Annotated in this window: 59 protein-coding genes and 5 tRNA genes (2 of these 64 running past the window's edge); 25 read left to right on the forward strand and 39 right to left on the reverse strand. The window is 67.4% G+C overall.

All coding sequences use genetic code 11. The features are described from left to right. The 4 genes from B9A95_RS14005 to B9A95_RS14020 form a co-directional block, all read right to left on the reverse strand. Positions 1–922, reverse strand: the 5' portion of a protein-coding gene (locus B9A95_RS14005; RefSeq protein WP_245808309.1) for an ABC transporter permease. 182 nt of this gene lie to the left of the window's left edge; only the first 922 of its 1,104 coding nucleotides appear in the window; its start codon is at positions 920–922; its stop codon lies off the left edge, out of view. Positions 923–992: 70 nt separating this feature from the next. Continuing rightward, positions 993–1,898 carry an ABC transporter substrate-binding protein gene (locus B9A95_RS14010; protein ID WP_084047884.1) on the reverse strand — a complete coding sequence of 302 codons (906 nt, stop codon included), beginning with the start codon at positions 1,896–1,898 and terminating at the stop codon, positions 993–995. Between the two features lie 117 nt (positions 1,899–2,015). Continuing rightward, on the reverse strand, positions 2,016–2,366 hold the full coding sequence (locus B9A95_RS14015; protein ID WP_084047885.1) for an HU family DNA-binding protein: 351 nt from the start codon (positions 2,364–2,366) through the stop codon (positions 2,016–2,018). Between the two features lie 163 nt (positions 2,367–2,529). Continuing rightward, positions 2,530–3,258, reverse strand: coding sequence for a HesA/MoeB/ThiF family protein (locus B9A95_RS14020; RefSeq protein ID WP_245808310.1), 729 nt, complete (start codon positions 3,256–3,258; stop codon positions 2,530–2,532). A gap of 75 nt (positions 3,259–3,333) precedes the next feature. Between B9A95_RS14020 and B9A95_RS14025 the strand changes: the two genes are divergently transcribed. The 4 genes from B9A95_RS14025 to B9A95_RS14040 all read left to right on the forward strand — a co-directional run bounded on the left by B9A95_RS14025 (position 3,334) and on the right by B9A95_RS14040 (position 9,939). Continuing rightward, positions 3,334–3,903 (forward strand): glycerol-3-phosphate acyltransferase, encoded by a 570-nt coding sequence (locus tag B9A95_RS14025; RefSeq protein WP_084050735.1) that lies wholly within the window; start codon positions 3,334–3,336, stop codon positions 3,901–3,903. After that, entirely contained in the window at positions 3,900–6,020 is a 2,121-nt protein-coding gene (locus B9A95_RS14030) for a tetratricopeptide repeat protein (RefSeq protein WP_084047887.1), read from the forward strand. The genes B9A95_RS14025 and B9A95_RS14030 overlap by 4 nt, the downstream gene beginning before the upstream one ends. Before the next feature lie 200 nt (positions 6,021–6,220). Continuing rightward, a complete protein-coding gene (locus B9A95_RS14035) occupies positions 6,221–7,912 on the forward strand; it encodes a copper amine oxidase N-terminal domain-containing protein (RefSeq protein ID WP_425429974.1) in 1,692 nt (563 codons plus the stop codon). A gap of 233 nt (positions 7,913–8,145) precedes the next feature. Next, on the forward strand, positions 8,146–9,939 hold the full coding sequence (locus B9A95_RS14040; protein WP_084047888.1) for a proline--tRNA ligase: 1,794 nt from the start codon (positions 8,146–8,148) through the stop codon (positions 9,937–9,939). Between the two features lie 47 nt (positions 9,940–9,986). Here the strand turns inward: B9A95_RS14040 and B9A95_RS14045 are convergent, their stop codons facing one another. The 3 genes from B9A95_RS14045 to B9A95_RS14055 are packed head-to-tail and all read right to left on the reverse strand — an operon-like array spanning position 9,987 to position 12,139. Continuing rightward, entirely contained in the window at positions 9,987–10,847 is an 861-nt protein-coding gene (locus B9A95_RS14045) for a 4-(cytidine 5'-diphospho)-2-C-methyl-D-erythritol kinase (RefSeq protein ID WP_084047889.1), read from the reverse strand. 60 nt (positions 10,848–10,907) lie between these two features. Continuing rightward, positions 10,908–11,588, reverse strand: a complete 681-nt coding sequence (gene ispD, locus B9A95_RS14050; protein ID WP_084047890.1) for a 2-C-methyl-D-erythritol 4-phosphate cytidylyltransferase — start codon at positions 11,586–11,588, stop codon at positions 10,908–10,910. Continuing rightward, a complete protein-coding gene (locus tag B9A95_RS14055) occupies positions 11,585–12,139 on the reverse strand; it encodes a UbiX family flavin prenyltransferase (protein WP_084047891.1) in 555 nt (184 codons plus the stop codon). The genes ispD and B9A95_RS14055 overlap by 4 nt, the downstream gene beginning before the upstream one ends. 75 nt (positions 12,140–12,214) lie before the next feature. On the opposite strand from B9A95_RS14055, the gene B9A95_RS14060 reads away from it, so the two are divergent. After that, positions 12,215–13,435, forward strand: coding sequence for a cytochrome P450 (locus tag B9A95_RS14060; RefSeq protein ID WP_084047892.1), 1,221 nt, complete (start codon positions 12,215–12,217; stop codon positions 13,433–13,435). An 11-nt stretch (positions 13,436–13,446) separates the two neighbouring features. After that, the gene (locus tag B9A95_RS14065) at positions 13,447–14,613 is read left to right on the forward strand and encodes a YbfB/YjiJ family MFS transporter (RefSeq protein ID WP_084047893.1); all 1,167 of its coding nucleotides are present in this window, start codon (positions 13,447–13,449) and stop codon (positions 14,611–14,613) included. A 34-nt stretch (positions 14,614–14,647) separates the two neighbouring features. Here B9A95_RS14065 and B9A95_RS14070 read toward each other — a convergent pair whose 3' ends face one another. The 7 genes from B9A95_RS14070 to B9A95_RS14100 all read right to left on the reverse strand — a co-directional run bounded on the left by B9A95_RS14070 (position 14,648) and on the right by B9A95_RS14100 (position 20,116). After that, the gene (locus B9A95_RS14070) at positions 14,648–15,250 is read right to left on the reverse strand and encodes a response regulator transcription factor (RefSeq protein ID WP_084047894.1); all 603 of its coding nucleotides are present in this window, start codon (positions 15,248–15,250) and stop codon (positions 14,648–14,650) included. Positions 15,251–15,293: 43 nt separating this feature from the next. Further along, positions 15,294–15,572 (reverse strand): hypothetical protein, encoded by a 279-nt coding sequence (locus B9A95_RS14075; protein WP_084047895.1) that lies wholly within the window; start codon positions 15,570–15,572, stop codon positions 15,294–15,296. A 393-nt stretch (positions 15,573–15,965) separates the two neighbouring features. Then, positions 15,966–17,168 (reverse strand): sensor histidine kinase, encoded by a 1,203-nt coding sequence (locus B9A95_RS14080; RefSeq protein ID WP_084047896.1) that lies wholly within the window; start codon positions 17,166–17,168, stop codon positions 15,966–15,968. Positions 17,169–17,197: 29 nt separating this feature from the next. Further along, a complete protein-coding gene (locus B9A95_RS14085; RefSeq protein WP_245808311.1) occupies positions 17,198–17,779 on the reverse strand; it encodes a DUF1349 domain-containing protein in 582 nt (193 codons plus the stop codon). Positions 17,780–17,826: 47 nt separating this feature from the next. After that, positions 17,827–18,624, reverse strand: a complete 798-nt coding sequence (locus tag B9A95_RS14090; protein ID WP_084047897.1) for an ABC transporter permease — start codon at positions 18,622–18,624, stop codon at positions 17,827–17,829. 59 nt (positions 18,625–18,683) lie between these two features. Continuing rightward, entirely contained in the window at positions 18,684–19,226 is a 543-nt protein-coding gene (locus B9A95_RS14095) for a CcdC protein domain-containing protein (protein WP_084047898.1), read from the reverse strand. Continuing rightward, positions 19,223–20,116, reverse strand: a complete 894-nt coding sequence (locus B9A95_RS14100; protein WP_084047899.1) for an ABC transporter ATP-binding protein — start codon at positions 20,114–20,116, stop codon at positions 19,223–19,225. Before B9A95_RS14100 ends, B9A95_RS14095 begins: the two co-directional genes overlap by 4 nt. A gap of 167 nt (positions 20,117–20,283) precedes the next feature. Here B9A95_RS14100 and B9A95_RS14105 point away from each other — a divergent pair, with 167 nt between their 5' ends. The 5 genes from B9A95_RS14105 (at position 20,284) to B9A95_RS33770 (ending at position 22,289) form a co-directional block, all read left to right on the forward strand. Beyond that, positions 20,284–20,889, forward strand: coding sequence for a single-stranded DNA-binding protein (locus B9A95_RS14105; RefSeq protein WP_084047900.1), 606 nt, complete (start codon positions 20,284–20,286; stop codon positions 20,887–20,889). Between the two features lie 26 nt (positions 20,890–20,915). Beyond that, complete coding sequence (locus B9A95_RS14110) at positions 20,916–21,677, forward strand: metallophosphoesterase (RefSeq protein WP_084050738.1); 762 nt, start codon at positions 20,916–20,918, stop codon at positions 21,675–21,677. 95 nt (positions 21,678–21,772) lie between these two features. Beyond that, positions 21,773–21,848 (forward strand) — tRNA-Asp (locus B9A95_RS14115). Between the two features lie 3 nt (positions 21,849–21,851). Further along, positions 21,852–21,927, forward strand: a tRNA-Phe gene (locus B9A95_RS14120). Between the two features lie 209 nt (positions 21,928–22,136). Continuing rightward, on the forward strand, positions 22,137–22,289 hold the full coding sequence (locus tag B9A95_RS33770; protein ID WP_170928652.1) for a hypothetical protein: 153 nt from the start codon (positions 22,137–22,139) through the stop codon (positions 22,287–22,289). Positions 22,290–22,617: 328 nt separating this feature from the next. Here B9A95_RS33770 and B9A95_RS14125 read toward each other — a convergent pair whose 3' ends face one another. Next, positions 22,618–24,030 (reverse strand): WD40 repeat domain-containing protein, encoded by a 1,413-nt coding sequence (locus B9A95_RS14125; protein ID WP_139806791.1) that lies wholly within the window; start codon positions 24,028–24,030, stop codon positions 22,618–22,620. A 225-nt stretch (positions 24,031–24,255) separates the two neighbouring features. Here B9A95_RS14125 and B9A95_RS33775 point away from each other — a divergent pair, with 225 nt between their 5' ends. From B9A95_RS33775 to B9A95_RS14140, 3 genes are all read left to right on the forward strand, one after another. Beyond that, positions 24,256–24,411: a hypothetical protein gene (locus B9A95_RS33775; RefSeq protein ID WP_170928620.1), complete on the forward strand. Its 156-nt coding sequence runs from the start codon at positions 24,256–24,258 to the stop codon at positions 24,409–24,411. A gap of 150 nt (positions 24,412–24,561) precedes the next feature. After that, positions 24,562–25,218 (forward strand): DUF4279 domain-containing protein, encoded by a 657-nt coding sequence (locus B9A95_RS14130; RefSeq protein WP_084047902.1) that lies wholly within the window; start codon positions 24,562–24,564, stop codon positions 25,216–25,218. A gap of 239 nt (positions 25,219–25,457) precedes the next feature. Then, positions 25,458–26,963, forward strand: coding sequence for a hypothetical protein (locus tag B9A95_RS14140; RefSeq protein ID WP_139806792.1), 1,506 nt, complete (start codon positions 25,458–25,460; stop codon positions 26,961–26,963). Positions 26,964–26,989: 26 nt separating this feature from the next. Here B9A95_RS14140 and B9A95_RS14145 read toward each other — a convergent pair whose 3' ends face one another. Then, entirely contained in the window at positions 26,990–27,196 is a 207-nt protein-coding gene (locus B9A95_RS14145) for a hypothetical protein (protein WP_084047905.1), read from the reverse strand. A 195-nt stretch (positions 27,197–27,391) separates the two neighbouring features. Between B9A95_RS14145 and B9A95_RS14150 the strand changes: the two genes are divergently transcribed. Continuing rightward, a tRNA-Phe gene (locus B9A95_RS14150) sits at positions 27,392–27,456 on the forward strand. A gap of 139 nt (positions 27,457–27,595) precedes the next feature. On the opposite strand, the gene B9A95_RS14155 is transcribed toward B9A95_RS14150, so the two are convergent. Then, positions 27,596–27,672: transfer RNA gene (locus B9A95_RS14155), tRNA-Pro, on the reverse strand. 152 nt (positions 27,673–27,824) lie between these two features. On the opposite strand from B9A95_RS14155, the gene B9A95_RS14160 reads away from it, so the two are divergent. Further along, entirely contained in the window at positions 27,825–29,087 is a 1,263-nt protein-coding gene (locus tag B9A95_RS14160) for an aminopeptidase (protein WP_084050739.1), read from the forward strand. 79 nt (positions 29,088–29,166) lie between these two features. Here B9A95_RS14160 and mgsA read toward each other — a convergent pair whose 3' ends face one another. The 6 genes from mgsA to B9A95_RS14190 form a co-directional block, all read right to left on the reverse strand. Next, the gene (mgsA, locus tag B9A95_RS14165) at positions 29,167–29,595 is read right to left on the reverse strand and encodes a methylglyoxal synthase (protein ID WP_084047906.1); all 429 of its coding nucleotides are present in this window, start codon (positions 29,593–29,595) and stop codon (positions 29,167–29,169) included. Positions 29,596–29,649: 54 nt separating this feature from the next. Continuing rightward, positions 29,650–30,231, reverse strand: a complete 582-nt coding sequence (locus B9A95_RS14170) for a DUF2867 domain-containing protein (RefSeq protein WP_245808538.1) — start codon at positions 30,229–30,231, stop codon at positions 29,650–29,652. Continuing rightward, the gene (locus B9A95_RS14175; protein ID WP_084047908.1) at positions 30,228–30,791 is read right to left on the reverse strand and encodes a TetR/AcrR family transcriptional regulator; all 564 of its coding nucleotides are present in this window, start codon (positions 30,789–30,791) and stop codon (positions 30,228–30,230) included. Before B9A95_RS14175 ends, B9A95_RS14170 begins: the two co-directional genes overlap by 4 nt. 138 nt (positions 30,792–30,929) lie before the next feature. After that, positions 30,930–31,862 carry an ROK family protein gene (locus tag B9A95_RS14180; protein WP_245808312.1) on the reverse strand — a complete coding sequence of 311 codons (933 nt, stop codon included), beginning with the start codon at positions 31,860–31,862 and terminating at the stop codon, positions 30,930–30,932. A 136-nt stretch (positions 31,863–31,998) separates the two neighbouring features. Next, a complete protein-coding gene (locus B9A95_RS14185; protein ID WP_084047909.1) occupies positions 31,999–32,292 on the reverse strand; it encodes a hypothetical protein in 294 nt (97 codons plus the stop codon). After that, positions 32,289–32,753 carry an acyl-CoA thioesterase gene (locus tag B9A95_RS14190; protein WP_139806793.1) on the reverse strand — a complete coding sequence of 155 codons (465 nt, stop codon included), beginning with the start codon at positions 32,751–32,753 and terminating at the stop codon, positions 32,289–32,291. The genes B9A95_RS14185 and B9A95_RS14190 overlap by 4 nt, the downstream gene beginning before the upstream one ends. Positions 32,754–32,984: 231 nt before the next feature. On the opposite strand from B9A95_RS14190, the gene B9A95_RS14195 reads away from it, so the two are divergent. The 3 genes from B9A95_RS14195 to B9A95_RS14205 all read left to right on the forward strand — a co-directional run bounded on the left by B9A95_RS14195 (position 32,985) and on the right by B9A95_RS14205 (position 34,572). Further along, positions 32,985–33,353, forward strand: a complete 369-nt coding sequence (locus B9A95_RS14195) for a cell division protein FtsB (RefSeq protein ID WP_245808313.1) — start codon at positions 32,985–32,987, stop codon at positions 33,351–33,353. A 76-nt stretch (positions 33,354–33,429) separates the two neighbouring features. Next, positions 33,430–33,750 carry a divalent-cation tolerance protein CutA gene (cutA, locus tag B9A95_RS14200; protein ID WP_084047912.1) on the forward strand — a complete coding sequence of 107 codons (321 nt, stop codon included), beginning with the start codon at positions 33,430–33,432 and terminating at the stop codon, positions 33,748–33,750. A 210-nt stretch (positions 33,751–33,960) separates the two neighbouring features. Continuing rightward, entirely contained in the window at positions 33,961–34,572 is a 612-nt protein-coding gene (locus B9A95_RS14205) for a hypothetical protein (protein WP_084047913.1), read from the forward strand. 52 nt (positions 34,573–34,624) lie between these two features. On the opposite strand, the gene B9A95_RS14210 is transcribed toward B9A95_RS14205, so the two are convergent. Continuing rightward, a tRNA-Trp gene (locus tag B9A95_RS14210) sits at positions 34,625–34,700 on the reverse strand. 382 nt (positions 34,701–35,082) lie between these two features. On the opposite strand from B9A95_RS14210, the gene nth reads away from it, so the two are divergent. The 4 genes from nth (at position 35,083) to B9A95_RS14230 (ending at position 41,140) form a co-directional block, all read left to right on the forward strand. Further along, a complete protein-coding gene (gene nth / locus B9A95_RS14215; protein WP_084047914.1) occupies positions 35,083–35,745 on the forward strand; it encodes an endonuclease III in 663 nt (220 codons plus the stop codon). Positions 35,746–35,824: 79 nt separating this feature from the next. Beyond that, entirely contained in the window at positions 35,825–37,054 is a 1,230-nt protein-coding gene (locus B9A95_RS14220) for an MFS transporter (RefSeq protein WP_084047915.1), read from the forward strand. Between the two features lie 36 nt (positions 37,055–37,090). Next, the gene (locus B9A95_RS14225) at positions 37,091–37,807 is read left to right on the forward strand and encodes a zinc ribbon domain-containing protein (protein WP_084047916.1); all 717 of its coding nucleotides are present in this window, start codon (positions 37,091–37,093) and stop codon (positions 37,805–37,807) included. 231 nt (positions 37,808–38,038) lie between these two features. Further along, on the forward strand, positions 38,039–41,140 hold the full coding sequence (locus B9A95_RS14230; RefSeq protein ID WP_084047917.1) for an adenosylcobalamin-dependent ribonucleoside-diphosphate reductase: 3,102 nt from the start codon (positions 38,039–38,041) through the stop codon (positions 41,138–41,140). A gap of 130 nt (positions 41,141–41,270) precedes the next feature. On the opposite strand, the gene B9A95_RS14235 is transcribed toward B9A95_RS14230, so the two are convergent. The 3 genes from B9A95_RS14235 to B9A95_RS14245 form a co-directional block, all read right to left on the reverse strand. Continuing rightward, positions 41,271–41,798, reverse strand: a complete 528-nt coding sequence (locus B9A95_RS14235) for a DUF1003 domain-containing protein (RefSeq protein ID WP_084047918.1) — start codon at positions 41,796–41,798, stop codon at positions 41,271–41,273. Between the two features lie 130 nt (positions 41,799–41,928). Beyond that, entirely contained in the window at positions 41,929–42,525 is a 597-nt protein-coding gene (locus tag B9A95_RS14240; RefSeq protein WP_084047919.1) for a hypothetical protein, read from the reverse strand. Positions 42,526–42,625: 100 nt separating this feature from the next. Continuing rightward, positions 42,626–43,105, reverse strand: coding sequence for a hypothetical protein (locus B9A95_RS14245; protein ID WP_084047920.1), 480 nt, complete (start codon positions 43,103–43,105; stop codon positions 42,626–42,628). A gap of 147 nt (positions 43,106–43,252) precedes the next feature. Here B9A95_RS14245 and B9A95_RS14250 point away from each other — a divergent pair, with 147 nt between their 5' ends. Then, positions 43,253–43,732: a GreA/GreB family elongation factor gene (locus B9A95_RS14250; RefSeq protein WP_084047921.1), complete on the forward strand. Its 480-nt coding sequence runs from the start codon at positions 43,253–43,255 to the stop codon at positions 43,730–43,732. A 141-nt stretch (positions 43,733–43,873) separates the two neighbouring features. On the opposite strand, the gene B9A95_RS14255 is transcribed toward B9A95_RS14250, so the two are convergent. After that, positions 43,874–44,986: a PQQ-dependent sugar dehydrogenase gene (locus tag B9A95_RS14255; protein WP_084047922.1), complete on the reverse strand. Its 1,113-nt coding sequence runs from the start codon at positions 44,984–44,986 to the stop codon at positions 43,874–43,876. A gap of 91 nt (positions 44,987–45,077) precedes the next feature. On the opposite strand from B9A95_RS14255, the gene B9A95_RS14260 reads away from it, so the two are divergent. Beyond that, a complete protein-coding gene (locus tag B9A95_RS14260) occupies positions 45,078–45,431 on the forward strand; it encodes a hypothetical protein (protein ID WP_084047923.1) in 354 nt (117 codons plus the stop codon). Positions 45,432–45,547: 116 nt separating this feature from the next. On the opposite strand, the gene der is transcribed toward B9A95_RS14260, so the two are convergent. The 11 genes from der to cax all read right to left on the reverse strand — a co-directional run. Beyond that, on the reverse strand, positions 45,548–46,873 hold the full coding sequence (gene der / locus B9A95_RS14265) for a ribosome biogenesis GTPase Der (protein ID WP_084047924.1): 1,326 nt from the start codon (positions 46,871–46,873) through the stop codon (positions 45,548–45,550). Positions 46,874–47,553: 680 nt separating this feature from the next. After that, the gene (locus B9A95_RS14270) at positions 47,554–48,456 is read right to left on the reverse strand and encodes a hypothetical protein (RefSeq protein WP_139806794.1); all 903 of its coding nucleotides are present in this window, start codon (positions 48,454–48,456) and stop codon (positions 47,554–47,556) included. Between the two features lie 87 nt (positions 48,457–48,543). Then, the gene (locus B9A95_RS14275; protein ID WP_084047926.1) at positions 48,544–48,942 is read right to left on the reverse strand and encodes an MGMT family protein; all 399 of its coding nucleotides are present in this window, start codon (positions 48,940–48,942) and stop codon (positions 48,544–48,546) included. Positions 48,943–49,092: 150 nt separating this feature from the next. After that, entirely contained in the window at positions 49,093–49,353 is a 261-nt protein-coding gene (locus tag B9A95_RS32290) for a hypothetical protein (RefSeq protein ID WP_139806795.1), read from the reverse strand. Between the two features lie 109 nt (positions 49,354–49,462). Then, complete coding sequence (locus tag B9A95_RS14285; protein ID WP_084047928.1) at positions 49,463–50,308, reverse strand: menaquinone biosynthetic enzyme MqnA/MqnD family protein; 846 nt, start codon at positions 50,306–50,308, stop codon at positions 49,463–49,465. A gap of 37 nt (positions 50,309–50,345) precedes the next feature. Continuing rightward, entirely contained in the window at positions 50,346–50,585 is a 240-nt protein-coding gene (locus B9A95_RS14290) for a hypothetical protein (RefSeq protein WP_084047929.1), read from the reverse strand. Next, the gene (locus tag B9A95_RS32295) at positions 50,582–51,094 is read right to left on the reverse strand and encodes a hypothetical protein (protein WP_139806796.1); all 513 of its coding nucleotides are present in this window, start codon (positions 51,092–51,094) and stop codon (positions 50,582–50,584) included. The genes B9A95_RS14290 and B9A95_RS32295 overlap by 4 nt, the downstream gene beginning before the upstream one ends. After that, entirely contained in the window at positions 51,091–51,438 is a 348-nt protein-coding gene (locus tag B9A95_RS14295) for a nuclear transport factor 2 family protein (protein WP_084047930.1), read from the reverse strand. The genes B9A95_RS32295 and B9A95_RS14295 overlap by 4 nt, the downstream gene beginning before the upstream one ends. After that, the gene (locus tag B9A95_RS14300; protein WP_084047931.1) at positions 51,435–51,755 is read right to left on the reverse strand and encodes a hypothetical protein; all 321 of its coding nucleotides are present in this window, start codon (positions 51,753–51,755) and stop codon (positions 51,435–51,437) included. Before B9A95_RS14300 ends, B9A95_RS14295 begins: the two co-directional genes overlap by 4 nt. Continuing rightward, complete coding sequence (gene mqnE, locus B9A95_RS14305; RefSeq protein WP_084047932.1) at positions 51,755–52,906, reverse strand: aminofutalosine synthase MqnE; 1,152 nt, start codon at positions 52,904–52,906, stop codon at positions 51,755–51,757. The genes B9A95_RS14300 and mqnE overlap by 1 nt, the downstream gene beginning before the upstream one ends. A 103-nt stretch (positions 52,907–53,009) precedes the next feature. Continuing rightward, positions 53,010–54,095: the 3' portion of a calcium/proton exchanger gene (gene cax / locus B9A95_RS14310; RefSeq protein WP_084047933.1), read on the reverse strand. Its footprint extends 69 nt past the window's final position; 1,086 of the gene's 1,155 nt are visible here — the last part of the coding sequence; its start codon lies off the right edge, out of view; its stop codon occupies positions 53,010–53,012.

The following is a 54,095-nucleotide window of genomic DNA, read 5'->3' on the forward strand; positions in this document are numbered from 1 at the left end:
CCGCCACCCCGACGAGCAGCACGCTGGCCTGCCGCACCCCGCTGAGCCACACCGGTAGGGCCAGAGGCAGCCGCACCCGCCAGAACAGCTGGGCGGGCGTCATGCCCATGCCCCGGGCCGCGTCCACCGTTCCCGCCGGAACCCCCCGCAGGGCCACCACCCCGTTTCGGAGCAGCGGCAGCAGGGCGTACAGGGTCATGGCGGTGAGCGCCGGGGCCGTTCCGATGCCGCTGATCCCCGCGCGGCGCAGGAGGGGAAAGGCGTTGGCCAGGGCCGAGATCGGCGCGATGAGCAGTCCCAGCAGGGCCAGGCTGGGCAGGGTCTGGATGCCGCTCGCCACGCCCAGGACCGCTGCCACCCGCCGCTCGTGCCCCGAGGCCCACACCGCCAACGGCACCCCGATCAGCAGGGCCAATCCCAGCGCACTGCCCACCAGCCGCACATGTTGCCCAAATTCCTGCACCCAGCGTGGTCCCTCATTGCGGCCCTCGACGAGGACGGACCAGGCACTCAGGTGCCCGGCCAGGGCGAGCGCCGCCACCGGCAGCACCCACAGCCAGGCCCCCCAGCGGTTCCGCCCGAGTTGCCCAGCCCCGAAGGCGGCCACCCCCGCTCCCAGCAGAAACAGCCAGACCCCGCTCGCCGCACTTGCTCGGGCAAAGGGCATCTGACCGGCGAGGGCCGCGCGGGTCTGCTCACCCAGCGCCCACACGCCGGCCACCATCGCGAGCGACGCGGCCAGGCCGGTCCACCCGGGCCAGCGCCGAAAGGTAAGCAGGGGCAGCGCCGCCAGCACCACGCCGAGCCCTGTGAGGAGGGGCGGCAGGTGCAGGTACGTTCCCGGCGCAAGGCGGTTGGGGCGCAGCAGCACCCACGGCAGCCACGTGCCCGCCAGCATGGGCAGGGCAGCGAGGACGAACACGGGGAAGAGCCCTCCCGGAGTGGGCCGGGCCCCGCTCACCGGCCTGCGGGTTCTCCGCAGCGGGCCGCGCTCACTTGATCAGGCCCTTGGACTTCAGGTACGTCCCCGCCACGTCCTTCGCCGTGCGGCCTTCCAACGCCACCTGCGCGTTAAGTCCCTGCAGGGTGGTCTGGTTGAGGGAAGCGAAGACCCGGCCCAGCAGCCCGCTGATCTTGGGGTTGGTCTTCAGGACGCCCGCGCGGATGATGGGCGCGGGCTGGTAGACCGCCTGCGCGCCCCGGGGGTCTTTCAGGGCGACGAGCTTCAGCGCCGCGAGGCTGCCGTCGGTACCGTAGGCCATGGCCGCGTTGACGCCGTTGGTGCCGCTGGCGGCGGCCTGTTGCGTCTGGGGCGGCGTGGCCCCTGCCAGTACGAGCTTCTGCTCGGGTTTCAGTTTAAAGCCGTAGGTGGCCTCGAAGGCGGGCATGGTGTCGGGGCGGTTGAAGAACTCGGGACTACCCGCAATCTTAAACGCGCCGCCGCCCTTGAGGTACCGCGCAAGGTCAGCGACGCTGCTGAGCTTCTGGGACGCCGCGAGGGCCTGCGGCACCGCGATTACCCAGGTGTTGTTCACGTTGGCGGGGCGCAGCCAGGTAATGCCGTTCTTGGCGTCGAGTTGCCGGGCAAGGCTGTAGATGGTGCCCGGGCTGCCCGCCTGCTTCGCGCCGATCTTGGCCTCGGGAAAGAGATACACGGCGTTGCCGGTGTACTCGGGATACACGTCGATCTCGCCCGCCAGGATGGCCTTGCGGTTGACGCCCGTGTCGCCGAGGTTGGTGCGGTCTGTGACCTCCAGCCCGGCGTCCTGCAGGGTCAGCAGGATCATCTGCCCGAGAATCTGGGCCTCGGGGTCGAGTTTGCTGCCCACAACGATGGGCTTGGCAGCGGCCTGGCCCGTCACGAGGACGGCCACCGAGAAAAGCAACGCGCGGTTCATCTGACGGTCACCGTATTCCTCCTCCGGCCCTCCAACGTGTGCGCAGGGTCACAAAAAAGGAGCGGGCCGCCTGCTGGACGAACAAAGTCCGGGGACGGCGCGCCGGAAGGGAGGAGGTTAGAGTTCGCCGCGCAGGGTGGTGGCCACCTTGAAGCGGATCTTCCTGCCAGCGGGAATCTGAATGCGTTCGGAGGTGCCCGGACGCACACCGGTGCGCGCCGCTGTCTGGGTGACGCTGAAGGTGCCCAGCCCCGGAATCCCGACGCTACGTCCCTCCCGCAGGGCCTGACCGATGCTGTCCAGAACGGCGGCGACCGCCTCGCCGGACTGCTTGCGGCTGAGGCTGGTGCGGCCGGCCACCAGGTCGATGATCTGCGTCTTGGCGACTTTGCGGCTCGCGGTGTGGGTGGCGGCTTTGTCCTGCGCGGCAACGTCCTGGGCCGCTGGGGTCCTGCGGGTTCTCGCCATGCGTGGTCCTCCGTGAGGTGGATTTGAGCAGAGTTGTGGGCTCAAATGCACAGTAACACACGTTTGTGGCTGCGCAATGCCAGAACTCCGCGCCCAGCGCGGAGTTTTCTATGCAGGTCTGCTGTCTCTGGGGAGACAGTAAAGCAGTTCGGGCCAGGGCGGCTCAGCGTTGGGGGGGTGGCGTGAGGTTCAGAACGTGAACGCGGGCGGTCAGCGCATCGAAAGTCCAGAGTCGGCCTCTCAGTGGGGTGCCCACGCCTCCCAGGACCTTCAGGGCTTCCAGGGCCATTATGCTGCCCACCGCGACCACGAGGGGACCTAGCACCCCGGCTTCCTCGCAGGACTCGGCTCCACCGGGATCTGGAAACACGTCGCGGAGGCCGAGATGGGGTCCAAACACGCTGACCATGCCGCTCGTGCCGCTCGCCGCACCCCAGACCCATTCCCGGCCCAGCGTACGGCAGGTGTCGGCCAACAGGTAGCGGGCCACGAAATTGTCGGTGGCGTCCAGTACGAGGTCCGCGCCCTGCACCAGGTCTCCCGCGTTCCCCGCGTCCAACCATCCCGCAGTCTGCACCTGTACGTACGGGTTGAGGGCCTGCACCCGCGCGGCCGCCACCTCCGCTTTGAGGCGGCCCACGTCCTCGGCGCTGAAGTGGGTCTGACGGTGAAGGTTGCTGAGGTCTACCGTGTCGCCGTCCGCGATCGTGAGGCGGCCCACGCCCGCGCCCACAAGTTGTAGCAGGGCCGGTCCACCAAGTCCACCTGCGCCCACAACGAGCACGTGGGCCGCCCGTAGCCGTTCCTGCGCGCCCGCGCCCTGCCACTCGGGCACGAGCAGTTGCCGGGAATAACGCCTCAGTTCCGCGCGGGAGAGGGGAGGGGCAGTCACGCCTCCGAGTGTAGGCGTTCGGGGACCCCGCGCCCGCCCGCTCTGGACGGCCCGGGGCATACAATGCGCGCCGAGATGCCCTTTCTGATCGTCGCCCTCGCCTCGTACCTGCTCGGTTCTCTGGTGGGTGGGGTGCTGTACTCGCGGCTGCGGGGCCAGGACATCCGGGAGCGTGACCTGCCGGGCAGCAGTGGCACCTTCCGGCAGTACGGCCTGGCCGCCGCTGCCGGAGTGATGGCCTTCGACGTGCTGCGGGGGGCCCTCGCCGCGTGGCTTGCCCACACGCTGACGCCCGACGCCACCTGGCTCGCCATGCTCTTCGTGGTGCTGGGCCACTGTTACCCGGTGTTCTTCCGCTTTCAGGGAGGCGGGGGCATCGCGCCGCTGCTGGGCGCGCTGCTCGTGGCCGCGCCCCTGACGCTGTTGGGACTGCTGGGCACCGGCCTGGCGGTCATTCCGCTGTATAAGGCCACCCTGCAGCGGCGGGTGGGCCTGAACGCCGTTCCGTTCGCCACCGCCGTCGCTGTGCCCGTCGGGCTGCTGCTGGCCCTGCGCTGGGGCGGCGCGGCAGACCTGCTTGCGGGCGGCGCGGTGATGGCCCTGCGGGCCGGGCATCTGCTCGCGGCCGAAAAGCGGGCCACGTGAGGAGAACCGGGGGGGCCCTGCTGGGGACGGTACTGGGAGCCGCGCTGCTCCTGGGATCGTCGGCTGCGGAAACGGTGCTGGTGGGACGCGCCCTGCGCGGTGAGGACGACGCGGGGCACGTGCGCTGGTCCCGCGAATACCCGGCCGTGCTGGGGGACCTGACCGGTCCCCTGCTGTCGGGCGGCACCGCGTATCTGGGTGTGGGGCCGGTGGTCTACGCGGTGGCGGGAGACGGCACGCTGCAGGCCCGCTATGACCTGCCGGGCCAGGTGACGTCCCTGGACGCGACGGGCGGCACGGTGCGGGTCAGCACGAGCGGGACGGGGTACGTCGAGCGCTTTACCCTGGGCAGTCCGGGGCAGGGGGGGGACGTGCAGGAGCGGGTGGTGTTTCCCCCGGAACCCGCCGTGACCGGTTGGTTGCAGGGCGCGGCGGCGCTGGTGCCCGAGGCCCGGCTGAACCAGGCGGCTGCCGACGATCCCCTCAATCCCTTCCTGGCGCTGCGGGAAGCGGGGGCGGCGGCGCAGCGCGGAGACCGGTACGCCACCCTGAACGCGGTGCGGCGGGCGCTGGCGGGGGACCTCCCGTTTCCAGCCTGGGTGCAGCTCGCGGCGGTGCTGGACGCGCGGGGCTTTCCCGCCGCCGCGGACCTCGCGCTGGACCGCGCCCGGCGGGACGCGGCCGCGCGCGGCTACGATCCCGAGATCCGGGTGAGCCGCGCGGCCCTGTTCGCCTACGGCAATCCCAGCGGCTACCTGGGCACGTTGCTCGCGCAGGGGCGGTTGCAGCGGGCCGAGGTGTGGATGCGGTACCTGCGTGACCTCTTTCCGCGATTCGAGGGCGGGGACGCGCTCTACGCCCGCTACGCGGCGCTGCTGGACGCGCAGGGGCGCAGCGGGGAGGCCGAGGAGTGGCGGGCATTCTCGCGGGAACTGCGCGCAGGCACGCTGTACAACCTGGGGGCTGAGGGTCCCCGGCAGGTGCGCGCGTCGCTGCGGCTGGTGACGCTGTCGCTGCTGCTCGCGCTGTGCGCAGCGCTGCTGACCCTCACGGCGCGGGCCTGGCGTGTGCAGGGCGAGGACACCCGGGCCCTGGGCGGGCGCTGGGCCGCGTGGGTGCGCCACCCGCTCTCCCGCACCCGCCGCGTCGCCGTGCTGTACGGCACCGTGGGTGAGCGACTCATGGTGACGGCCCTGGCGGCGGGCCTGCTTGTCAGCGTCGCGGGGTGGCAGTGGGCCAACACCACGGCCGCCCGGTTGCAGGCCCCGGCCCTGAATGCGGGCACCTACGGCGGGGGCTGGTTCGCGGCCCGCCTCGACGAGCTGAACCTGCGGCCTGGCGCTGACACGGCGCTACTTGTGGGGCTGGCCGCGCAGCTTGGTGGGGACGACAGTGCCGCGCGGCAGCGGTACGCGCAGGCTCCCGGCAACGCCTGCGCCCTGAATAACCTCGGCGTGATCGCGCAGGGCCGGGGCGACCCGCCGCAGGCCCGCGAGCTGTACCGCCAGGCGCTCGCGGCCCGGCCAGACCTCGCCGCCGCCGCCGCCAACCTGGGCCTGCGCCCGCGTACCCCCGGCACCGCCTTTCAAGACGCCTACCGTCCGGGCGTTCCCCGGCTGTGCTACCCCGACGACCGCAGCCTGGTCCGGGCTGTGAACGGGGATCTCAGCGTGACCCTGCTGCGCGACCTGCGCGCCCCGCTGGCCGTTCTCGCGCCGGGCCTGGGACGCAGCGCCCGGCTGGGGTGGGCCTTTCTGGCGGCCTTGGCGCTGCTCGCGCTGCTCGCCCTGTCGCTGGTGATTCCGCGTCCCCAGGGAGCGGGGCGTCAGGGCCGGCCCGCCGGTTACCGCCTCGCTGCCGTGTTGCTGCCGGGTTCGGCCCTGCTGGACGGGGCCTGGGGAGGGGTGCTGCTGCTCGTTTGGGCGGCGCTCGTCGCGGGGCTGGCCCTGCAGACGGGGGTGGTGGGGCCCGCATTCGCCGCGGCCCTCCTGCCCCCGGGCGCGCTCCCGCTGCTGCTGGCCCTGCTTGTGACGAGCTACGCGCTGAACGCGGCGGCCCTGATCCGCGCCGAGTTGCGCTTTAGCCGCCAGCGGCGGCGGGGCCTTGAAGGGGGCTGAACCGCAACCGGTTTCAGGGGCCTGACACAGCGGCCCCACTCGGGCATCACAGTTTCTTCACCGTCCGGACCTGGGGGGCACCGGGGCAGATGTCCGTCAGGTTCGGCCCGCATACTTCCCGGGTGTTTGCGCCTGCTTCGCTGCGTTTCCTTCTGCCCTGTCCGCGCCGTCAGGCCGGAGCGGTGGTCCGCTCCCTGCTGGTGGCGGCCCTGCTCGGCCTCGCTGCCGCGCCCGCCACGGCAGCGGGAGCCGTCCAGCTCACCTTCTCGCCCGATCAGGCGGCGGCCTTGCTCAACGGTGGGGCCGCGCAGTTCAGTGCCCCGCCCCGGCTTATCGGCGGACGCACCCTGTTGCCCCTGCGCGAGACGGCCACCCTGCTGGGCCAGACGCTGACCGTTCAGTCTGATCAGCTGGGATTGGGCCGCCTGATGGTGGACGCGGCGCGGGGCGTCGCCACGCTGGGGGGGGTGCTCCAGCCCGAGGGCAGTGTCGCCGTCCTGGACGGCACCGTATACGTCAGCACCCGTCTGCTGGCCGACGCCCTGAACGCCGGCCTGAGCATGGACGACGCGGGCCGCACCCTGACCCTGACCGCCCTGCGGGAAGGCGGCAACCCGCTGGCTCCCCAGGCCCGCTTTTCTACCGACAAGACCACCTACGCGCCCGGCGAGCGGGTGGTGTTCACCGAATACCCCTTCGATCCTGACGGAGCCGACCTCACGGCGCGCCGCTGGACGGGGCGGCAGGACGTGTACTTCCAGCCTGGTACCTACACCGTGACGTTGCAGGTCACCAACAGCCGGGGGCTGCAAAGCGCGCCCTTTTCCCGCACCCTGCGGGTGGAGGGCACCCCGGTGGACTCCCCACTGACCTACGCCCTGAAATACGCCGACCCCGGGGACCGTTTTCCCGATCCCCTCGTGAACACCTACCCAGCGCTCACCGATGTGCGGCTGCCGAGCATCGGGCGTCCCCTGATCTTCAGTGACAGCCCCGAGGCCCCCACCCAGAGCGGCGTGCTGTACCAAGACAGCCTGTCGGGCCCGCTGCGGCTGCTGGCCTACCACATCAATGCTCTGAGCAAACCGGCGCGGCTCTACGTGCTGGCCCGCAACCTGGAGGACCGGGCGGTGGACGTCCACACCGAGCGGCAGGGTGAGACGGCTCCCACCCGGCTCGAAGTCCTGCTGGGACAGATCACGCTGTTGGACTACTTCGCGGGCACGGGGGGCCCCACGCTGACCCTGCAGCCGGGACAGACGGCGGCGGTCTATGCCAGCCCCACCCTTGGACCTGGCAGCGGCGTCAACGTTATGGCAGACCTGACGGCCTCCGGCCGGGTGGAGCTGAGCGTGGTGATGCTCGAAGACAGCCTCCCGCCCACCCAGCAGGCGGTGCAGCAACTGCCCTACCTGACCCCCGATGCCAAGCATGTGCGCGGCACCTTTGAGAACGCTGTGCGCTCGCTGCGGGTGAACCTCACCCGGTTGCCCGCACGGCTGGTGCTGGGGGACGGACAACTGGACCCCGCCCTGCTGGGCGTGGACCGCCTGACGGGCCGCCCCCAGCGCCTGGGCGGCAACTACGGCGTGCTGTACGACCTGGAGGTGACCGGCGCGGCGGGCACGGCGGTGGCCTTCAGCCCGCGCGGAGGACTGTACCGCGGGGCCATGCAAGTTGAGGACGGCCCCATCTCCCAGACCATCAAGCTGCCTCATACCGGGAGCGCCCTCAAGCCCGACGAACCCGTGATGCTGTGGCGGCCCCAGTCGGACCGCCTGAACATCGACTTCGTGCCCGCCAGTGGCAGCAACCTGCCGGTTAGCCTGCTGTTCTACCGCGCTCGCCCCGAGGAGGGCTTCGGGGGGACCATCAAGACGTATCAGCCGTGAGGCGGAGCGGACGCTGGACGCTTTGGCCCCTTTGTCTTGACGTTCTGCCCCCTCCCCTGTAGCCTCGCTCCATGAGCAGACGGACGTTCCCCCACATGCTGACGCGTGTCGGTGCGGGCCTGCCTGTGCTCCCGCCGCCCTCCGGGGTGTGAAGCTGTCATTTCTGGCCGGACGTGCGCCCTCTCCGGAGACGCACAGACCTGACGTGCGCACATCCTGGAGGAAAAAAAACCATGCGTGTATCGCAAGGATTGTTCGTGACGTGGCGCGAGGCCCCGTCGGACGCCGAGACGCGCGGCATCGCCGCCCTGTCGCAGGCGGGCTTCGTTCGCAAGCTGGGCAGCGGGCTCTACGCCCACCTGCCGATGATGCAGCGCGTGCTGCTAAAGCTGGAGGCATTGATCCGGGAAGAACTCTCGGACGTGGCGCAAGAGGTCAGCTTCCCAATGCTGCAACCCGAAGCGCTGTGGCGCGAGTCTGGGCGCTGGGAGATCTATACCCGCGCTGAGGGCATCATGTTTACGGTGACGGACCGGGCTGGGCGGGAACTGGCCCTCGCGCCGACGCACGAGGAAGTCGCGGTGGCCGTGGCGCGCGAGGTGGTGCGTTCTTACCGGGACCTGCCGCTGAGCGTGTACCAGATCGCCCGCAAGTTCCGCGACGAGTTGCGCCCGCGCTTTGGGCTGCTGCGAACGCGCGAATTCACCATGAAAGACGCCTATTCCTTCCACGCCTCGCCGGAAGACTTGGCACGGCAATTTGAGGTGATGGGCGCCGCCTACGCCCGCATCCTGACCCGGCTGGGCCTGGAGTGGCGCGCCGTGGACGCCGATGGTGGCAACATCGGCGGCGACGCGAGCCGCGAATTCATGGTGCTGACAGGCGTGGGCGAGGATGAGGTGCTGTACAGCGCGGACGGCCTCTACGCCGCCAATGCTGAACAGGCCGTCTCACGCGCGGCGGAGGTGGCGCCCAGTCCCTTCACCTCCTTCGCACGCCGCCACACGCCGGGGACCACCACCGTGTCAAGCGCCTGCGCGGCTCTGAACTGTGAGGCCGGGCACATGATCAAGAACGTGCTGTACGACGCCACGTTCTTGCGAGAGGGGCAGGCGTACCTCGTGCCGATCCTCGTGAGTGTGCGCGGCGACCACGCGGTCAACCCGGTCAAGCTGTGGAACGCGGTATCGGCGCGGGCCGAGCGGTTTGGGGGCGGAACGCTGATCTCCCTGAGCCTCGCCCAACCGGAAGCCTGGACGGCCTTGGCCTTGCCGCTGGGTTACATCGCCCCGGACCTGCCGGACCACGTGATCGCGGCCCGGGAAGTCCTGCACCCGGCCTTCCTGCGCCTGTGCGACGGAGCAGCGGCAGCGGCGCGCGACTTCACCACGGGTGCGAACGAAACCGAGTGGCACGTGACCGGCGCGAATTGGGGCGAGCAGTACGCCCTGCCGGACGTGGTGGAGCTCCGCCAGGCGGAAGCGGGGGACAGCTGCGTTCACGATTCGGCGCAGGTGCTGCTCTCGGCGCGGGGCATCGAGGTGGGGCACGTCTTTCAACTGGGCACCCGGTATGCGGAGGCGATGGACGCGGGATTTACCGCCGCCGACGGTTCCTTCCAGGCCTTCCACATGGGCTGTTACGGCATCGGCGTGACCCGGTTGGCGCAGGCGGTGGCCGAGCAACTGGCTGACGTGCAGGGGCTGGTGTGGCCCACCGCCATCGCCCCGTACCAAGTACTGCTGACGGTGGTGGACATGGGCGACGCCCGGCAGGTGGGGGCCGCCGAGGCACTGTATGCCGAACTGCGCGCAGCGGGCGTGGACGCGCTGCTCGATGACCGTACGGAGCGTCCCGGCGTCAAGTTTGCGGATGCGGACCTGACGGGCATTCCCTACCGCGTGACCTTGGGCCGCGCCCTGTCGTCTGGGGAGGCGGAAGTCAAGGAACGGCGCACGGGCGAAGTGTCGCGCGTGGCGGTGGGGGAGCTGATGGGTTTCTTGCGGAAAGCGGTTGCGGAGCGCTGAAGGCTGAGGGCTTGCGTTCGGCCTCCTCCTCTTGGCCCTCTGCGCCGCTACAGCGTCCGGGCCGTCGTCACCCACCAATCCGGATGCAGGGCGGCGATGGCCCTGGCGGCGGCGTGCGCCTCCTCGTCGTTGTCGGCCAGGGCAAAGCAGGTGGCTCCGGAACCGCTCATCAGGGGCGAGCGCAGGCCCGCGCTTGCCAGGACACTCAGGGCGGTACGGATGGGCGCGTGACGGGCCACCACCGGGTCTTGCAGGGCGTTGAGGTAGGGCACCTCGCCTCCGTTGGTCAGGGCGGCCAGAATGCGCTCCACGTTCAGCTCGGGGGTGAATTCTTCCTCCGCGTCCAGCCAGGCATAGGCGTCGGCGGCGCTGACCTCCACCCGGGGATTGACGAGGACGAGGGGCACGTGCGGCACCGGCAGCGGGGTGAGCACCTCGCCCACACCCTCGGCGAGCGCGGCCTGCCCCAGCAGGAAAAAGGGCACGTCGGCCCCGAGCTTCAGGGCGAGTTCGGGCAGCGGGACGTCGGACGGATACAGCCGCGCCAGGGCCATCAAGCTGGTGGCGGCGTCGCTGCTGCCGCCGCCCAGGCCCGAGGCCAGGGGCAGCCGCTTGCGGAGGGTGATCGCCGCGCCGTCCGTCACGCCCGCCGCGTTCAGGTACGCCCGCGCGGCCCGGAACACCAGGTTCTGTTCGGTGGGGAGGTCCGCGCCCTCCACGGTCAGGGTCAGTTCGGCGGCGGGCGCGATCAGCAACTCGTCGCCCACCGTCAGGGGGACCATGATGGACTGCAAAGCGTGATAACCGTCGGCGCGCAGTTCGCGCACGCTGAGGCCCAGGTTGACCTTGGCGGGTGCGAAGTAGGTGGCGGCCGCCCCCTGGGGGGACGGCGGGACAGTTAGGAGCATGGGGGACCTCCGGGCAGGCACATGGACCCTGAGCATTCCATATCCGGCCTTCCCCTTGCCTTACTGTTCGCCCTGCTCGGCGTCCCACACCGCGGCCAGCGCCTGCGCCAGCGCCAGATCCCCCGGCGTCGTGACCTTGAACAGCCGTGCGTCGCCGGGCATCAGGGCCACGGGCAGGCCCAGCCGCGCCACGAGACCCGCATCATCGGTGGCGGTCACGCCCTCCTCATGCGCCGCCCCGTGCGCCCGCGTCAGCACCTCCCGCCGGAAGCCCTGCGGCGTCTGCACGGCCCACAGGCCCTCGCGGGGGACACCTTCTCTCCAATTTCTCCCCTCGCTCCGCACCAGCGTATCGGCCACGGGAAGCGCCACCGTCGCCGCGCCCACCTCCTCCACCGCTTCCAACAGCGCCCGGACCGCCCTGGCAGGCAGAAAGGGGCGGGCAGCGTCGTGGACGAGAACCACCTCCGCTGCTGTGGCTTCCAGCAGCAGCCGCACACTCTCCTGCCGGGTCGCCCCACCGACGATGCTCCGCGCAGGCAGCCCTGCCGGTAGACTCCACCCTGCCGGCAGCGCCACCACCACCTCGTCCACGTGCGGCGCGAGGGCCGCCACACTGCGCGCCAGGAGGGTCCGGCCCCCCACCTCCACAAAGGCTTTGGGCCCCAGGCGCAGGCGGGTGCCGGCACCCGCAGCGGGGATAAGTGCCGCCGAGGGCAAGCCCTGGCCCTCGGCCTTCATTCCCCCCACCTCCGGAATCCCGGCACGTCCAGCCCGAACTGGTCCAACACACGGGCAGTCACGAAGTGCAGCAGCTGCTCCACGTTCTGCGGCGCGTGGTAGAAGCCGGGGCTGGCGGTCATCACGGTCGCGCCCGCATCATGGGCCGACAGCATATTGAGCAGCATGGGGCGTGGCAGGGGGTCCTCGCGCAGCGCGAGCACCAGCCGCCGGCGCTCCTTGAGGGTGACGTGCGCGGCGCGGGCGAGCAGGTTGTCGGCCAAGCCCGCCGCCACCTTCGCCAATGTTCCGGCGCTGCACGGCACGATCACCATGCCGTCGGTGCGGAAGGAACCGCTGGCGATGCTGGCCCCCAGGTCCCGGTCATCGTGCACGGTGCCCGCCAATGCGGTCAGGTCCGCCAGCTGCGGCCCACCCTCGGAGGCCATCACCCGCTTCGCACCGCTCGTGACCACGAGGTGCGTGTCCACCCCCAGGGCCGCGAGCGCCTCCAGGATGGACTGGGCATACGGAATGCCGCTGCCTCCACTCACGCCGATGACGAGCCGCATGGCAGGCACAGTAGCAGAGGGCAGAGCGCCGAGCATTCCTCGGCGCTCTGCCCATGACGGGCGCTACCCTGGAGCATGACCGTGAATTCTGCCACCCTGCTCGCGGACTACTGGCAGGGCGCTCACCTGACTGATCCACCCGCGTATCTGGACCGGGTGCGGGCCATGTCGCCCGTACTGTACGAACCCGGGGCGGGCTTTGCCCTGTTGACCGGGCACCCCGAGGTGGCGGCGGCGCTCAAAAGTCCCCTCGTCCGCACGGGCAAGTACGACGGTGGCCCCGGCTTTCAGGAGACGGCCACCTACGCGCTGATGTCGCCCATGATGCTGTTTCACGACGGCATGGACCACACCCGGCTGCGCTCCCTCGCCCAGCGGGCTTTTACCCCGCGTGTGCTGGAGGAAAGCCGCGCCTTTATCGCCGCCCTCACCGACGACTTGCTGAACCGGGCTGCGGCCCGCGCCGCCGAGAACGGGGGAGAGGTGGACGTGGTGGAGGCGCTCGCCGTGCCCCTGCCCGTCACCGTCATCATCCAGATGCTGGGCCTGCGCGGCGAGGATGCCGAGCGTTTCCGCACCTGGGCGGGCAGCGTGGCGGACCTGCTGGGCGGCCTGAACATGACCCCCGAGCGCTGGGCCGAACTGGAAGCCGACGCGGCGGCCATGCGCGCCTACTTCCGGGACCTGGCCGACGAACTGCGCGCCGGTCCCCAGCCCGGCCTGCTCTCGGCCCTGGCAGGGGTGGAAGACGGCGGCGGGCGCCTGAGCGGCGACGAACTCCTTGCCAACGCCGTACTGCTGCTCGTCGCTGGGCACGAGACGACGAGCAACCTGATTTCCGGCAGCGTGCAGGCCCTCCAGACCTTCCGGGAGGAGCGGGACTGGCTGGGCGAAGACCTGCCGGGCCGGATGGGCAACGCCGTGGAGGAGTTGCTGCGCTTCACCTCGCCCGTCCTCTCCACGGGACGCTTTACCACTGGGCCCCTCACCCTGGGAGGCGTCACCCTGCCCACCGGAGTACACCTCTCGATCAGCCTGGGCGGCGCGAACCGGGACCCGCGTGTGTTCGCAGATCCCCATACGCTGCATCTGGGGCGCGAAAACGCGAAGGCCCATCTCGGCTTTGCCGCTGGGGCCCACTATTGCCTGGGCGCGACCCTGGCGCGGATGGAGGCAGATACGTTCCTCACGCGCTTTCTGACACGTTTCCCCGGGTACACCGTGCCCGAGCAACCGCTGACGTACCACCCCAATTTCACCCTGCGCGGGTTGCAGGGGCTGCGGGTGCGGCTGTAGCGTCCTCACAGATGGACCGTTTCCCCGAATCCTTTCCCCGCAGCCTGGGGCAGATGGTCCGGCTCTCGCTGGGGGTGGCGGTGGCCCTGGGTTTTGCGCGTTTCGCCTATGCCCTCGTGCTGCCCGCCATGCGCGCGGACCTGGGTTGGAGCTTTACCGTGGCGGGGGCCATGAACGCGGCGAACGCGGCGGGCTACCTGCTGGGAGCCTTCGCCGCTCCCCGCCTGATCGCGCCGTGGGGACTTCGGCAGACGTTTGCGGTGGGGATGGTGGGCACGGCCCTGGCCCTGCTCGCCTCAGGCCTGACCAGTATGGTCCCACTGCTGCTCGCCCTGCGTTTTCTGGCGGGGACGGGCGGGGCGCTGATTTTCGTCGCGGGGGGCGGACTGGCGGCCCTGGCGGCGCGGGCTCATCCCCAGCGGAGTCCCCTGCTGCTGGGCGTGTTCTACGGCGGCGCGGGGGTGGGCATCCTGACGTCGGCCTTGCTGCTGCCGCCCCTGCTGGCGCGGGGATGGCCTGCGGCGTGGCTGGCGCTCGGCGGGGCCTCGCTGCTGGCACTCGCCGGAGCCTGGCCTGCCCTGCGGGGTGCGACGCCCTCTGCGGGACAGACCGGGACCGTCCGTGCGTCGCTGCGGCCCCTCGTCCCAGCCCTCGCGGCCTACACCTGCTTCGGGCTGGGGTACATCGCCTACATGACCTTTATCGTGGCCTTCCTGCGCGCCGAGGAGCTGGGCCACCTCGTCACGCCTTTCTGGGCCGTGCTGGGCGGAGCGGTGGTCGTCAGTCCGCTCGTGTGGGCCGATGTGGTGCGGCGTCTGCCCGGGGCACGCGCGATGACCGTGCAACTCCTGACCCTGGCGCTGGGAGCGGCGCTGCCCCTGGTGGGCCGCGCTGCGCCAGTGCTGTTTGCGTCCGGCGTGCTGTTCGGCATGAGCCTCCTCGCCGTGGTCACGGGCACCACGGTCCTGACCCAGCGGGTCTTGCCCGAGGCGGCGTGGGGCCGGGGCATCGCCGCCTTCACGGTGGTCTTCGCGGCGGGTCAGACCCTCGGCCCGGTGCTGACAGGGGCGCTGTCGGACGGTGCGGGGGGCCTGCGGCTGGGGCTGATCGTGTCGGCGCTGGTGCTGCTGGTGGGCGCGGGGCTGGCGTGGAGGCAGGGAACGGAGGAGGCAATCTGAAGGGCAAAAAGCCTCGACTTCCTCTGCCCACCGCCTACAGCCACCCCTTCTCCCGTGCTTGCCGCGCCGCCTCTACGCGGTTTCCGGCCTCCAGTTTGCCGATGGCTTCCGACAGGTAATTGCGGACCGTGCCCTCCGAGAGGTTCAGCGCCGCGGCGATCTGCGCGGTGGTGGCCCCCGTCTCGGCCTCACGCAGCACCTGGCGCTCCCGGTCCGTGAGGGGATTGCGGTCCCCCCACGCCTCGGCGGCCAGCGTGGGGTCCACGGCGCGGCCTCCGGCATGCACGCGGCGGATGGCATCGGCCAGATCGGCGGCGGGGGCGTCCTTGAGCAGGTAGCCGCGCGCGCCCACCTCCAGCGCCCGGCGCAGGTAGCCCGCCCGCCCGAAGGTGGTCACGATCACCACGCGGACCCCCGGCACCTCGGCGCCCAGGCGCTCGGCAAGGTCCAGTCCACTCAGGCGCGGCATCTCGATGTCGGTCACGAGGATATCGGGGCGCAGCGCCTTTACCTGGGCCAGCGCCTCCTCGCCGTCCGCCGCCATGCCCACCACCTCCAGATCGCCCTCCAGCGACAGCAGCGCCGCGAGCGCTCCACGCACGAGGGCCTGGTCTTCGGCCAGGAGGAGGCGGATCACGGGCAGGACCTGCGGAGGGGAGAGGGATCACGCATGCTGAGTTTCATTCTGCCCGCACGTCCCCGCCGACTGGCCCATCTCCCGGGCCGGTGCGGGGCCGTGGCCTGACCGTATGGATGTAGGGCGACTTCACGAGGAGGCGCAGGGGCGGCTGGCGGGCTGTGAAGCCCTGCCACCGGTGCTCGAAGGGGGCGGTCTGACGCTGGAGCAGGCCCAGCGGCTGGAGTTGGGCCTGCCGGAAGACGGAGACTTGCTGCCGTGGCGGGACCGGGCGGGGAACTTGCTGGGCCTCAAGGGCCGCCACCTCACGGCCGGACGTCACAAATACTCCGGGCTTCCGCCCGACAACGGCAATCTGCCCTGGGTGGCCCCGGACCTCTTCTCAGCAACGCAGGCTGTGCTGTGGGTGGAGGGCGAACTCAACGGTATGGCGTCGTGGCTCGCGCTCAAGGACCCCGGCGTGGGTGTGATCGGCCTGGGGAGCGCGTTCGGTCTGCCCCACCCGGACCTGCCCGCTCGGCTGAGGGTGCCCGGTTTCTTCTTTCTGGAGGACGACGAGGTGGGCGGCAAGAGCGCCGCCCGTTTTCTCGGAGAAGCGGCCTGCCAGAACGTGCTCCTGTGCCGCACCGGTCGCCTAGGACTACGCCGAGCAGTGCGGACTGGACACCCTGGGAATGGGGGGTGGCGGCAACGGCTGGGCCTGCTGAAGTGGGATTCAGCCCGAGGAGCGGTCTGGCAGGGGGCGGAGAGCAGAAGGCGGCGCGCCGGGGGTTTGATTCCCCTCTGCTCTTCGCCCTCCGCCTTCGCCCTCCGGAAACTTCGCCACCACCCGCGTCCCCGCCGTTCCGCTGCGGCTGAACTCGCCCCCCAGTGCCCGCACCCGCTCGCGCATGGAGGTGAGGCCGGTGCCCTCAGGGGCCTCGCCGCCCACGCCGTTGTCAGCAATTTCAAGGCGGTAGCCTCCCATTTCGCGGGTGATGCTCACGCGGCACTCGCCCGCACGGGCGTGGCGCACCACGTTTGTGACCGCCTCGCGCAGCACCATGCCCATGCTGTGCTCCACCTCGGGCGGCAGTGGGCATTCCTGGCCGCCGTATTCCAGCCGCACGCCGGCCGCGTCGAGGGCCACCTTCGCCCGGGCGAGTTCCGAGCGCAGGCCGCTGCCCCGGTAGCCGCTCACCGCCGCGCGCACCTCGGTCAGGGCCTCGCGGCTGATGCGCTCCACCTCACGGATTTCCTGGGCGGCGCGGGCCGGATCGCGCTCTGCCAGCTTGCTGGCCAGTTCGCTTTTCAGCACGATCACGGAGAGGGTGTGGCCCAGCAAGTCATGCAGGTCCCGGGCGATCCGTTCACGCTCAGCGTCGGCAGCCAGGGCTTCTTTCTCGGCCTGCACCTGCGCCAGCCGGACGCGGGCGACGTTCTGGCGGTGGGAGGCGTGGTTGCCCCACATCGCCACTGCCGACAGCAGCAGCATCTGGGCCAGATCGAACAGGCCGATTTGCGCCACGCCGAACTGCCACGGCACGAGCAGAGCTGCCAGTACACCCAGGTAGCCGAACGCGAGCACCACCCGGTTGCCCTGAAATCCCAGGACCCCAGCGGCATACACCAGGAAGGTGGCGGCGTTGAAGCCCAGGGCCGGAAAGGACGTGGCGTACAGAAAAAAGCACCAGCCCGCCGTGAAGGCCACCAGGAAACCGTGGGTCTGCGGATGGTGGCCCTGCCGGGAGTACAGCCGCCACCACAGACCCACGAAAATGCCCACGCCTGTGAGGTTCAGCACCAGGATGGGTACCGGATGGGGCGTGCGAAACAGTTCCGCGAGCGGAAAATACAGGTAGACCAGCCACACCAGCGGAAAGACCCGCCAGAACAGGGGGCGGCGCTGGTCAGGATGGGGTGGGGGAGGCCGGGTCATGGTGGGATTGAACCTCTTTTCTTTCGTGCTCAGGGCTGGACCAGTTCGTGCAGGGAGCGGCAGTCCACGCCGGACAGCGTGAACTCCCGGAACGTCACCCGGAAGCCCTCACGCTGGGGACTGCACGCCATCACCCCCACCTGCGCCGGCAGGTCCGGCGGAAAGTAGGCGACCCGCAGCAGGGCCCAGGGCATCCCGTCCTCTGGGCGGGCATGAACGATCAGCGCGTCGCCCCGGCGGACCATGCGGAAGGTCATCTCCGGATAATCGGCAGCGGGGGCCACGCTCCAGTCTGAGCGCTCCAGCGTGGCCACAGTGCTCCACTGCTGACGGCCCACGTATTCCACGCCGGTCTTGACCCAGTGCGCCCCGCTCGCCCGCAGCATCAGCCCGGCCTGATCGTAGAGATGCCTATATTCCCCGCGCACCCGCACGCTCGCGGTAAATTCGAGTGGGGCGCCTCGCAGCAGGGCATGGCCGTCGTCCCGCGTGAAGCCGTACTGCGTCTCACGCCAGAAGTCCGTCCGGTTTCCTGTGCGGACCTCCAACGCGCCGTCCGGGTGTTCCCGCGCAAAAGGGGGCGGAGCGTGCCAGGTCATGTCGGTCCACATGCGCCCAGTATTCACGTCCTCACCCCCACCTGCTGCGCCCGGTACGTTTACTGCCCGCGCGCCTCGTCGCGGCGGTAGGCCCAGGCGGCGAGCAGACCCAGCACCACCGTGTACCCCGCCAGCCAGGCCCAGTGAACGGCGCTGCCACCCTGCCCTTCCACGGCGGTCCAGCCCAGTTGTCCGAGGTGGTACGAGGGCAGGTACGGCGCGAGGTTTTGCACCACTTTGGGCAGTTGGTCCAGCGGCATGAACAGCCCCGAGCCGAAGGACATCAGTACGGAGATGATCTGGGCCACCACGCTGGCGCTCGTGGGCGTCGCCAGAAAGCCGATGCACAAGCCCAGAGCGATCAGCGGAATCATGCCCAGCAGCAGTTCCCCGGCGATCCGCAGGCCCTCGCCCAAGGGAAAGGTGACGCCGCCCGCAACATGCCCGAACAGGTACAGCGCGGTCAGGCTCACGGCGCTGAAGCACAGCGCGGCCACCACCTTGCCCGTCAGGTACAGCGGGGCCGGGAGCGGGGCAGCGCGCATCAGCCGCAGCCAGCCCCCGGTGCGCTCGGCGGCGACGGCGGCCCCAAACGAGAACATCGCCAGCGAGAGCAGCGAGTACGTGCCGAAGCTTACCAGCAGGTACTGCCCGACGCTCACGCCCGCGTCCGTCTTCTCGTGCACATTGGGTAACCCGAACAGCGCAAAGAAAATCAGCGGAAAGCCCAGCGTCCCCATCGCAAACATCGGGTTGCGGATCATGCGCCTCAGCTCGGCCAGGACGAGCTGCCCCAGCAGGGGAAGCGTGGGCGCGCGGCGGGGAGTGGTGGTGAGGGTGGGGGTCAGGGTGGTCATGGGGGTGCCTCCGGAGATGGTTGAGGGTCTGAGAGCCGAAGGAGGCCGAGGAGGAGGGCTCACACCGCTCGCCCCCCCCTCGATGCCCGCAGAACCAACAGCGCGTACACGATCTGGTAGGCGACGAACACCAGAAAGAGACCGGTGGTGAAGGGACTGCGGCCCACAAAGGTAGAAGGATCGAACTGCTCGCCTCCTGTGGTGGCCGGCATTCCCCCAATGGGGAGGGGCCATGGCCGCCACAGCAGCCGCGCCACGAACAGCGCGAACACGCCACCACCGATCCACACGTTGGGGAGGTAGCGCGTGGCGTGGCCGTCGGGGCCGTATTCAAAGCGGGTGTGCCGCGCAGACCAGGAGGCGAGCCCAGCGCCCACCAGCGCTCCGAGCAGCGCCGCGCCCGAACCGGCCAGGGAATGCGCGCTGAGCAGCACCAGCGCTCCGATGACCAGCAGGATGAGCGGACGGCGAGCGAGGCGGCGCTGGCCCCTCGCGTCGAGGGGTTGCGGGGTGGCGAAGCGCTGAAAGCGGCGCAGCATCATCAGGGCCATACAGGCCAGCGCCACCAGCGAGGACGCCAGGGCGGGGTGGGCGGCGGTCACGCCTTCACGCTCCCCGTCAGGCTCATAAACGCGTCTTCCAGGCTGGCCCGCGTCACTTCCAGCTGGGAAAAGGGGGTTCCCGACTGCACCAGTGCGGTGAGCAGGGCTTCGGGCGTCCGGGTGGTAAGGGTGGCGTGGCCGCGTTCATCCACCTCGGCACCCTCCACGCCGGGCAGGTGCTGGAGTTCGGTCAGTACCAGGTCCGACTGGAAGCGCACGTGCGAGGTGGCGATGCTGGAACGCAGGGCTCCCGGCGTGCCGTCCGCCAGGATGCGCCCCGCGTTCATGACCACCACGCGGTCTGCGGTGCGCTCGGCTTCCTCCAGGTAGTGGGTGGTGAGCAGGATGGTGCGGCCCCCGCGCTTGAGCCGCTCCACAGCGGCCCAGAACCCCTGACGGCTGCCCGCGTCCATGCCGGTGGTGGGCTCGTCCAGGTACAGCACCGCCGGATTGCCCACCATCGCGAGCGCAAAGGCCAGCCGCCGGGCTTGTCCGCCCGAGAGAGCCCCGGCACGCCGCCCCCCCAGCGGTAGCAGATCTGCCAACGCCAGCGTCTCGTCCACCGGCAGCGGCGAGGGGTACATCCGCGCGAACAGGGTCACCGCCTCGCGCACCGTCAGCGCAGCGGGGAGAGCACTTTCCTGGGGCATGGACCCCACCTGCGCCCGGGTGGTGGCGTCGCGCGGATCGCCTCCCAGCACCCGCACCGCGCCGGCCGTAGGCCGCAGCAGCCCCAGCATCAGTCCGATGGCCGTGGTCTTGCCCGCGCCGTTGGGCCCCAGCAGGGCGGTCAGTTCTCCGGGCCGCACCTCCAGATCGAGGCCCTGCAAGGCCTGCACCCGTCCGAACGTCTTGCCCACCCCACTGAGTTCTATCGCTGCTCCCGTCATGCTCCAAGCTTGCCTGACAGAGCCCAGAGTCCCCAGTGTGGCCCGTCAGACGCAAAGGGTGACAATTGTCACCCTGAGGAGATGGGTCGGTTTCCCCAGCGTTGAGCCAAGCTTTAAGCGTGAGATTGATTCCGCCCACGCGGCCCGGACCGCTAGACTCGGCGTATATGGCCGATCTTGACCGTGCCCGTGAAGCCCTGCGCGCTTCTCTGACCGCCTGGGCGGTGGCCGAGGTGCGCGCCGGTCAGGCCCGCGTGACGCTGGTGCCTGCTCCCGATGCCCTCGCCCTGCACCTGGAACGGGTGGATGCGGGCTGGGCATTGAGCTGGGCTTGCGACAGCGTGACCCCACCCGTCGTGCGCGCACGCCTAACGGTGTGCGGCGTGACCCGCGAGGGGCTGGCAACGGGCCATACCCTGAACGACGCCCGTCTGTGCGCCCTGGCTGACGCCGCCCACTTCTTCGGTCTGCCCTTGCCCGAGGAAGCGCAGTGGGTGGAATACGACCCCGAGGACGGAGCGAACACGGCGGACCTTGACGCCGAGACCGAGCGGGCCGCCGCGCCCAGTGCCCAGGCCGTGGCCCTGCTGCCCGAGCCTCCGCGCGATCCGCAAATGGACAAGGCCCGTCGGCACATTGAGGACCTGCTGGAGCAGCTCAAGGCGGCGGGCAAGGGCGGCGACGCGACGCGCGTGTTGCTGCGCGGCTACGGCGAGACGGTGGAAGAGAGCCGGGGCATCTACAAAGAACTCCAGGCCATCCTCAAAGGCTAGGGGAAAGGGGAGAAAAGGGGATGCCGATGCAGAAATTCATCGCAGTGGGCGACGTACACGCGGACTGGGACGGACTGTGGGCGGCCCTCAAGGCCGCGAGTTGCGTGACCCCGGACGGCCTGCCCACGCCGCCGGTGCAGGCCGGGGTATACCAGGTGGTGTTGATCGGTGACCTCGTGCATCCCAAGAGCGAGCGCGACTACGAGCGCCTGACGGGCCTCTCGCGCTTCAACCCCCGCAACCCCGATCACCTGTTCGTCGCTGCCCGCGAGCAGGTGCGGGAGCTCGAACGTCTGCGCGCCTACCAATCGGCTGCGCCGCACGCCGTTCACCTGATCCTGGGCAACCACGACGACGCCGTGCTCAACACCTCTTACGTGCTGGGTACCCAGGCGGGGCTGGTTCATGTGGAATTCGATCCTGAACATGGTGGGGTTCACCTGCCCGAGCACCTGCGCGGCTGGATGGGCGAGTTTCTGCGTGAGCTGCGGGTGGGCCGCGTACAGTTCGCCCACGTCTCGCCCCTGCCTGCGCACGCCTACTACGATGATCTGTTCTACGCCGATCACAGCGCCAAACGCTGGTTTCGTGAATCCCCAGAATACGTGCATATGGCGGGCCTGAGTTTCGGCGTTTACGGTCACACGCAGATGGAACGCGGCATCCTGCTGGACGAGGAGGCGGGCTTTGCCATGATCGACGCCCTGCATACCCGCGAGTACCTCGAACTGCTGATCGATTCTTCGCAGGACTCCCCCATACAGAGCGTACGGGCGGTGCCCTTTTGAAGAGCCAACCCACGCGCCCCCGTTTATGGGGCCCCCGTTGACAAGCCCGTGGAGCGCAGCTATCCTTAACCCCGCTGCTTTTTGCGGCGCGAAGTGGTCCGGTAGTGTAGCGGTTAGCATAACTGCCTGTCACGCAGTAGGTCGCGGGTTCAAATCCCGTCCGGACCGCCATTCGGCTAGGTAGCTCAGCTGGTAGAGCAAACGACTGAAAATCGTTGGGTCGCCGGTTCAAGTCCGGCCCTGGCCACCAAGAGAAAGAACCCCGTCTAGCACGGGGTTTTTCTTTTTGTCTCCTCAACTTGGACCCGGTCCGCCCAGCAGTGATCGTTTGCTCCATGTCCAACCCGCCGAGTCCCGTCAGAAGGACACCCACATGACCTGGGCGCAGTTCTACTACCACCTCCGCATCAAATGCCGTGCCAGGACCACCCTGCACTTCTACGGCGTCACGCCCGCGCCTTGATGCGGGTGTTGATCGGCCTGATGAAGGACAACACCGAGCTCTTCAAGCAGTACTCGGACAACGGCAGCTTCCAGCGTTGGATGCAGGACACAGTCTTCGAGCTGACGTACGCCGAGGCACGGCGCCCTGACATCAACCTGGGCCGTTAAAGCCCGGAGGAGCAGGACGCTGTACTTCCCCAATTGATGTGCCTGCTCGCGTCCAACCTGGTCCGGCGTGGCTGGAGCATGGGCAGAAGAAAGGCGACCCGGAGGCCGCCTGGATGGGTGTGGGCGACTGGACTCGAACCAGTCCGAGGGCTAACTCTCCGCCCCACTCGCACGTCCGTTTTTGAGAAGGTGGACGCTCCCCTTCGTGAACGACGGAAGTATCCCGTCCAGCTCCCCTGGGGAGATGGGGAAGACGTTGAAGGAGGTTCAACCTTTCCTGCTCTGGACTGAGGAAAGGATCAACACTGGCTGAACCCTTGAGTCCTGGTCATGTTCCAGGCGCTTTGATGGTGAACACACTCGACTTGTCGTCGTCCAGCAGGAGGCGGTCACGGCCCACCCACTCCAGGGTTGTGGACGTATCGATGCCGTCGTGTCTCCAGGCAGCCTTTGTCGAAGGTGTGCCGCCTGAGAAGTTGGTCACCATCACGCAGTAAGGGTTGCTCAACCCCCCGCACGCCCCTTTGCCGTACGTGGCGAGCGCACTCCCGTCGGGGGACCACGCGAGGTCGTACACGGCGTCCGTATGGGGCCTCCACTCCGCGAGGCGCTTGCCGCTCAACGCTTCGAAGACGATGACGGTGCCATCGGCGTACCCAACGGCAGCCCGGCGACCGTCTGGCGTAATGGCCGTCGCCTGGGTGTGTCCCCCGGCATCAGGGCGAACCAGGCGCGCTCCCAGTGGCCGGTCGGCCTGAACGGCTGCGTCCTCCAACCACGCTGCCTGCACGTACTCGTGAAGGAGGATGACCCGCTGTCCATCTGGCAGCACCGTTCTGTTCCTTCCCACGCAGGCGGCCTTCCGGCAGGAGGCGATGATGTCCGCGACCGCCTCCACGGTGCGGCCTGTGCTCGGGTCCAACACCGCTCCCTTCTCCTGCTTGTACCGGGGGGCGACGAGCAGGCGTGTTCCACTCGACAGCCAGATGGGCTCAGCAAACGACATCTCGAGATCCCGCTCCCACAGGCGCCGCTTGGTCCGGGAATCGACCAGGATGACGCGGGTCTGCGTGCCCGGTCCAGTGGCCGTGACAGCGACGACCGAACCGTCTGGGGAGAGGCGGGCAGACTGAACATGCTCGCGGGATGTGGTGCGTAGGACATCTTCTCTTGCGGCCAGGACACGTTCCAAGGGGTCCTGCGCCGTATGGAGGAGGAGACCGACGCTGAGACCCAGAGCAACAAAGCAGACCCCCCTTGCCCATGCGGGGAGGCGCTGCCACCAGGTGCCAGCAAGCGAACGGGGCAAGGCCTTCGCGATGGCGGTGTCCCGGGGAGGCTGACTTAGCACCCAGGAGACGATGAGTCCGGCCAACAGGGCCAGGACAGCCCAGGTAACGGTTGAGGGAAGGGTGAGCGTAAAAGGCGAGAACCCCTCAGCAAGTTCGGAGAGGACATTCAGCGCCACGTAGAAGAACCAGATGGGCGGCAGAGACCACCGAATCAGGTCGGGCCTGCGTTGACGAAGGGGCCTGGTGAAGAGGAGGGCACTCCCGGCCAGTCCGACCGTGATGGCGAGGGCGAAGCTCAGCAGGACAAACGGAAAGTCGTAGCTGGGCCCTTGCATTCCACGGGAGAAGAACAGGCGGGACAGGCCCGTGACCGTGCCGAGGGCCAGGAGACCGAAGGTGATCCAGGAGGCGTTGAGAAGTCCGAACACGGCCCACCGGTCCCGGCTCATGCCGCGAGTGTAAAGCGGGAGAGAGGCTAGAAAGGACGCAGGTGCGCGGGAGGACTGGGGGAAGGAGGAACCTCTTTGCGGCGCGAACGTCTGGCAGGCGTAGCTGGCCTCTGCCATCTAGCGGAGTGGGGGATGCGCCACCCGGTTGATGTGGGCAAGAGGGGCGGGAGCGCACCATAGGGACAACCGAGGGGCGAGCGTGCCGACCGGTAAGAGGAGAACACCGTGAACCCCTACGTCCAGAACGACCGTGCGCAACACCTCCAGGCCGAAGCCCAGCGGCGCCGTGAAGCCAAAGCCGCCCGTGCCGAGCGTCAGGAGAGCGACCGCTTCAAGCTGACCTACCTGCTGTCCTTCATGCGTCAGGCCCGCCTCGCGTGAGACGCACTCCCGTCAACAACATCGAAGAACCCAATAGCCCCTCCTGAACTGGAGGGGCAACTTCATTCAGAAGCGCTTTCCTTAAGGTGGTTCTATGCACCGACCCGCGCCGGAATCGTACGTGCCTCGGCAGTTCCGGATGCTCCAAGCATGACCGCTTCCATGGACCAACTTGCGGTCGAGCATGCACTCGCTGAGCTGGCTCGGCCAACCCTCACGGACGTAGAGGTCTTCCTCACACGACACGTTCTGGAGGAGCAGAACGGTGTCCCTGTGGTCGCTGGAGTCGTATTGAACGACGAGGGCGTCCATGACGTCTATCTCCGCGTAGAAGACCAGTTTTACTTTCTAGTGCTGATGCTCCGCTTCGAGGACCGGACTCCGTCGCTTCTCGGGTGCCGCATTGAGGCGGGCAGCACGGTGTATCTGAGGGTGAGCAGTGAGCAACTGAGTGCCGAAGACATCACGGCGAGAATCGGGCTTATCCCTTCCAAGTCAACAAGCAAGGGAGAGATCTCCAGCCGTACTGGACGCCCCTATCCGGGCTCTGACTGGTCCTTGTGCCCAGCAGGAAATGGCTTGAAGGACCCAGGAGAGGTGGAGACGAAGTTCACCCGGTTGCTGGATGCCACGCAGGAAGTGGCCGAACACATCAAGGCCCTCGCCAGCACCACCTGTACCGTCCACGTCACAGTGGCGTACTACGGGTACGCGCAGCAGATGTGGGGGTTGGCACTGACCCCTTGGCACCTGGAACGACTTGCTGCCCTGGGCGCCACCTTGGACGTTGACCTCTACGCTTCGTGACGTATGGGTGTGGCTGGTGCGTTCAGGATCACCTTAGATGCTCGCGAAGGAGGAGAGCGCTGGTTTTAAACGACGAATGCGGCCACTCGGGCCGCTGATAGTCAAAAATATAGCGTTGTATTCAGCGGAAGTCAAGTTATGCAGCCGGGTGTGCATGCAGGAGCAAGTGACACCTTCCACTCTTCCCTCTGGGCACATCTGGCAGCCCTCATGCTGTTGGCGCTCTAGGTTGACAAGTGATGCCTGATCTGACGGACGAACTGCGTAGCCTCTTCGCGCTTTCCTGGGGGTGCGAGGACGATGAGGCGCTGCCGATGTGGTCGGATACCGAAGCCGTTGGGGGCATCAACCCTCCTCTGCAGCAGAAGCTCATTCGCCTTCTGGCCGACCGGGCACAGGACCTGCTTCCTCTGCTCAGGGAAGACCAGGAGCACCTCTGGACCTTCACTCAAGCCCGGCTCCTCGTCCGCGTCCTGGCACACCTGGAGGAAGGTACTCGAGCTCTGCAACGCCTCGCTGCAGGAGAGGGCGGACCCTATACGGTCAGCATGGAAGAGGACGCTGCCCAAATCCTGGCGGCAAGGAAAGACGCAGGCCTCATTCCGTTTTTTCGGCAACTCGTCCTCAGCAGCAAGGTGCGCAGTCAGGTGTGGACCATCGCCCTCCATGTTCTGGTGGACGCTAAGGACGGTGCGAGTGTGAAGGCGCTTCAGGCGGTGTACGGTGGACCGAACTCGCGAGCTGTGGCGAACGCTCGGGTACGACTCGGGGACATCACCGCCCTACGACCCCTGCTTCAGACATCGGCAAGGTTCTATGTCGAGGAGGCTTCACAGGCGATCAGCCTCCTGGAGCAGCGCCTGAAAGGGCTGGCCCCCCTCCTGGAAGAGCTTGTGTCCGCGAACCCGGAACTGCTCCTGGAGCCGTCCTGTGATCCCTTGGAACAACTCGAGCACCTGGCGCTGCACGACCCCATGCTGGCAGTGCAGGAGTGGGCAACCCGACAACTGGTGTCCCTCGCAAGGGAGAGGTTTGCGTCCCTGGTGCCAAAGTTGCTCGGGCAGCCAGACTGGATGGTCGTGAAGAGCACCAGCGACGCCCTCGCCAGGATTCAGCCCCCACTTGCAGATGAACTGAACGCGCTCGTGAGTGAGAGTGGATGTCCGCACTCCATTCGGTTGTGGGCCATCCGGACCCTGCTCCTTGCTGGAATCCAACCTGAGTTGTCTGGCTTACCAGAGGTAAGGGTGACGCTTCCACCAGCGGTTCCGGAAGAAGCTCGGGACACTGTGGTGCGTTACTGGGTCCGTACCTTGGATCAAGCGGAGGCTGGGACAGACGTCCGCTGGTTGATCGAAGGCCTCACCCGTGAGTGGGGTCAGCCGGACGTGACGGACGAGCATGAGGCGGTGGTGGCCGCCTTGCGCAGTGACGGTCTCACGACAGCTGAACCGGTAGATGTGGGAACTTGGAATGAGCAGGGTTGGGGAACATACGTGGTTCTCAAGACCGAAGGAGGCCAGCTGTGGCTGAGTGAACTTGCACGCTTCGCTTGGCCTGCAGATCCGCAGGATGAGGCGATGCAGGCGTTACGGCCACGCCTTGAGCGGGCCTTGTCCTCCGTCGGTTGGAGGATGCTGCCTGAGGAAGCCGCACCGGTTGTGTTTCCGGACTTGAACATTTACTACTTCGCTCATCGCAAGAGCCTACCCCTGCAGAAGCTGCTCTTCTACTATCAGGATTGATCTCGGGTAGGCGTAGTACTCGGCTCTCAGGACCTTTCGGACATCTTCTGCACACGTCTAAGGGTGACGCTGGACTCTTCAGAGAAGGGATCCTGAATGTTGCCTTGGACGTCCAGGGTCACCACACCGAGGTTGAGGAGCAACTGGCCGAAGCGCTGCTCCGGGTAAGTCTCCACCGCGTCTGACAGGACCTTCAGCAGGAGCCTGTTGGCGTCCAGGCGGTCGGTGTTCATGTCCGCAGTATGGCGGCAGTGCCCTGGGGACGGAACGGATGGGAACACACGATTTCTGGACACTGTTTCTCGCTTTGCGGAAAACTCTCGCCAGCACGGTGTTTTACATTCCAGGCCTCAACCGTGATCGTGTGCTCTCCAGGGCATTTGACAGGTGGGCAAAGAGGGATTTATGCTGCCTGGGACGGGATTTATCGCTCAGCTGGTAGAGTAAACGACTGAAAATCGTTGGGTCGCCGGTTCAAGTCCGGCCCTGGCCACCGCAAAAGCCCCCACCAGGGAGGTGAGGGCTTTTCTTTGGTGGAGGCAGGGGGAAACCCCATACATTTCCGGGGGGCAAGCGAAGGTTCTTCGGCGAGGCCAAATAAAAAAAGACCCCCTCGGAGAGGGAGTCTGTGCTGGTCGAGGCGGCGAGATTTGAACTCACGACCCCTACCACCCCAAGGTAGTGCGCTACCAGGCTGCGCTACGCCTCGACGGCCAGCCACAGAACTATAGACGCCGATCTGCCTTTCGTCAAGCGTTTGGGAGCGAGGCGCTTGGGCGGCAGGACAGCGTGGACGGCCTCTTTTCACACGTCCACCTGGAGCGTACGGCCTGGAGGAGTAGCGGCGCTATGCTGGGCCACATGACTGGACAACCCGCAATAGAACAGGGCGGCCTGAATTTCGAGGACAAGCTGCGCAACTACGCGCGGCTGGCGGTGCGCGTCGGCCTGGGGGTGCGAGAGGGCCAGCGCGTGCTTGTGCAGGCCCCGGTGGACACGGCGGTGCTCGCCCGCCTGATCGTGCGCGAGGCCTATGCGGCGGGCGCGGGCTTCGTGGACGTGCGCTGGGACGACGACGACGTGCAACTTGCCCGCTTTTCCCTGGCCCCGGACGGTTCGTTCGAGCAGTTCAGCCGCTGGCGTGTGGACGCCGAGATCGAGACCGCCGAGGCGGGCGGAGCCGTCATCGCCATCCGGGCCACCAACCCGGGACTGCTGGCGAGTGTGGACTCCGCGCGCGTGACGGCCCACCAACGTGTGGTGGCGGCCTACCGTAGGCCCTACACCGCTTACGTCATGACCAACCGGCTCAACTGGAATCTGATCTCCGCGCCCGTGCCCGGCTGGGCGGAGTTGATGTTCCCCGGAGTCTCCGGTGAGGAAGCCACCCAGAAGCAGTGGGACGCCATCTTCGCCGCTACCCGCGCCGATCAGCCGGACCCCATCGCCGCGTGGGAAGAGCACTTGGCAAACCTCAAGCGGCGCCGCGACGTACTGACCGAAAAGCAGTACCACGCGCTGCACTTCCGGGGCGGTGAGACGGACCTCACGGTGGGCCTCGCCAGCGGCCACGTCTGGGGTGGCGGCGCAGCGGACACGCCCGCAGGCATCACCTTCACGGCCAATATTCCCACGGAAGAAGTCTGGACCGCCCCGCACCGCGAGCGGGTAGACGGCGTGGTGGTGAGCAGCAAGCCACTCTCGTACAACGGCGTGCTGATTGACGGCATCCGCATCCGCTTCGAGGGCGGAAGGGTCGTGGAGGCCACCGCGCAGCAGGGCCAGGACACCCTGCGCCAGATGATCGACACCGACGAGGGCAGCCACCGCCTCGGCGAGGTGGCGCTCGTGCCGCACTCCAGCCCAATCAGCCGTTCGGGCCTGCTGTTTTTCAACACCCTGTATGACGAGAACGCCGCCTCGCACATCGCCATTGGCAGCGCGTACCGGGGCAACGTAGCGGGCGGCGTGGACATGACCGTGGAAGAATTTCAGGCCCGGGGCGGCAACGACAGCCTGACCCACGTGGACTGGATGATCGGCTCGGGCGAGATGGACGTTGACGGTGTGACCAAAGGCGGCGGGCGCGAGGCAGTGATGCGGGGGGGCGAGTTCGTGATCTAGTGGCCACCAAACAGCTTCCAGCGCAGAGGGGGGACCTGCCACGTGGTGAACACGGCAGGTCCCCCCTCTGTGTTCGGCATCACGCCGTTGCGTCTTCCCGCACCTGCTGGGCCAGCCACAGCACCAGGGCCTCCGCGCTCGCAGGGTTGGTGGCGAGGGGGATGTCGTGGACGTCACACAAACGCACGAGGGCCGACACGTCGGGTTCGTGGGGCTGGGCAGTCAGGGGGTCGCGGAAGAAGAACACGGCCAGCACGCGCTCCTCGGCGATGCGGGCGCCGATCTGCTGGTCACCGCCCATGGGGCCGGACAGCACGCGCTCGACGGTCAAGCCCGTCTTCTGCTGCAGGATGCCGCCCGTCGTGCCGGTGGCGACGAGGTAGAACTGCTGCAGCACCTGCCGGTGCCCCAGGGCAAACAGGGCCAGTTCCAGTTTCTTGCGGTCGTGGGCAATCAGGGCCACTTGTCGCCGCTGGGTGGGGGAGTCGGGGACCGGGGAAGCACTCACGGGGCCGATTGTCTCATGTGCTTTGCCGAGGGTGCCGGTGGCGACTAGGGCAGATCACTGTGCTCCGCCTCCATGCCGCATCATGGCCCGCACCACGAGGAAATGAAAGGGCTGAATCAGGGCGAAGTAGACCCGGCCCGCCATGCTGTGAAAGTGGACCACCGTGACCACCCGGTACAGGTGCCGGCGGGTCTGGCCGGGCGACTGCAACACGGCAAGACGGGCGGTGAGGTGCGCCTCGCTCGCCCGCGCGGTCCAGTACGTCTCGCCCGCCTCCTCCACGAAAAAAAAGGCGGCGCGTTGGCCCGGCTGGGTGGGCATCTGTTCGGGTACGGCGCCTTGGGGGGGAACGCCCGTGCGGTGTCCCAGGACCCGCAGCACCAGCACCCGGACCCGGTAGAGGGCTTGAATCCAGCCCGGCTGAAACGACAGCATCCGCTGAATAAAGGGGAGCAGATCCACGTCACTCTCGGTGGTCAGGGCGTCCGTATGGTCCGCGCTGGCGACGGCCTGAAGCAGTTGCGGGGGGAGGCGGACGGGCAGGGGTGTGTTCACGGTGGTCTTTCCTTCCGCGCTGAGGGCCAGCGGGGCAGCCAGGGAACGGGTTCGGGAACGTTGTGCCCCACCGGGCGTCACGGGCAACTCGCCTCAGGTCCAGCCGGGGGAGGAGGGAGAAGCCGGTTCAGGGTCTGCACCATTCGCACGTACTCCTCGCCCGCAATGGCGGGCCGGAGTTGCGGCGCGCCCAGAAAGAAGGCGTACGCCATCCGGGCGAAAAATTGGCCCTGCGCCGCGTCGCCGGTCGACTCGGAAAACAACGTCTCCAGGTACGCCAGCCGCCGCGCGTCCATCCGCTCCACCAACGCCCGCGCACCCGCGTCTCGTTCGGCCCAGCGGCGCACGGCCCAGTCTTGGGCCAGGTTTCGCCCGGCGATCTCCTGGGTCAGCTGCTGAAGTTGCCGCGCCGCAGGCTGCGCCGGGTCCACCCCTGCCACCACGTCGGCAAACCCCACCTTCTCCAGGTGGGCCAGCAGCTGCGCCTTGTAGTCGGCCAGCCCTGTAAAGTGGTGGTAGAACGAGCCTTTGCTCACCCCCAGATGCCCCAGCAGGGTCTCCACGTTCAGCCCCTCGTCTCCCTGAGCCGTCAGTACCTCCACGCCAGCCCTCAGCCAGTCTGTTCTGGATTTTCGTGTCATCCCACTAACTCCATACCATACAGTACGGTATGTTCGAGAGGCATTTGTCCATCCTGGAAAGCAGCAAATAAGAAGGGCCCCCGGGACGCCGCCGGGTGGCCCTGATGTCTGGAGAGGATCAGACGGAGGGGAGGGGAGTCAGCCCTCCGCCTGCTGCGCTGCGAGGGCCGCCCCGATCACGCCGGCTTCGGTGCCGAGCTGAGCGCGGCGAATGGTGACGGGCGCGAAGCCCCCAGCGTACTCGTCGGCGGCAGCCTGGACGTGCGTGAAGAAGAAGTCGCCCACGCTCGCCACCCCGCCGCCCAGGACGAAGACCTCGGGATCGAGCAGCTTTTGCAGGTCCGCGAGCGCGACGCCGATATGCTTCATGGCCTGCCGCACGACGCGCGAGGCGGCGGGGTGGCCCTGTTCGGCGAGGGCGAACGCCTCAGCGGTGGACACGTCGCGGTTGAGGGCGTAGCTCGCGTCCCGCGCGATGGCGGTGCCGCTAGCGACAGCCTCCAGCGCCCCGTCAAGTCCCGCGCCGCTGACCGGGCCGCCGGGCATCACAGTGACGTGCCCGAGTTCTCCGGCCACCCCGTGCCGCCCGCGCCAGATACGCCCACCCAGCACGATGCCCGCGCCGATGCCTGTGCTGACCGTCACGTACACGCTGCTCTCGGTGCCGCGCGCCGCACCCAGGTGCGCCTCGGCCAGTGCGGCGGCCTTGGCGTCGTTTTCCAGCACCACGCGCTGGCCCAGCCGCGCCCGCAGCCCGTCCACCATGGGCACGTCGGTAAAGCCGTAGATGTTGGGCGCGAACTTCACGCGGGTGCGGTCCCCATTCAAGGGCCCCGGCACGCCCACGCCCACGCTCGTGGCGTCGGGATGGGTGGCCTGCAGCACCTTCACCTGCGCCGCGATGGCGTCCAGCACGCCCTCCCAACCGGTTTCGGGGGTCGGCTGTACGTGGCGGTCATGGAGCTCGCCCGCGCGCAGTACGCCCGTGGCGATCTTGGTGCCGCCCACGTCCACGCCGATGCTGATGTTCTGAGTTCCGTTGCCCCGTCCGATTTCAACTTGTTGTGTCACTGCTGCTCGCCTCCACGTCCCGGGCCTGGGAGCGCTCCCAGGCCCGCGAAGATTCAGGGCATCGGGCGCTCCACAGGGTTTCATTGCACTCTAGCCCAGGAAAGCCGCCGCGCCGCCCGGGAAGGGGTCCGACTGCCTAGAGCATTGTCGGGGGGGGCGGCGTTTCCGTCTCCTCGCCCAACAGGGCCAGCGCCTCGGCCAGCTGCACCTCAGGCACGTACAGGCCGACGTCGCCCATATAGCCGCCCGTTTCGATCTCGATGACCGGGCTGCCCATCGCCCACTGAAAGGGCGTGCGGATGACTGTGACGACGCCGCCCGCCCCCAGGGTGCGCCGCCAGCCCTCGGCCAGCAGGCGCGGCAGCGTGTCCAGCCTGACCCACACGTCCCCCTGGTAGAGCACCCGGTCCTCGTACTGGGCCCGCGTCATCCCGTCACCCCTTGCGCCACCAGGAGGGACGTCAGGGCCGCGCGCAGCGAACTGGGCAGCGCTTCCGGTTGCATCGCGGCGTCCACACGCACCTGCACCGTGCGGGCGTAGGCGCAGGGTTGTTCGTCGGCGAGTACGCGGGATACCACGGCCCAGCTCGTGCGGCCCAGACGCTCGACGAGCGACTCCACCACCACCGCCTGCCCCCAGCGCACCTCGCGGCGGTAGTCGAGTTCCAGCCGGGCGATCACCGAGCGGTCCTCGTGGTCCGGCACGCCGAGGTCCCGCATCAGTTCCACCCGTGCGGTTTCGAGGTACTGCACGTATACGGCGTTGTTGAGGTGGCCCATCGCGTCGATGTCGCCGAAGCGCATCTGGATTCCGGCCCGGTGCGCGCCGGACCAGTCCAGCCCGGCGAGGGCGTCGCGGGACGGGGAGGAGGCCGCTTCATTTGCGCTCATAGCGTCCATTAGAGCATTTGTCCAAATTCCACCGTACGGATGGGCGGTACGTGAAGGGCCGTCTCTGACGGTTTTCCGGCTCACAAAGGTCCGCCTCCCCCCGATAGACGGAATTGGCCGGCACTGTTCCATCGGGACCAGCCCCTTCTGGCTTCTGGGCTGCTTTCGCGCTGTCTTCCCTGGCGGGCATCTTCCCTTGCGTCCCGCGTGCACAGCGCTATGCTCTGGCCCATGACCGTGCCTGATCCGCCACCCCGGAAAGACTCGGGCCGTTGGCGGCAGGTGCAGCGGCTTCCCCTGACGCTGATGCTCGCCAGCCTCCTCGTCGGCCTGGGCATCGTGCAGCTCACCTTCCAGCTGGGTCTGATGACCTACCGCACCGTCACCTGGTCGCGCGAGACGCAGGCCACCCTGGCCCGCGTCCACGGGCTGGAGCGCGATGTCCGGGTGTTGCGCGACGCCCAGCAGGCCGCCTATGACCCGGCCTACCTCGAAACGCTCGCCCGCTGCGAGGGCTACGTGGGCGAGCGTGAGCAGGTCATTGTGTCGCCCGACGCGCCGGGCACGGCCGAGAACTGCGCGCCGGTGCGTTTGCCGTAAGCGCCCCCGCTCCGGGGCCGGGATTGCAGCCTGAAGGACCCTGTCCGCGCCGCGCCGGGGGTATGCTGGCCGACATATGTCACTCGTCGTTCTGGTCACGGTGCCCCCCGAACGCGCCCAAGAACTGGCCCGCACGCTCGTCGCTGAGCGGCTGGCCGGATGCGTGAATGTGGTGGGGGGCATTCACAGCATCTACCGGTGGGAAGGGGACGTGGCCGAGGACCCCGAGACCCTGCTGCTGATCAAGACCACTGGAGAGCGCTACCCCGAACTCGAAGCCCGCATCCGCGTCATGCACCCGTATGAGGTGCCGGAGATTATCGCGCTGCCCTTCGACCGCGCGCTGCCCGAGTTCCAGAGCTGGCTCCTGGGGGCCACCGCCCCCGAGTCCGAGTAGGCTCGCAGGAAATGGGCGCGAAACAGCACAACTGGGAGCCTGGTGGGGCTGTGCGGGGCGGGCCCTGATTTCTGGCACGGGACGCTGAACATCAGCTGCTGCTGGAGTGGTGGGAGGTTAAGGCCACTGCACGCTGACCTCTCCCTCTTCCCAATTTCCCTTGCCCCTCTCCTCATCTTCCGGGCGCATGAGAGCCGCAAAGTAGGGCTCATGAGACACATTCTCTTTCCGACGGTTTCCGCAGCCGACGCCTTTATCGCCGACCTGCAGCAGCGCGGTGTGGTGCGCTCCGAAGTCGGAACCACCACCGTGAACCCCCGGGTGTCACAGGCCCTGGATGGCGGCGTGAGCGCGTCCACGTCGTCGACCACCCAGACCACCTCGACCGACTACGTGGATGGCGGCGGCACCGCCGAGGACGCGGGCGCGGGTGCGGTCAAGGGCACGGTGGCCGGGGCCCTGACGGGCGCGGCGGCGGGCGTGATCGGCAGCGCCGCTACGGTGGGTACCACCATCGCGGCGACGGCAGCCACCGCCGCGACGGGAGGCCTGGCCCTGCCCGTGATTCTGGGTATGGCGGCCCTGGGCAGTGGCGTGGGCGCAGCCGTCGGTGCACTGGGCGGCGCGGCAGGCGTCGACGAGACCGGCGAGCACACCACGACCTCCAGCTACCAGTCGAACTACGACGTGGACCAGGGCCACTACGACCGCATCCACTCGGCCACCAGCCAGGGCGGCCGCGCGGTGGCGGTGGACGAGAGCGTTCCCCAGGATGTGCTGGACGAGGCCGTGCGGCGTCACGGCGGCGAGTACGTGTCTTAAACACCCGCCTTCCCCAAAGGCAAAACCCCCGCAGAGTGCGGGGGCTTTTCTTTGGCGGGCCCTGTAGGACTTGAACCCACGACCTACGGTTTTGGAGACCGCCGCTCTACCAACTGAGCTAAGGACCCGTGCGCGGCGCTGCCAGAGGAGGCAGACCCGCAAGCCCGCGCAGTTTAGCAGAGGGCCTGGTGTGCCGCAAGGGTGCGGCCATTCGGCTGAGAACACCCCATCCGTCCTGCCGCCGCAGGGCGGCCACCCCCGCCCCAGCGGCGCTGAGGGTCAGGGCGCTTTGGTCACGCGGCACCGCACCCAGTTCAGCCACCCCAGCAGGGGAATCAGGCCCAGCAGCAGGTCGAATGCGGCCAGGATGCCCATTATGAGGGAAACCGTTCGCATGCTCCCGCCACGCGGGAGCGGGTGGCAGAGTTACGCCCCCGCCCTGTCCTCAGGAGGCAGACGGGACGATGGGGGGGCCTGTGTGAGCGTGGGAGGGAGTGTAGGCTCCTCGCCGTGACCCGCTCTCCCTCCCGTTTGCCTGCGGGCGCGAAAGCCCGCGCGCCGCTGGCGCTTGCGGCGCTGGAAGCGCTGTATCCCGACGCCCGGACCGAGCTGAATTTCCGCAATCCCTTCGAGCTGCTTGTCGCCACAGTGCTGAGCGCCCAGGCCACCGACGTGAGCGTCAATGCCGCCACCCCCGCCCTCTTTGAGCGTTATGCCGACGCCTACGCCATGGGCAGGGCCACGCCCGAGGATGTGGAGCCCTTGATCCGGTCTATCGGGCTGTACCGGGGCAAGGCCCGCAACCTCGTCGCCCTGGCCGCCCTGCTGGTGGAGCGGCACGGGGGCGAGGTACCCAACGATTTTGACGCGGTGGTGGCCCTGCCAGGCGCGGGACGCAAAACCGCAAATGTGGTCCTGAGCAACGCCTACGGTTACCCGGCCATTGCCGTGGACACCCACGTGGGCCGCCTGTCCCGCCGCCTGGGTCTGAGCCTCCAGAACAACCCCGACAAGGTGGAGGCAGACCTCCAGCGCCTGTTTCCACGTGAGCGCTGGGTCTTTCTGCACCACGCCCTGATCCTGCACGGCCGCCGCGTGTGCCACGCCCGCAACCCCCGGTGCTCGGCGTGTGAGCTGCGCGAGTTCTGCCCACGTATAGGGGTGGAGCCGTGAAGCGGTGTGGCCGAGGGCCGGATGCCCTTCGCCCTCGGCCCTCCGCCCTCCGCTTTCTGGGGCTCCACCAGGGCCATCCGTGACCTGGCGCTTTTCCCGTCCCCTGTGGCTGTACCTCTCGGGCAGCTTCTCGTTCGGGCTGGCCCAGGCATTCGCGGCGCTGTTCCTCAACTTCTACCTGCGGGCGCTGGGGCTGGGCACCGAGTGGCAGGGACTGGTCAACGCCCTGCCCGCGCTGACGCTGGCGTGCCTCAGCCTGCCTGTGGTGGCGCTGGCGCGGCGAATCAGCAACGCGCGGACCATTCAGCTGGGTAGCCTGCTCAGCCTGTGCGGTGCGGTACTGCTGGCGCTGTCGGGGGGACCGGCCATGGCTATTGCCGGTGCGCTCGTGCAGGGCGCGGGCGCAGCCATGCTGGTGGTGGCGGGCTCACCCTTTATGGCTGCCCGCAGCGACGAGCGCACCCGCGTGACCCTGTTCAGCGCCCAGAGCGCCCTGATGACCGGCGCGGGCTTTCTGGGCAATCTGCTGGGCGGGCGGGTCCCCGAACTGTACGCGGCCGCGACGGCCACCGGGCCCACCGGGCTGGGAGCCCTGCGCGCCGCACTGCTCGTGTCGGCCGCGGCGCAGCTCGTGGGGCTGGTGCCGCTGCTCTTTCTGCGTCCTGGCAAACAGCCCCGCCCGGAGGGCCGCTCCTTCACCGTACGTGATAAGGGCACCATGGCCCGGCTCGTCGCGCCCAACGTGCTCGTCGGCTTGGGGGCTGGGGCCACCATTCCCTTTCTGAACGTGTTTATCGAGGGCAAGTTTCACGTGTCCTACGCCAGCCTGGGCAGTTTGTTCGCGTGGACCAGCCTCGCCACCGCCGCTACCGCGCTTGTGCAGCCCCTGCTCGTGCGGCGGCTGGGACAGCTGTCCGCCGTGCTGACGGTTCAGGCGTCCAGCCTTCCTTTTCTGGCACTGCTGGGCTTCGCGCCGGAGTTGTGGATGGTTTCGGTGGCGCTGTTCACGCGCGGGGCCCTGATGAATGCGGCGGGCCCCGTCTACAGCGCCTACGCCATGTCTGCGCTGCCCGAGGAAGACCGGCCCATGTACTCGGCCGTCAACGTGATCGCCTGGGACTTAGGCTGGGCGGTCAGCAGCCTCCTGTCGGGGGTGGTGCGCGGGGCGCTGCCCTTTGACTTGGCCTTCCGCATGCTGTTCGGCTGGACCATCCTGATGTACGCCGGAAGCGTGCTGGCAATCTACCTGGGGCTGTTTCGCCGCGCCGGCCAGGACCTGCTGCCCACAAGCGTGAACGTCAGACCCTGACGCCTCCCCCGGCGGGTGAGGGTAGACTGACAGCCGATGAGCGACACCGGACCCCTTCAGAGCCTGTACCGTGTTCAGGAACTCGACCTGGACCTCGACCGGCTGCGTGCCGAGGAGGGCAGCATCCCGGACGCGCTGCGCGACGCCCGTGGGGTGCAGGAGCGCCTCAACAACGATCTTGAAGACGCCGAGATCACCCTTGAAGGCGTTGAAAAGCAGCTGCGGCAGCTGGAGCAAGACCTCGCGGGCACCCGCGAGCAGATCGCCCGAGCGCGCGAGGAGCAGGACAAGAACGCCTTCGACGCCCGCGCGCAGAGCCAGTACGGCAGCCGCATCCAGATGCTTGAAGAGCGCGCTGAGGAGATGGAAGAAGACCTCGCGCCCCTGCGTGGGCGCCAGCGTGAGCTGGGCGAGAAGGCCAGCGGCCTGCGCGCCGAGCACCGCGCCCTGCGCCCCCAGCTCGAAGCCCTGGAAGCCCAGGATGAGGCCCGAGTGCAGGGTCTACGCGACCAGGGACAGGGTGCGCGCGACGAGCGTGCGGAGCTGGTGGGCGGCCTCGATTCGCGCACCGTCAAGGAATATGACCTGATCCGCAAGGCCAAAAAGGGCCTGGGACTCGTCGAGATTCGCGGGGGCCGCTGCACCGGCTGCAACGTGATGCTCCCCGTAAACGTGCAGCAAAAGGCTGCCCAGGGCAAGCTGCCCCCGGTCAAGTGCCCCTCATGCGGGAGATTTCTCGTCAAGTTGAGCTGAGCTTTTCGCCGTTGCCGGACCTTCAGGTGTCTGGAGGTCCGGTTTCACCGTCTCCGTCGTCGTTTTTTGTTTTCCTTGAATGCAGCATCTTGTACTCCGGCCGGGAGAGGGGTACTATCCCTTGTACTGAGGCCTGACACGTCTCCCGTTTGGTTCTGTTCACAATCCCCATAGCCCTCACCCTCTGCTGGAGCGGTGAGGTCGTCTTTTGCCTCTTTTCCAGGAGTTCCTATGACCACCGCGCCCGATGCCATTACCCGCAACTTCGACGAGAACGCCCAGCACATTGCCAAGCGCCAGTACCTCCAGCCCAGCGACGGCGATATCGGGGGGATGTTCCGGCGAATTGCAAAGTGGGTGGCGGGCGCGGAGGCGGAAGGGGTGCGGGAACACTGGGCGCAGAAGTACTTTGACCTGATGGCTGAGAAAAAGTTCTGCCCGGGCGGACGCGTGCTCGCGGGGGCCGGAACGCAGCACGGGAACGTGCTCAACTGCTTCGTTCAGGGAGCCACCGAACACGCTCCCGAGAGCTTCGACGGCGTGATGGAAGTCGCCAAGAAGCTTGCCCTCGTGACCAAGGTGGGCGGCGGCAACGGTGTCAACCTCGACGTATATACCCCCCGCGCCGAGAGCAGCCGCCCCGACGCGGGCGTGCGCGGCTGGGTCTACATGAGCGCCTCGCACCCCGACGTGGAAGACTTTATCGAGGGCCTGATGCGTCCCCCCACCCAGCCCGACGGCGAGAAACAGCCCGTGGCAGTGCGCAACTGGACCCGCGTGGTGTACGGCGAGGCCATGCCCGCCGGACTGGTGGCTTCGGCAAGGCGCAATGGCGTGCAGATCGTGCGCGCCTTCCCGGGGGGTGTGCTGCCCGTGGCCGATGATATGGGCGGCATCATCGACGCGGCCCGGGCTGTGGCCGAGAGCGCGAAGGTCGGCGTGGAACCCCGCATCGACCTGTCGGACATGCGGCCCGAGGGCGCACCCATCAAGGGGTCCGGCGGCACCTCCAGCGGCCCCGTGTCCTTCCTGATGGAGATTTTCGACAACTTTCTGGAGTGGGCCAACCGGGGCGGCGAGACGAGCGGGCCGATCAACACGCTGCGCTTCGTGTATGCGCCGGTGCTGCGCGTCGTCAGGCAGGGAGGCACGAGGCGTGGGGCTGGGATGGCGACCATCTCCATCGAGCACCCCGACGTGCTTGATTTCCTGACCGCCAAGGACCTCGACCGCGAGGCCGCCGAGGGCGACATCTCCACCTTCAACATCTCCATCCTGGTGACCGAGAAGTTCTGGCAGACCCTGGAGCGCGACGGGCTGTGGCACGTGGACGTGCAGGAGGTTCCCGGCAAGTATTACCTCGCCCCTCAGGCCGGCATGTACGGCGGCCGCCTCCCCGCCCTGCCGGACCGGGACGAGGACAGCGCGCGTGGGGTGCCCCTGTACACCTCCGCTCCCCAGGGCCGCTACAACCCCGCCGACAAGCGCCCCGGCCTTCCCGCGAAGTGGCTGTGGGACCAGATCGCGCAGCACGCCTGGAGCACGGGCGAACCGGGTCTGATTTTCAGCGACCGGGTGAACGAATATTCGGCGCTGAAGAACCTGGGCAAGCGGTACGAGATTCGGAGCACGAACCCCTGCGGAGAAATACCGCTTACGATCGGCGAGCCCTGTGACCTCGGGGCCATCAACCTCGCCGCCTACGTGCAGGGCAGCACCTTCGACTACGCGGGTTTCCGCGCCGACGTGCGGACCTGCGTGCGTTTTCTCGACGACGTGCTGGACGTGAACGTCTTTGCGCTGGAAGACAACCGGGTGGCCTCGCAGGACCTGCGCCGCCTGGGCCTGGGCGTAATGGGTCTGGCCGACGCCCTGATTAAGATGGGCCTGCGCTACGACAACGAGGCCGGGCGCGAGGCGATCTTCGAGATCATGTCCGCCCTGCGCGAGGAAGCCGTCGCCGAAAGCGAGCGTCTCGGTCAGGAGCGCGGCGTATACCCCATCTATACCCGCAACGCAAAAAAGATTCCGCACGGTGCCCGGCGCAATGTGGCGGTATTGACCGTCGCCCCCACCGGCACCACCTCCATGCTGATGGGCGTGTCCTCCGGCATCGAGCCCGTCTTCAGCCCCTTCATCTGGCGCAAGATCGGCAGCGAATACCGCGCGCTGCTGCATCCCCTCTTCGTGGAACTGCTGGGCCAGTACCCACCCGCCTCCAACATGGACGGTGGCAAAGGCAGCTGGAACTGGGACAAGGTGACGGAAGCGGTCTCCGAGAACCACGGCTCTGTCGTCGGGCTGGCCTTTATTCCCGACGCGCTTCAGCAGGTCTTCGTGTGCGCCCATGACATCAAGCCGGTGGACCACGTGCGGATGCAGGGCGCGGTGCAGCGGGCCTTCGACGAGGGCGGGCAGCACGCGGCCAACAGCCTCTCCAAGACGATCAATCTGCCCAACTCTGCCACGGTGGCCGACGTGCAGGACGCCTACAGCGAGGCCTACAAGACCGGCTGCAAGGGCATCACTGTGTACCGCGACGGCTCGCGCCAGTTCCAGGTGCTCTCAACCAGTAAGAAGAAGGAGAAGAAGGTGGAGGACGTGCAGGAACCCGCCGTGCAGGCCGTGGCGGAAGTGATGGGGGAGGCTGGCGCCGCAGAGGGCAAGGTGCAGGGCGCCGAGAACCAGAAGCCGGTTCCCACGATTGTGCCCTCTGCTCCCCGCCCTCAGCCCTCTCCTGCCGAGTTTTACAAGTCTGCGGTCCCCCAGAACCCCGTCTACCAGCGTCCCGCCCGCCTCCAGGGCATCACCGACATGGTAAAGCTCACCGATCCCACCAGCGGGCACCGCCGCTCATTCCTTGTCACGGTCAACCACCTGCATGGCAAGCCCATCGAGGTTATGGTCATCAGTGGCCGCGCGGGCGACGAGGCCAATGCAGACAGCGAGGCGCTGGGGCGTGTGGTGTCCATTGCCCTGCAACACGGCGTGCCCGCCCAAGCGATCATCAAGACGCTGCGGGGCCTGAACGGTGGCCTGTACGGCAGTTACAACGGCCGTCTGGTGGGGTCCAAGGCGGACCTGATCGCCGTGGCGCTGGAAACCTTTGCCAAGGACATGGAAGCCGCTGCCCTGCCGCCCCTTGCCGGAGGCAGCGTGGACGCGCCCGCCGCGGCCCCCGCCCTGTCCGCCTCCGCGCAATCCAGCGGCGTCAGCGTCGAGAGCATGGACAGCATGAGCCGCGAGCGCTGCCCCGTTTGCGAGGAAAAGGCCGTGATCCGCGAGGAAGGCTGCTTGAAGTGTCAGGCGTGCGGCTATAGCAAGTGCGGGTGAACGTTCCCGAAGCCTCCGCACGTTTTAAAGCGTAGGTTTTTCGGCAACCAGACCTGTAGGGTCCAGACAGCGCTGGAAACCTCTGTGGCTGTTCAGCGTGGGCGTGCTCTTACGCCCACCTGAACGGCCATCACTCTGTCTTGGCCTCTTCCTCCATGATCTTGGCCACCTCCTCGGGCTTGACGTCCTGCATGGCTTCCTCCACCGCCGCGTCGCTGCCTGGAGCTATTCCCAGATGCTCCGCAATCGCGTGGGTCAGGCGGATCAGCTGGGTCAGCTCATGCTCGGTGAGCATGTTGACGTGCAAGTCCAGTTCGGCCCGCCGGGCGTCGGCCGCGCTCATGCGGTTCTGGCTGATCAGGACGAATGTGGAGAGGAAAATGGCCTCCAAAGAACCCGCCATGGTGAGCAGGCCGAAAGGATAGGGGTCAAAAGGTTTGATTCCCAGCCAACCCAGGTTGACGACCACCCACCCGCCGATAATAGCGAGGTGAAGGTAGACAAAGAGCATGCTGCCCGTGAACCGCGTGATGGCGTCCGCAATTTGGTCCTGTTTCGTCTGCCGGTTCTCCGCCCTTTGGTGAATCTCCCGCACGGCGGTGGCATTTCTCCCCACAACGTCGGCGAAGGACTGCCCCGCTCCCCTTTTCTGCCCCATCTCACTCCCCCCTTCCTTGAAGCAGAGTGTGGCTCCCCGCTTCAGGGGAGTCGAGATGCACCTCTTTAAGGTAAAAGAAGCCGCGTCAGTGTTCAGCATGAAGCCCTGTTTCGCCTCTGCGGCTCCAACACTAGTCCTTCCGTTCCAGCCGTTCGCCGTTCCTGAACTCTTCGACCACCGTCACCTCTTCGCCCGCCTCGTTCACGCTCAGTTCCACGTATAGCCCCAGGCCGTAGCGGAACTGACCCTCACTGCCCTGCAAGGTGTAGCGGCGCAGTTTGTCTTTGGCGTCGTGTTCACCGCTCCAGCCCTGGCGGGTGCCCTTGACCTGCACCTCCACCACAAGCAGGTTGAAGTCGCTGCGTTCGCGCAGGTGAACGATGATGCCGGGATAGGCGTGGGCCACCGCCCCGGTGGCGGCGTCGGCTTCGGGCTCGCTCAGGCCCTGGCGCATCAGGTTGCGGCGCAGGTCGCGCTGGCGGGTGCGGCTCATGTAGGGAAAGTCGTAAGTGCTTTCCTCCACCCGGCTGTTGCGGTTGTACTGGCAGTCCACGTGCAGGCCCGGAAACTGGCGCTCCAGGTACACGGCCAGTCGGTGCGCGACGCTGGCCTCGTTGAGCCCACGCTTGATCAGCAGGCGGTCACTCGCCCACAGCTCGGCCAGGGCGAGGCGAAAGCCCTCCAGAATCACGGCTTCGGCGGGGCGGTCTGGGGAAGTGGAGGGCATGGGGCAGGGTACTGTGACTGCCTGGTGCCGTCCAGGCCAAATCAGCGCAGCGAGGAAATGCCGCCCCACGATGGTGCGGGCGGCTTCCCTCCAACGTTCGTTACAGCCCAGGAATCGGCACGGCCACCGGGCGGATGGGCTGGCCCTGGCTCTCGGCCAGGTTCAGCAGGGTGTTCGTCTGCCGGTTGAGGCTCTGAAGGCCCTGCTCGTCGAAGCGGCCAGCCTTCAGGTTATTGGCCACGCTGCTCAGCGATTTGCCGAAGTTGGGCAGCAACGAGCCGATCTTTTGCAGGAAGGGGTCGTTGGTGTTCCGCGTCATCTTGATCGCGGCGTTCACCTGCGTAGCGGCAAAGGCCAGCGCCAGCCCCGCCTTGACGATGTTGGTCTTCTGGCTGGGCGCGCCCGCCTGGAACTTGTACTGGCGGTACGGCTTCCAGACCCAGGTGTTGAAGGCGTAATAGGCCGCACCAAGGTGAAACAGGAAGCGGGCTTTTTCCACCACGCCGGCCTGCGCCTGCGGCGTGGTTCCGGCAACAGTGAGGCTGGCGGCGAGAATCAGGGCAGCGCTCTTGGACTTCATGTCCGGAGTGTGGACTGGCACACGCCTCCAGAAGATGAGCCGGCGCTTGGCGCAGCTTACGAAAGGCTGCGGACAAGGTTTAAGGTTCTGGGCATGGGCGGCAGCGCTATGTCACCATGCGCCCAACAACAGACTGGGAGGCGGCAGGTGACCCACAAGATCGAACTGACCCGCGAAGGCTTCACGCGCCTTCAGCAGAACCTGGAGCGCGAGTATCAGCGGCTGGAAGAAGCCCGCCGCGTGGTGCAGGAACAGATGCACGCCAACGAGAACGAGAGCATGGGCCTGGCCGATGCCCAGCGCGAACTCGTCTCCATTCAAGACCGCATTGCCGACATCGAGGAAACCTTGGCGCAGGCCGTCCTGATCGAGCACAAGGAGGGCGACGGGGCCGGGCCGGCCCGCTTGGGCTCGGTGGTGACGCTGCTGGACGAGGCCACGGGCCGGGAGCTCAAGCTTCAGCTCGTCAGTCCACCGGAGGCCTCGGCCACACCCGGGCAGGTGCCGCGCGTCTCCACCGAGAGCCCTGTGGGCCGCGCTCTGCTGGGACGCACGCCAGGGGAAATTTTTGAGGTGGACCTTGGCAAGCGCCGCCCCACCTACCGGGTGGTGAGCATCACGGCCTGAGGCAGGCACCCCACCCAGAGCAGTTGTCCGAATTGCGCCGCGCGTGGAAGGGCACCCCTCACGGCTCCTCTCTCCCCAAGGCCCATTCAAGTGCGCTCGCTGAGCTCAGTCAAAAACGAAGTCCTCTTTTTGACAAATGCGCTAAGGTCCCAGCTTCAGAATCTGGCCACTCCCATACTCGGCCACGTACAACTCGCCGTCTTCCCCCTCGCCGAAAGTCGAGGGGTTTTGCACACTGCCGATTTTCGCCGCCTTCCAGGTGTCCACGGGCGCGGCCCAGACCGTCCCGCTGGCAAAGTCGGCGAATACGTACTGGCCTTTCAGGGCGGGAATCGCCGCGCCCCGGTACACGTACCCGCCCGTGATGCTCTGGCCCTCGCTGCGCCCATACACCAGCACGGGCTCAACGAGGCCGGCGGTGCGGCAGTCCTGCGCGGGTTCGAAACAGCGGTCGCCCTCACGCACGCGCCAGCCGTAGTTCTCGCCGCCCTTGCTGCTGCGCGGCTGGCGGTTGACCTCCTCCAGTGTGTTCTGCCCCACGTCTGCGATGATCATGTCCCCCGTGGCCCGGTCAAAGGAAAAACGCCAGGGATTGCGCAGTCCATACGCCCAGATGTTGGGATTCGCGCCCTGACGGTTCAGAAACGGATTGCCGGGTGCGGGTCTCGCCGCGTCGCCCCGGACGTCGAAGCGCAGCAGTTTGCCCAATGGCGTGCCCAGGTTCTGCCCGTTGTTCTGCGGATCGCCCCCACTGCCGCCGTCGCCCAGCGCCATATACAGAAAGCCGTCGGGCCCAAAGCCCAGCTGCCCACCGTTGTGGTTGGCGTAGGGCTGTTTGGTAGTGAACATGATTTTCGCGCTGCCCGCGTCGGCCCGGCTGAAGTCTGCCGTTGCCGTGTACCGCGCCAGCACCGTGTCACCGTTGCGGTCCGTGTAATGCACGTACAGGCGGCGGTTTTGCTTGTACCCCGGATCGAAGGCCAAGCCCAGCAGACCCCGTTCGCCCCCGGCGCTCGTCAGGCGGCTCACGTCGAGAAAGGGCTGGGCGCGCACCTTGCCTCCCTCCAGCAACCGCACCTGCCCGCCTTGCAGCGTGACGTACAGGCGGCCCGAGCCATCACCCCCATGCGTGATGGTGGTGACCTGGGGCAAAGCGGTGGCGTAGGTGGTGAAGTTGATCTGCCGCGCGGACTGGGCATGGACGGAGACGGTCAGCAGGGCCGCGAGGGCGGTCAGGCAAACGGGGCGCAACATGGTTCAGTGTGCGCTCCCCACCCACGTGTGGGGATGAGGGAAAGGCCAAGGGGGAACTCCCCCCCTCCCGAGCCCAGCGCTACGCTGGAGCATGACTGCCCCTCAAGCCCTCGAGAAGTACCGCTCCCCCGGACCTGAGCGCCTGAAGCTGTACGCCTCGCTGTTCGTGCTGATCCTTATGACTGCTGTGCTGGGCCGTGGGCGTCCCGGCGATCTCGGCACGCGCGAGACGCTGCGCCGCAGCCCATTTGCCCGCGTGATGTTTATGGATATCGGCGTGCTGGGTACCCTGGGGGCGCTGTACCTCGTGCTGAATGGCAAAACGGCCCTCCGGGTCCCCGCCGCCCTCGCCACCCTGTTCGTCGGTAGCTTCGCCCTGCTGCCCGCCCTGGCCTGGGAGGACTGGCAGGAGATGGGGGAGCGCCGAGAAGGTCAATCAATTTGACCCTCTCCGCCCGTGGGACCCGTAGAGTTCCGCAGGAGAGAGGGCCCACCCAGAGATTGGGGTGACTCGCAGCGCCCGAAGAGAGGGGCGTGCGAGGGGCAATCCTGCACCCTCCCTTACGCCTCCGCTTCTTCCCCCTTCTTGCCGCGCTTGTACGGCCCCTTTTCCTTCCACTTAAGCTGCACCGGCACGCCCGCCAACTCGAGGTCTTCGCGGATACGGTTTTGCAGGAAGCCTTCGTAGGCGCGCGTTACAAAGTCGGCGCGGTTGCAAAAAATGGCGAAGGTCGGTGGCGCCGTCTCCACCTGCGTCATAAAGTACATCTTGAGCTTCTTGCCGTGGAAGTTTGGCACGGCCTGACGCATCTGCCACACCTCCAACCAGCGGTTGAGTTCGGCGGTGGGAATGCGGCTCTGCCACTTCTCGTGCAGCTTCATGGCCTCGGCGAGCATGTCGTGGATGCCGTAGTCGTTCACCGCCGAGGTGTACACGCGCGGCGCGTAGGAGATGTGGTGCAGCTTCTGGTTGAGGTCCTTTTCGGTGCGCTTGAGGTCCTCGTCGGGCACGAGGTCCCACTTGTTCACCACCACGATCACGGGCTTGCCGCTGTCGTAGGCGAGGTTGGCGAGCTTGAGCTCGTGGTCCCCAATCTCGGTGGCGTTGACCACCAACCAGATGATGTCGCTGCGCCCGATGGCGGCCTGAGAGCGCTGGATCGCGTAGTCCTCGATGGCCGTGTCGGGCTTCTTGCGGATGCCCGCCGTGTCCACCAGCACGAAGCGCTGGCCGCCGTAGTTCCACTCCACGTCCAGGCTGTCGCGCGTGGTGCCGGGCTGGTCCGCCACGATGGCCCGCTCGCTCTGAGTAATGGCGTTCAAGAGGCTGCTCTTGCCCACGTTGGGCCGCCCGATCAGGCTGATCCGGATGGGGGCGATTTCGGGGACGTCCTCGTCGTCGGCGGGGAGGTGTTCCATCACGCGGTCCATCAGTTCGTCCAGGCCGCGCGCGTGCTCGGCGCTGATCGCCACGGGATCGCCGAAGCCAAGGCCCCACAGTTCTGCCAGGTACACGTCGTGCTTGGGGCTGTCGATCTTGTTGGCGACCACGATCACCGGCTTGCCTACGCGGCGTAGCCACTCGGCCACCTCGTAGTCGGCGGCCGACAGGCCCTCGCGGGGGTCCAGCACGAAGATCACGGCCTGCGCGCCTTCCATCGCCCACTCGGCCTTCTCGCGGATGGCCTGTTCCCACTCGTCGCCGCTCCACAGCCCGCCCGTGTCCACCAGCGTGATGCGGTGGTTGTGGTAGAGCATCAACCCTTCTTTGGCGTCCCGCGTCACGCCTGGAAAATCGGCCACCACGGCCTCGCGACGCCCAACCAGGCGGTTGAACAGACTGGACTTGCCGACGTTCGGGCGGCCCACAATCGCAACTTTATGCATATCTATCCTCCGCGCCCACCAGAGCGGCGAGCGGAGCAAGTAAGAGAAGACACCCAGACGGAAATCTGTAGGCAAACCCAGCACAAGGGCGCTGGAAGACTGGAGTCTAGGGGCATGTTCGACGCTCCTTTCGGTGTCGAAGTGGCCCCGGCGTCATGGGGTTCCTTCGCCGCTGCCCGCCGCCTGCTTCGAGGCTGAGCGAACCATAGACTGAACACTCTATCCCAGGCCTGCCGCCTGAAAAGTAAGGGGGGTGCGGCTTACATCGCCTCTCCGCATTCAGCTCGGTCCGCTGATCCTGGTGATGAATCAACCGCCGCAAACGGCGCTCAGCGTGGGTGTGACCCGGGCCATCTGCCGTACCCGTGTCGATCCACTCGCCAGGATCCCAGCGACCGCGCCGCAGAACCCCGCAAAGAGCCGTCGATCACCAAAGAGACCGCGATACGGCTCGACGAAAGCATCGAGACCAGCCACTTCCAACGTCGTTGACACCCTCATTCCCTGAATATGCAGACTTTTGTCCGGCTTTCAAGCTGCATAACTTGACATCCTGTGTATTCTGGGATATCTTATCTCCATCACCGCCGAAGAAGGCGGCTTTTTTATTGCCTCGACAAAAAGGCAGCACAAAAAAGAGCGCCGCCTCTGCTGAGAAAGGGGCGCTCGGGGGGACAGGCTCAGGGTTGGCTGCCGCTGGCCTCGTTCTCGTCCTGGACGGGGGGCGTGGAGGTTCCGGCCTGGTTCTCGGCCGAACCCTGACCCGGCGTGCTGGAGGCGGCTCCACCCGCAGCGGTGTCAATGCCCTGGGTTCCGGCCGGGACCTTGACGCTTCCCTCGCCGTTGTCGGTAGGCTTGCCCGCCTTCTTGGTGGTCGTGTTCTCGCTGTCTTCGGTCACCGTATCGCTGCCGGTGGCTCCGTCGCTGGTCATGGTGTTCTCGGTGCCCTTGGTCGGGGTCCCCACAGTGCCAGGGGCCTGAGCACTGGGCTGGTCGCCCGTGCCGCCCGCATCGCCGCCCTGGCGGGTGGTGCTGCCCTCGGACATGCCGTCTTCGCTGACCACGCCCGTGTCACGGCTGCCTGGGCCACCCTGGTTCTCGCCGCTCTGCTGGGTGCCGGCCGTGGTGTTGCCGCCCGCCGTGGCCCCGCCGGGACGTCCGCTGCCGTTGGCGCTGGGATCGCGCCCGGCCTTGCCGCCCGTGGTGGTGTCCTTGCCCGTGCCTTCAGCCTGCATGTTGCCGTCCAGGCCACCCTGGGGGTCCGCGTTGGGTACCGCGTCGCTGCGGCCCGTGTCGCCCTGGGGCGTGCCCGACTCCGACTCGCTGCCCTGCCCCGTGCTGGCGCTCTGGCTGGACTCCTCCCCACCCGCCGCGTTCTGGGTGGGCTGGCCCGTACCGCTCTGTGCGGACGCGCTGGCCGAACTGGAGGTGGTGGAAGCCGACTTCTTGGCCGCGCCCGCCATCAGCCGGGGCGTCAGGATCAGCAGCGTGACGCCCAGCAGCAGGCCGAGCGTAACCCCAAGCATCCAGGACAGGGCCTCACCCGCCGTCCACACGTTGTTTCTCGCTCGCTTGACAGACATGGACCCAGCATACGCCCGCCCCCTGGGGCGTTCTGCCCCGGGTTTCTTCACAGAGGCTGGCCGGTGGGGTGTGGGGGCTGGGCTCCGTTAGAGCAGCGCTTGCGGCGGTTCCTCGCGGCCTTCCTCCTGGGGCCACCACTGCAAGCGGGCAAGGTCACAGCGCCCCGAAGCGTCGAACTCCACGCCTTCCGATCGCAGCAATTCCTCCTGCACGTCGCCAAATCCCAGTTTGTGGGTGCTGACCTTTCCCTGCGCGTTGATGACCCGTTGCCAGGGCAGCGCTTCCTCGCCTGCCCCTGCCTTGCCCGCCAGGCTGCCCATCACGAAACCCGCCAGCCGCGCGCCCCCCGGCCCGGGTTGCCCGGCGAGCAGCGCGAGTTGCCCGTACGTCATCACCCGCCCCGGCGGAATGCGCGCCACCAGCGAAAGTACGCGCTGACGGAAGTTCCCGTGGGCCTGCGTTTCTTGAAGAGCTTCCGGCGTCATGCCCGGAGCGTACCTCAGTGCCCCCGCCTCGCGCAGTTGTCCGAATGGCGCCGCGCGTGGAAGGGCAGCCCTCACGGCGCCCCATTCTCCCCCATGCGCATTTCGCTCGCCGGGCCCGGTCAAAAGGAAGTCCGCACGTTGACCCATGCTCTAGGTATCGGCGTCCGGCGGCCAGGGGCAAAGGAAGGCCAGCAGGCGCCGCCCCAGCTGCGCTCGATCTGCCGTTCGGCCCGCCCGTTTTCCACCGCCGCGCGGGCGAGGTTTGTGGGGGTAACGGGCATATCCCTCGGGGAGAAAGTCGTTGGGGCGTGGGTCCGTCCCGGGCAGGCCGTAGACGCGGGGGAGCAGCTCCTCTGCCGGGCCCTCCAGCAGGGCCGCGCACGCCTCTGTCAGAGAGGAGTGGAACAGCAACGCACGCGGCGCAGTGGCCGGCGGTGTGGCGAGGGCGCGTCCTGAAGACCACCTCTCCAGATGGGTTCAGAAGCGCCAGCCTCCAAGCCCCGCCTCAGCGACGTGGGGTTCACCGCATCTGCCCCGGCCTGGGTCCAAACCTCAGCGGCGCGTGTCCGGGCACGGCCTTGTCCGCAAATTCCTGCAGGCCCAGCCGGTCCGGCGCTTCGAGGTGGTAGCGGAAGTTCCAGAGGTAATGCTGCACCACCCGCTCGGGGAGACCGAGTTTGAAGGCATGCCTGCCCGCCACGTCTGCCAGGTACCCGATTCCCTCGCGCCGGGCTTCCCGCATGGCCTGAACCAGTTCCGGCGGTGGCGGGTTGTCGCGGCGGTACGCCCACACTGCGAACACGAAGGGGTGGCCGGTCAGCCGGAACCACTCCTCGGCCAGATCGGTGACGCAGATGCCCCGGGCCGCATGGGGCAGGCTGGTCATGGTGGTTTCGGGCGTCAGTGGGCCTACCACGCCGTACCATTCGCGCAGGGCGCTGTCGCCGATGCGCAGCACGCCGTCGTAGCCCTGGGTCAGCAGCGTTTGCGCCTCGCCCTCGGCCCGCTCGAGGGTTGGGGTCAGGCCGCGCTCCCGCAGCAACACCTCCAGCAGGGCCACGCTCATGGCAGACTGGGCGGTCAGGGCCACCCGGCGCAATTCAGGGAGCGGCGCGGTATGAAAGAGGTTTACCGAATACACTGGCCCCAGCACAGCCACGCTGAAGTCGGGCAGCGCTTCGAGCTGGTCCGCGTGCCGGATAAATTCCACCGCACTGATATTGGCGATGTCCACCTCGCCGGAGAGCAGTGCGGCGTTCATCTGGGTGGGCACGCCCGTGATGGCCGTGACGCCCAGCGGCAGCGTCAGCGAATCGAGGATGGGCGCGACGTTGGTGTAGTGAATCCAGCCGGCGCGGTAGGTCATGAAGCGCTCCGCGCGGGGCTGAGGGGAAACCTGCGGGTCACGCGCGGTTCTTTCCCAAAAGGAGGTGCAGGGCCAGGCAGACCACACCAAAGGCGAGGAGGAGCCAGGCGTACGGCGAAACGGCGGCGAAGACGCCCTCTCCCTCCACATGAGGCCGGCCCAAGCGCATGTGGAGGGTGGGGAAGACCGGGTACGCCGAGTCGTCGTAAGTCGAGAGGTGCAGCCAGGGAAGCAGGAAGGCCGTTCCCGCTCCGAGGAAGACGGAATGGAAGGTCATATTCGGCCCCAGTCATTCATACTGTCCGGCCGCTTGCTGTCATCAAAACCAGAAGAGAGCGGCTCTTCGGACGGCACCCCCGTTTTCTTGGAGGGCCAGAGGCGGTCGAGCAGAACGAGGAGGAGTTGTACAGCTTCTTCCCGGACCTGAATTTCAAGGCCAAAGATGCGCCACGGGTGGCCACGTATCTGCTGGCTGGCTCCTTCAAGAGAGTCGGTAACAGTGTTAACAAGGCTGTCATTGAGAGGAGCACGTCTCATGTTGGTGGGGTAAGTGCCTCTGGGCTGTGCAGATACAAACCATAAAGCCCTAAGGTTCTCTCCACTCTTCCACGTAGAAATAATGGTTTCAGAAGTTGTGGAGATGCCAAAGGCAATTGGTAAAGCCTTAGAAAAAGCATGCGCGTGCGGCTTGAAGTCTGGATGGATATAGTATGGGCAATTGGCCTTCGGCTGAGCTCCTATCAGGTTCTTTTTGCTGTAAATTTTGCACTGTCTCTCTGCTTTCACGGCACCACCTGCACGCTCACTCCACGCCACTCGCCTTCCCGCCGCGCATACACCCGGTAAAAGCTCTGCAGGCGCTCGCCGTTGGCATATAGGGTGCCGCGCGTCACCGCCGTGTCACCAAAGACCCGGGCGGCATGGCGCTCGAACATCAGGGCAGCGGGCGGGTTGTGGCGCATGCCTTCCAGCAGATCGGCCTTGAACACAGCTTGGCCGTCGGGGAAAAAGGCCATCCAGTCGTCGGCCACCACGCCCGCCATCATGGCGGGATCGCGGCGGTGATAGGCGGCGTTCCAGGTATCGTCGAGGCGCAGCACCTCGTCCAGCGGCTCGGGGGAGGGGGTCATGGGCGCTGCATCTTCCCACGCCTCAGCTCCATGAGGATCAGGCACAGGCTGGGCAGGAGCCGGAGCAGACGCGGTTGCGCCATCGGGCAGTAGGCGGTCCAGCCTGTGCCGTCCCCGAGTGGGGCAAAGAGGCGCAGGGTGAACTCCACCAGATAGGGAGAGGCCCACCCCATTGCCCCCAGCACCGGCCACAGCAGCTGTGCGGGGATCAGCCCCGTTTGCCAGCCTTCCGGGAGGCCCAGCGCCGCAGAGGGTCGGGCCCTGAACCACACGAGAGGCGGCAGCGGCCCGACGCCCAGCTGCCGCGTTGCGCTCATTAGTCCGCCGCCTCCGCGCCTGACCCCGCCCTGCCGAAGCCACCTCTCCCGAACACTTCCAACTCGTTGTAATAGGCGTCGCGCAGCACGGGCACCCGGCCCGCGTGTTGAATCATCTTCACCATGCCCGCCTGCGAGAGGGCCATCGGCGAAGTCGCGCCCGCTGCGTGAGCGATGTGTTCCTCCTGAATCGTGCCGTCGATGTCCGACACGCCCCAGTCGAGGCTCACTTGCGTGACCTCCGAGCCGATCATCACCCAGTAGCCCTTGATGTGCGGGAAATTATCGAGGTAGATGCGGGCCACGGCGAGGTTACGCAGATCGTCCAAACCAGTGGTGAAGTCCGTCTTCCCCAGGTTCTGGGCGAGGCTGTTGCCCATCGGCTGAAAGGCGAGGGGAATAAAGGCGTGGAAGCCGCCCGTTTCTTCCTGCAAGTCGCGCAGGCGGTGCATGTGGTCCAGCCGCTCCTCCAGCGTCTCGATGTGGCCGTAGAGCATGGTGGCGTTGGTCCGCAGGCCCAGCGAGTGCGCCTCGCGGTGAATCTGGAGCCACTTGTCGGCCTTGACCTTGTTCTTTGCCACCTGCCGCCGCACGCGGTCCGCGAAAATTTCCGCGCCGCCCCCCGGCAAGGCGGCGAGGCCCGCCGCCTGCAACTCGCGCAGCACCTCCAGCGTGGATTTCTTGCTGATCTTGGCGAAGTGCTCGATCTCAGCGGCGGTAAACGCTTTGACCTGCACGTCTGGGAAAGCGTCCCGCAGCCCGCGCACCATCTCGGGGTAGTAGTCCCACTTGTGGTTCGGGTGGTGCCCGCTGCTCATGTGCAGTTCGGTGATGCCGGGCAGGTAGCGGCGGCGTACCTGCTCCACCACTTCGCCCGGTGAGTAGTCCCACGCGCGCTCCTCGCCCTTGTGGGCAGCGAAGGCACAGAATGTGCAGCCCACGTAGCAGATGTTGGTGAACTCCAGCCGCATGGAGTGGACGAAAAACACCTTGTCGCCGTGCAGCCGCTTCTTGGTCATGTTCGCCAACCGCATCAGGGCATTGAGATCACGGGTGTGGTAGAGCCGCATCCCCTCGTCGAAAGAGAGGCGTTCGCCCGCCTCCACCTTGTCCACGATGTGGGCGAGGGCCTGATCGCGCAGCCACTTCATGCGGGTATGGTACGCCTGGCCGGGGGAGGGAAGTGTCCCGGGTGGCCCAAAGGGAGGAGGCGTGTCCGGGTCAGGGACACGCCTCCCACCAGAAGGGAAAAGTTCAGGCCGCCGAGAGGGTCGAGTTCACCGCTGGGGGCCGCATCGCCCCCGCTTTCTCACCCTCCGCCTTCGGCGTCACGAAGAAGAAGGCCAGCGCCAGCAGCAGATATACGGCCAGCAGCATCACGCCCTCGAACCAGGTGGCCTCGCCGTCCTTGGTCACGGTGGTGACCGTCAGCGCGACGGCCACGATGGCGACGAGCTCCAGTGGGCTGGAAAACACCAGGTTCATGGGCTTGCCGATAAAGTACGAGATGAGGACCAGCAGCGGAGCAGTAAAGAGGGCCACCTGAATGGTCGCGCCCACGGCGATGTTGATGGCCAGCCCGATCTTGCCCTGCCGCGCGAAGTAGCTGCCCGCAATGTACTCGGCGAAGTTGCCCACCACGGCCAGTACGATGATTCCCAGGAAAAAAGGGCTGAGGCCCAGCGTGCTGCTCGTGGCCTCCAGCGCGCCTGAGAGCAGTTCAGATTCCAGCGCAATGAGGGCTGTGCCGCCGATCAGAACGGCCCACGCGCGCCATACCGGCCACAGCGGCCCGTCACCGTGTCCGTGGTCCTCGTCCTCAAGGGCAAAGACGTCCTTGTGGGTGACCAGCGTGTAGATCAGGTTCAGGGCATAGACGACGAGCAGCACAATCGCCACGCCCAGGCTGAGGTGTTCGTCCAGATTCTGCCTCAGCACCTCGCCGCCCGCTGTGAAGCCCGGCAGACGCTCGGTGTAGTCGAACAGGGCCGGAATCAGCAGCGCAATAACGAGCAGAAACAACATGGAGTTGAGCTGCCCGGCGTTTTGCCGACTGAATTTCTGGGTGGTGCGCCCGAACGAACCGATCAAGATGGCGAGGCCCAGCCCCAGCAGCGCGTTGCCCAGGATGCTGCCGGTGATCTGCGCCTTGACCACCGTGGTGTTGCCCTGCAGCAGCACGAAGATGGCGATAATGAGCTCGGCCAGATTGCCGAAGGTGACGTTGAGTAACCCGCCGATGGTGGGCCCGGCCCGCGCGGCGATCTGCTCGGTGGCCTTTCGCAGCCAGTCGGCGAGCGGAATGATCGCCACCGTCGCCGTGAAAAACACCCACAGCGG

Origin of the sequence: Deinococcus hopiensis KR-140 (genome assembly GCF_900176165.1) — a bacterium.
Taxonomy (GTDB): domain Bacteria; phylum Deinococcota; class Deinococci; order Deinococcales; family Deinococcaceae; genus Deinococcus; species Deinococcus hopiensis.

What these genes read in the sequence shown, in the direction of transcription:
- B9A95_RS14010 (WP_084047884.1), bottom strand. Translation starts at nt 1,898, where the DNA reads ATGAACCGCGCGTTGCTTTTCTCGGTGGCCGTCCTCGTGACGGGCCAG.
- B9A95_RS14015 (WP_084047885.1), bottom strand. Translation starts at nt 2,366, where the DNA reads ATGGCGAGAACCCGCAGGACCCCAGCGGCCCAGGACGTTGCCGCGCAG.
- B9A95_RS14025 (WP_084050735.1), top strand. Translation starts at nt 3,334, where the DNA reads ATGCCCTTTCTGATCGTCGCCCTCGCCTCGTACCTGCTCGGTTCTCTG.
- B9A95_RS14040 (WP_084047888.1), top strand. Translation starts at nt 8,146, where the DNA reads ATGCGTGTATCGCAAGGATTGTTCGTGACGTGGCGCGAGGCCCCGTCG.
- B9A95_RS14045 (WP_084047889.1), bottom strand. Translation starts at nt 10,847, where the DNA reads ATGCTCCTAACTGTCCCGCCGTCCCCCCAGGGGGCGGCCGCCACCTAC.
- ispD (WP_084047890.1), bottom strand. Translation starts at nt 11,588, where the DNA reads ATGAAGGCCGAGGGCCAGGGCTTGCCCTCGGCGGCACTTATCCCCGCT.
- B9A95_RS14055 (WP_084047891.1), bottom strand. Translation starts at nt 12,139, where the DNA reads ATGCGGCTCGTCATCGGCGTGAGTGGAGGCAGCGGCATTCCGTATGCC.
- B9A95_RS14060 (WP_084047892.1), top strand. Translation starts at nt 12,215, where the DNA reads ATGACCGTGAATTCTGCCACCCTGCTCGCGGACTACTGGCAGGGCGCT.
- B9A95_RS14065 (WP_084047893.1), top strand. Translation starts at nt 13,447, where the DNA reads ATGGACCGTTTCCCCGAATCCTTTCCCCGCAGCCTGGGGCAGATGGTC.
- B9A95_RS14080 (WP_084047896.1), bottom strand. Translation starts at nt 17,168, where the DNA reads ATGACCCGGCCTCCCCCACCCCATCCTGACCAGCGCCGCCCCCTGTTC.
- B9A95_RS14085 (WP_245808311.1), bottom strand. Translation starts at nt 17,779, where the DNA reads ATGTGGACCGACATGACCTGGCACGCTCCGCCCCCTTTTGCGCGGGAA.
- B9A95_RS14090 (WP_084047897.1), bottom strand. Translation starts at nt 18,624, where the DNA reads ATGACCACCCTGACCCCCACCCTCACCACCACTCCCCGCCGCGCGCCC.
- B9A95_RS14100 (WP_084047899.1), bottom strand. Translation starts at nt 20,116, where the DNA reads ATGACGGGAGCAGCGATAGAACTCAGTGGGGTGGGCAAGACGTTCGGA.
- B9A95_RS14105 (WP_084047900.1), top strand. Translation starts at nt 20,284, where the DNA reads ATGGCCGATCTTGACCGTGCCCGTGAAGCCCTGCGCGCTTCTCTGACC.
- B9A95_RS14110 (WP_084050738.1), top strand. Translation starts at nt 20,916, where the DNA reads ATGCAGAAATTCATCGCAGTGGGCGACGTACACGCGGACTGGGACGGA.
- B9A95_RS14125 (WP_139806791.1), bottom strand. Translation starts at nt 24,030, where the DNA reads ATGAGCCGGGACCGGTGGGCCGTGTTCGGACTTCTCAACGCCTCCTGG.
- B9A95_RS14130 (WP_084047902.1), top strand. Translation starts at nt 24,562, where the DNA reads ATGACCGCTTCCATGGACCAACTTGCGGTCGAGCATGCACTCGCTGAG.
- B9A95_RS14140 (WP_139806792.1), top strand. Translation starts at nt 25,458, where the DNA reads ATGCCTGATCTGACGGACGAACTGCGTAGCCTCTTCGCGCTTTCCTGG.
- B9A95_RS14145 (WP_084047905.1), bottom strand. Translation starts at nt 27,196, where the DNA reads ATGAACACCGACCGCCTGGACGCCAACAGGCTCCTGCTGAAGGTCCTG.
- B9A95_RS14160 (WP_084050739.1), top strand. Translation starts at nt 27,825, where the DNA reads ATGACTGGACAACCCGCAATAGAACAGGGCGGCCTGAATTTCGAGGAC.
- B9A95_RS14175 (WP_084047908.1), bottom strand. Translation starts at nt 30,791, where the DNA reads ATGACACGAAAATCCAGAACAGACTGGCTGAGGGCTGGCGTGGAGGTA.
- B9A95_RS14185 (WP_084047909.1), bottom strand. Translation starts at nt 32,292, where the DNA reads ATGACGCGGGCCCAGTACGAGGACCGGGTGCTCTACCAGGGGGACGTG.
- B9A95_RS14190 (WP_139806793.1), bottom strand. Translation starts at nt 32,753, where the DNA reads ATGAGCGCAAATGAAGCGGCCTCCTCCCCGTCCCGCGACGCCCTCGCC.
- B9A95_RS14195 (WP_245808313.1), top strand. Translation starts at nt 32,985, where the DNA reads ATGACCGTGCCTGATCCGCCACCCCGGAAAGACTCGGGCCGTTGGCGG.
- cutA (WP_084047912.1), top strand. Translation starts at nt 33,430, where the DNA reads ATGTCACTCGTCGTTCTGGTCACGGTGCCCCCCGAACGCGCCCAAGAA.
- B9A95_RS14205 (WP_084047913.1), top strand. Translation starts at nt 33,961, where the DNA reads ATGAGACACATTCTCTTTCCGACGGTTTCCGCAGCCGACGCCTTTATC.
- B9A95_RS14225 (WP_084047916.1), top strand. Translation starts at nt 37,091, where the DNA reads ATGAGCGACACCGGACCCCTTCAGAGCCTGTACCGTGTTCAGGAACTC.
- B9A95_RS14230 (WP_084047917.1), top strand. Translation starts at nt 38,039, where the DNA reads ATGACCACCGCGCCCGATGCCATTACCCGCAACTTCGACGAGAACGCC.
- B9A95_RS14235 (WP_084047918.1), bottom strand. Translation starts at nt 41,798, where the DNA reads ATGGGGCAGAAAAGGGGAGCGGGGCAGTCCTTCGCCGACGTTGTGGGG.
- B9A95_RS14240 (WP_084047919.1), bottom strand. Translation starts at nt 42,525, where the DNA reads ATGCCCTCCACTTCCCCAGACCGCCCCGCCGAAGCCGTGATTCTGGAG.
- B9A95_RS14245 (WP_084047920.1), bottom strand. Translation starts at nt 43,105, where the DNA reads ATGAAGTCCAAGAGCGCTGCCCTGATTCTCGCCGCCAGCCTCACTGTT.
- B9A95_RS14255 (WP_084047922.1), bottom strand. Translation starts at nt 44,986, where the DNA reads ATGTTGCGCCCCGTTTGCCTGACCGCCCTCGCGGCCCTGCTGACCGTC.
- B9A95_RS14260 (WP_084047923.1), top strand. Translation starts at nt 45,078, where the DNA reads ATGACTGCCCCTCAAGCCCTCGAGAAGTACCGCTCCCCCGGACCTGAG.
- der (WP_084047924.1), bottom strand. Translation starts at nt 46,873, where the DNA reads ATGCATAAAGTTGCGATTGTGGGCCGCCCGAACGTCGGCAAGTCCAGT.
- B9A95_RS14270 (WP_139806794.1), bottom strand. Translation starts at nt 48,456, where the DNA reads ATGTCTGTCAAGCGAGCGAGAAACAACGTGTGGACGGCGGGTGAGGCC.
- B9A95_RS14275 (WP_084047926.1), bottom strand. Translation starts at nt 48,942, where the DNA reads ATGACGCCGGAAGCTCTTCAAGAAACGCAGGCCCACGGGAACTTCCGT.
- B9A95_RS14285 (WP_084047928.1), bottom strand. Translation starts at nt 50,308, where the DNA reads ATGACCTACCGCGCCGGCTGGATTCACTACACCAACGTCGCGCCCATC.
- B9A95_RS14290 (WP_084047929.1), bottom strand. Translation starts at nt 50,585, where the DNA reads ATGACCTTCCATTCCGTCTTCCTCGGAGCGGGAACGGCCTTCCTGCTT.
- B9A95_RS14295 (WP_084047930.1), bottom strand. Translation starts at nt 51,438, where the DNA reads ATGACCCCCTCCCCCGAGCCGCTGGACGAGGTGCTGCGCCTCGACGAT.
- B9A95_RS14300 (WP_084047931.1), bottom strand. Translation starts at nt 51,755, where the DNA reads ATGAGCGCAACGCGGCAGCTGGGCGTCGGGCCGCTGCCGCCTCTCGTG.
- mqnE (WP_084047932.1), bottom strand. Translation starts at nt 52,906, where the DNA reads ATGAAGTGGCTGCGCGATCAGGCCCTCGCCCACATCGTGGACAAGGTG.